This is a genomic window from Microbacterium sp. NPDC055599 (assembly GCF_053618975.1).
In genome coordinates, this window is the sequence record NZ_JBSHIM010000008.1 from 144,901 (window position 1) to 199,509 (window position 54,609).

At 71.8% G+C, this 54,609-nt stretch carries 54 protein-coding genes (2 of these 54 cut by a window edge); 17 read left to right on the top strand and 37 right to left on the bottom strand.

Annotation, left to right across the window (positions count from 1 at the left end):
• The 3 genes in view from rsmI to ACWGQ1_RS09830 are tightly spaced (at most 32 nt apart) and all read right to left on the bottom strand, a layout consistent with a single transcriptional unit that may run on beyond the window.
• On the bottom strand, positions 1–62 hold the start of the coding sequence (gene rsmI / locus ACWGQ1_RS09820) for a 16S rRNA (cytidine(1402)-2'-O)-methyltransferase (protein ID WP_452312872.1). It extends 760 nt beyond the left edge of the window; 62 of the gene's 822 nt are visible here — the first part of the coding sequence; it begins with the start codon at positions 60–62; its stop codon lies off the left edge, out of view.
• 9 nt (positions 63–71) lie between these two features.
• Complete coding sequence (locus ACWGQ1_RS09825; RefSeq protein WP_136045276.1) at positions 72–308, bottom strand: hypothetical protein; 237 nt, start codon at positions 306–308, stop codon at positions 72–74.
• 32 nt (positions 309–340) lie between these two features.
• A complete protein-coding gene (locus ACWGQ1_RS09830; RefSeq protein ID WP_136045277.1) occupies positions 341–667 on the bottom strand; it encodes a hypothetical protein in 327 nt (108 codons plus the stop codon).
• A 185-nt stretch (positions 668–852) separates the two neighbouring features.
• Between ACWGQ1_RS09830 and ACWGQ1_RS09835 the strand changes: the two genes are divergently transcribed.
• A complete protein-coding gene (locus ACWGQ1_RS09835; RefSeq protein WP_247981968.1) occupies positions 853–2,406 on the top strand; it encodes a dolichyl-phosphate-mannose--protein mannosyltransferase in 1,554 nt (517 codons plus the stop codon).
• 31 nt (positions 2,407–2,437) lie between these two features.
• Here the strand turns inward: ACWGQ1_RS09835 and ACWGQ1_RS09840 are convergent, their stop codons facing one another.
• The 3 genes from ACWGQ1_RS09840 to hisC are packed head-to-tail and all read right to left on the bottom strand — an operon-like array spanning position 2,438 to position 5,425.
• Complete coding sequence (locus ACWGQ1_RS09840; protein ID WP_136028578.1) at positions 2,438–2,920, bottom strand: Lrp/AsnC family transcriptional regulator; 483 nt, start codon at positions 2,918–2,920, stop codon at positions 2,438–2,440.
• Positions 2,921–2,924: 4 nt separating this feature from the next.
• Positions 2,925–4,316: an amino acid permease gene (locus ACWGQ1_RS09845; RefSeq protein ID WP_136035929.1), complete on the bottom strand. Its 1,392-nt coding sequence runs from the start codon at positions 4,314–4,316 to the stop codon at positions 2,925–2,927.
• A complete protein-coding gene (hisC, locus tag ACWGQ1_RS09850; RefSeq protein ID WP_452312873.1) occupies positions 4,313–5,425 on the bottom strand; it encodes a histidinol-phosphate transaminase in 1,113 nt (370 codons plus the stop codon). Before hisC ends, ACWGQ1_RS09845 begins: the two co-directional genes overlap by 4 nt.
• Before the next feature lie 190 nt (positions 5,426–5,615).
• On the opposite strand from hisC, the gene ACWGQ1_RS09855 reads away from it, so the two are divergent.
• Positions 5,616–5,834, top strand: a complete 219-nt coding sequence (locus ACWGQ1_RS09855; protein WP_136045281.1) for a hypothetical protein — start codon at positions 5,616–5,618, stop codon at positions 5,832–5,834.
• 3 nt (positions 5,835–5,837) lie between these two features.
• On the opposite strand, the gene ACWGQ1_RS09860 is transcribed toward ACWGQ1_RS09855, so the two are convergent.
• The 3 genes from ACWGQ1_RS09860 to ACWGQ1_RS09870 all read right to left on the bottom strand — a co-directional run bounded on the left by ACWGQ1_RS09860 (position 5,838) and on the right by ACWGQ1_RS09870 (position 9,907).
• Entirely contained in the window at positions 5,838–7,640 is a 1,803-nt protein-coding gene (locus ACWGQ1_RS09860; RefSeq protein ID WP_452312874.1) for a DUF255 domain-containing protein, read from the bottom strand.
• 195 nt (positions 7,641–7,835) lie between these two features.
• Positions 7,836–8,675: an aldo/keto reductase gene (locus ACWGQ1_RS09865; protein WP_136037144.1), complete on the bottom strand. Its 840-nt coding sequence runs from the start codon at positions 8,673–8,675 to the stop codon at positions 7,836–7,838.
• Positions 8,672–9,907 carry a heparan-alpha-glucosaminide N-acetyltransferase domain-containing protein gene (locus tag ACWGQ1_RS09870; RefSeq protein WP_452312875.1) on the bottom strand — a complete coding sequence of 412 codons (1,236 nt, stop codon included), beginning with the start codon at positions 9,905–9,907 and terminating at the stop codon, positions 8,672–8,674. The genes ACWGQ1_RS09865 and ACWGQ1_RS09870 overlap by 4 nt, the downstream gene beginning before the upstream one ends.
• A 43-nt stretch (positions 9,908–9,950) precedes the next feature.
• On the opposite strand from ACWGQ1_RS09870, the gene hrpA reads away from it, so the two are divergent.
• A complete protein-coding gene (gene hrpA, locus ACWGQ1_RS09875) occupies positions 9,951–13,883 on the top strand; it encodes an ATP-dependent RNA helicase HrpA (RefSeq protein ID WP_452312876.1) in 3,933 nt (1,310 codons plus the stop codon).
• A gap of 96 nt (positions 13,884–13,979) precedes the next feature.
• A complete protein-coding gene (locus ACWGQ1_RS09880) occupies positions 13,980–14,924 on the top strand; it encodes a zinc-binding dehydrogenase (protein WP_452312877.1) in 945 nt (314 codons plus the stop codon).
• Between the two features lie 75 nt (positions 14,925–14,999).
• Here the strand turns inward: ACWGQ1_RS09880 and ACWGQ1_RS09885 are convergent, their stop codons facing one another.
• The 8 genes from ACWGQ1_RS09885 to ACWGQ1_RS09920 form a co-directional block, all read right to left on the bottom strand.
• Positions 15,000–15,704, bottom strand: a complete 705-nt coding sequence (locus ACWGQ1_RS09885; protein ID WP_452312878.1) for an alkylhydroperoxidase domain protein — start codon at positions 15,702–15,704, stop codon at positions 15,000–15,002.
• Positions 15,701–16,348 (bottom strand): CMD domain protein, encoded by a 648-nt coding sequence (locus ACWGQ1_RS09890; protein WP_247981978.1) that lies wholly within the window; start codon positions 16,346–16,348, stop codon positions 15,701–15,703. The genes ACWGQ1_RS09885 and ACWGQ1_RS09890 overlap by 4 nt, the downstream gene beginning before the upstream one ends.
• The gene (locus ACWGQ1_RS09895; RefSeq protein WP_136044170.1) at positions 16,345–17,391 is read right to left on the bottom strand and encodes a putative FMN-dependent luciferase-like monooxygenase; all 1,047 of its coding nucleotides are present in this window, start codon (positions 17,389–17,391) and stop codon (positions 16,345–16,347) included. The genes ACWGQ1_RS09890 and ACWGQ1_RS09895 overlap by 4 nt, the downstream gene beginning before the upstream one ends.
• Entirely contained in the window at positions 17,388–19,031 is a 1,644-nt protein-coding gene (locus ACWGQ1_RS09900; protein WP_247981980.1) for a dipeptide ABC transporter ATP-binding protein, read from the bottom strand. Before ACWGQ1_RS09900 ends, ACWGQ1_RS09895 begins: the two co-directional genes overlap by 4 nt.
• A gap of 173 nt (positions 19,032–19,204) precedes the next feature.
• Complete coding sequence (locus ACWGQ1_RS09905; RefSeq protein WP_452312879.1) at positions 19,205–20,095, bottom strand: ABC transporter permease subunit; 891 nt, start codon at positions 20,093–20,095, stop codon at positions 19,205–19,207.
• A complete protein-coding gene (locus tag ACWGQ1_RS09910) occupies positions 20,092–21,069 on the bottom strand; it encodes an ABC transporter permease subunit (RefSeq protein ID WP_452312880.1) in 978 nt (325 codons plus the stop codon). Before ACWGQ1_RS09910 ends, ACWGQ1_RS09905 begins: the two co-directional genes overlap by 4 nt.
• Positions 21,070–21,085: 16 nt before the next feature.
• Positions 21,086–22,720, bottom strand: a complete 1,635-nt coding sequence (locus ACWGQ1_RS09915) for a TIGR04028 family ABC transporter substrate-binding protein (RefSeq protein ID WP_136035449.1) — start codon at positions 22,718–22,720, stop codon at positions 21,086–21,088.
• A 128-nt stretch (positions 22,721–22,848) separates the two neighbouring features.
• A complete protein-coding gene (locus ACWGQ1_RS09920; protein WP_452312881.1) occupies positions 22,849–24,228 on the bottom strand; it encodes an NtaA/DmoA family FMN-dependent monooxygenase in 1,380 nt (459 codons plus the stop codon).
• 104 nt (positions 24,229–24,332) lie between these two features.
• Here ACWGQ1_RS09920 and ACWGQ1_RS09925 point away from each other — a divergent pair, with 104 nt between their 5' ends.
• Both ACWGQ1_RS09925 and ACWGQ1_RS09930 read left to right on the top strand, forming a co-directional pair.
• Positions 24,333–25,328, top strand: a complete 996-nt coding sequence (locus ACWGQ1_RS09925) for a Gfo/Idh/MocA family protein (protein WP_206253051.1) — start codon at positions 24,333–24,335, stop codon at positions 25,326–25,328.
• Positions 25,321–26,283, top strand: a complete 963-nt coding sequence (locus ACWGQ1_RS09930; RefSeq protein ID WP_136031082.1) for an NYN domain-containing protein — start codon at positions 25,321–25,323, stop codon at positions 26,281–26,283. The genes ACWGQ1_RS09925 and ACWGQ1_RS09930 overlap by 8 nt, the downstream gene beginning before the upstream one ends.
• A gap of 120 nt (positions 26,284–26,403) precedes the next feature.
• On the opposite strand, the gene ACWGQ1_RS09935 is transcribed toward ACWGQ1_RS09930, so the two are convergent.
• The 7 genes from ACWGQ1_RS09935 to ACWGQ1_RS09965 form a co-directional block, all read right to left on the bottom strand.
• Positions 26,404–27,411, bottom strand: a complete 1,008-nt coding sequence (locus ACWGQ1_RS09935) for a TIM barrel protein (protein ID WP_452312882.1) — start codon at positions 27,409–27,411, stop codon at positions 26,404–26,406.
• 57 nt (positions 27,412–27,468) lie between these two features.
• Positions 27,469–28,320: a TIM barrel protein gene (locus ACWGQ1_RS09940; RefSeq protein WP_452312883.1), complete on the bottom strand. Its 852-nt coding sequence runs from the start codon at positions 28,318–28,320 to the stop codon at positions 27,469–27,471.
• A gap of 77 nt (positions 28,321–28,397) precedes the next feature.
• On the bottom strand, positions 28,398–29,594 hold the full coding sequence (locus ACWGQ1_RS09945) for a substrate-binding domain-containing protein (RefSeq protein ID WP_372490612.1): 1,197 nt from the start codon (positions 29,592–29,594) through the stop codon (positions 28,398–28,400).
• Positions 29,595–29,608: 14 nt separating this feature from the next.
• Positions 29,609–30,679 carry an ABC transporter permease subunit gene (locus tag ACWGQ1_RS09950; RefSeq protein WP_452312884.1) on the bottom strand — a complete coding sequence of 357 codons (1,071 nt, stop codon included), beginning with the start codon at positions 30,677–30,679 and terminating at the stop codon, positions 29,609–29,611.
• Positions 30,676–31,776, bottom strand: a complete 1,101-nt coding sequence (locus tag ACWGQ1_RS09955; RefSeq protein ID WP_136044829.1) for an ABC transporter permease — start codon at positions 31,774–31,776, stop codon at positions 30,676–30,678. The genes ACWGQ1_RS09950 and ACWGQ1_RS09955 overlap by 4 nt, the downstream gene beginning before the upstream one ends.
• Entirely contained in the window at positions 31,773–33,293 is a 1,521-nt protein-coding gene (locus ACWGQ1_RS09960; RefSeq protein WP_452312885.1) for an ATP-binding cassette domain-containing protein, read from the bottom strand. Before ACWGQ1_RS09960 ends, ACWGQ1_RS09955 begins: the two co-directional genes overlap by 4 nt.
• Positions 33,290–34,399, bottom strand: coding sequence for a Gfo/Idh/MocA family protein (locus ACWGQ1_RS09965; protein WP_136044197.1), 1,110 nt, complete (start codon positions 34,397–34,399; stop codon positions 33,290–33,292). The genes ACWGQ1_RS09960 and ACWGQ1_RS09965 overlap by 4 nt, the downstream gene beginning before the upstream one ends.
• Positions 34,400–34,513: 114 nt before the next feature.
• Here ACWGQ1_RS09965 and ACWGQ1_RS09970 point away from each other — a divergent pair, with 114 nt between their 5' ends.
• Entirely contained in the window at positions 34,514–35,731 is a 1,218-nt protein-coding gene (locus tag ACWGQ1_RS09970; RefSeq protein ID WP_136031098.1) for an ROK family transcriptional regulator, read from the top strand.
• Here the strand turns inward: ACWGQ1_RS09970 and ACWGQ1_RS09975 are convergent.
• Positions 35,683–36,819, bottom strand: coding sequence for a Gfo/Idh/MocA family protein (locus ACWGQ1_RS09975; protein ID WP_136037190.1), 1,137 nt, complete (start codon positions 36,817–36,819; stop codon positions 35,683–35,685). The genes ACWGQ1_RS09970 and ACWGQ1_RS09975 overlap by 49 nt on opposite strands.
• Positions 36,819–37,625, bottom strand: a complete 807-nt coding sequence (locus ACWGQ1_RS09980) for a sugar phosphate isomerase/epimerase family protein (protein ID WP_136031102.1) — start codon at positions 37,623–37,625, stop codon at positions 36,819–36,821. Before ACWGQ1_RS09980 ends, ACWGQ1_RS09975 begins: the two co-directional genes overlap by 1 nt.
• A 106-nt stretch (positions 37,626–37,731) precedes the next feature.
• Here ACWGQ1_RS09980 and ACWGQ1_RS09985 point away from each other — a divergent pair, with 106 nt between their 5' ends.
• Positions 37,732–38,382 carry a TetR/AcrR family transcriptional regulator gene (locus ACWGQ1_RS09985; protein ID WP_136037191.1) on the top strand — a complete coding sequence of 217 codons (651 nt, stop codon included), beginning with the start codon at positions 37,732–37,734 and terminating at the stop codon, positions 38,380–38,382.
• Positions 38,379–39,341 (top strand): epimerase, encoded by a 963-nt coding sequence (locus ACWGQ1_RS09990; protein ID WP_136037192.1) that lies wholly within the window; start codon positions 38,379–38,381, stop codon positions 39,339–39,341. Before ACWGQ1_RS09985 ends, ACWGQ1_RS09990 begins: the two co-directional genes overlap by 4 nt.
• 42 nt (positions 39,342–39,383) lie before the next feature.
• Here ACWGQ1_RS09990 and ACWGQ1_RS09995 read toward each other — a convergent pair whose 3' ends face one another.
• The 4 genes from ACWGQ1_RS09995 to ACWGQ1_RS10010 form a co-directional block, all read right to left on the bottom strand.
• A complete protein-coding gene (locus tag ACWGQ1_RS09995; protein WP_452312886.1) occupies positions 39,384–40,328 on the bottom strand; it encodes a DUF1214 domain-containing protein in 945 nt (314 codons plus the stop codon).
• Positions 40,329–40,395: 67 nt separating this feature from the next.
• The gene (locus ACWGQ1_RS10000) at positions 40,396–40,779 is read right to left on the bottom strand and encodes a PLD nuclease N-terminal domain-containing protein (RefSeq protein ID WP_136037193.1); all 384 of its coding nucleotides are present in this window, start codon (positions 40,777–40,779) and stop codon (positions 40,396–40,398) included.
• 38 nt (positions 40,780–40,817) lie between these two features.
• Positions 40,818–41,747 (bottom strand): aldo/keto reductase, encoded by a 930-nt coding sequence (locus tag ACWGQ1_RS10005; protein ID WP_136031111.1) that lies wholly within the window; start codon positions 41,745–41,747, stop codon positions 40,818–40,820.
• A 21-nt stretch (positions 41,748–41,768) separates the two neighbouring features.
• On the bottom strand, positions 41,769–41,999 hold the full coding sequence (locus ACWGQ1_RS10010; RefSeq protein WP_206253032.1) for a helix-turn-helix domain-containing protein: 231 nt from the start codon (positions 41,997–41,999) through the stop codon (positions 41,769–41,771).
• Positions 42,000–42,093: 94 nt separating this feature from the next.
• Here ACWGQ1_RS10010 and ACWGQ1_RS10015 point away from each other — a divergent pair, with 94 nt between their 5' ends.
• The 3 genes from ACWGQ1_RS10015 to ACWGQ1_RS10025 are packed head-to-tail and all read left to right on the top strand — an operon-like array spanning position 42,094 to position 43,522.
• Entirely contained in the window at positions 42,094–42,465 is a 372-nt protein-coding gene (locus ACWGQ1_RS10015) for a helix-turn-helix domain-containing protein (protein ID WP_136031115.1), read from the top strand.
• A gap of 25 nt (positions 42,466–42,490) precedes the next feature.
• Positions 42,491–42,886 carry an ImmA/IrrE family metallo-endopeptidase gene (locus tag ACWGQ1_RS10020; RefSeq protein ID WP_136031117.1) on the top strand — a complete coding sequence of 132 codons (396 nt, stop codon included), beginning with the start codon at positions 42,491–42,493 and terminating at the stop codon, positions 42,884–42,886.
• A 33-nt stretch (positions 42,887–42,919) separates the two neighbouring features.
• Complete coding sequence (locus tag ACWGQ1_RS10025) at positions 42,920–43,522, top strand: GNAT family N-acetyltransferase (RefSeq protein WP_136031120.1); 603 nt, start codon at positions 42,920–42,922, stop codon at positions 43,520–43,522.
• A 24-nt stretch (positions 43,523–43,546) separates the two neighbouring features.
• On the opposite strand, the gene ACWGQ1_RS10030 is transcribed toward ACWGQ1_RS10025, so the two are convergent.
• On the bottom strand, positions 43,547–43,753 hold the full coding sequence (locus ACWGQ1_RS10030; RefSeq protein WP_136031122.1) for a hypothetical protein: 207 nt from the start codon (positions 43,751–43,753) through the stop codon (positions 43,547–43,549).
• Between the two features lie 88 nt (positions 43,754–43,841).
• Here ACWGQ1_RS10030 and ACWGQ1_RS10035 point away from each other — a divergent pair, with 88 nt between their 5' ends.
• Positions 43,842–44,453 carry a flavodoxin family protein gene (locus ACWGQ1_RS10035; protein ID WP_136037194.1) on the top strand — a complete coding sequence of 204 codons (612 nt, stop codon included), beginning with the start codon at positions 43,842–43,844 and terminating at the stop codon, positions 44,451–44,453.
• A gap of 25 nt (positions 44,454–44,478) precedes the next feature.
• On the opposite strand, the gene ACWGQ1_RS10040 is transcribed toward ACWGQ1_RS10035, so the two are convergent.
• Positions 44,479–46,215 carry a hypothetical protein gene (locus ACWGQ1_RS10040; protein WP_452312887.1) on the bottom strand — a complete coding sequence of 579 codons (1,737 nt, stop codon included), beginning with the start codon at positions 46,213–46,215 and terminating at the stop codon, positions 44,479–44,481.
• A gap of 18 nt (positions 46,216–46,233) precedes the next feature.
• A complete protein-coding gene (locus ACWGQ1_RS10045) occupies positions 46,234–46,545 on the bottom strand; it encodes a DUF7882 family protein (RefSeq protein WP_136031128.1) in 312 nt (103 codons plus the stop codon).
• Between the two features lie 120 nt (positions 46,546–46,665).
• On the opposite strand from ACWGQ1_RS10045, the gene ACWGQ1_RS10050 reads away from it, so the two are divergent.
• Positions 46,666–47,670 (top strand): hypothetical protein, encoded by a 1,005-nt coding sequence (locus tag ACWGQ1_RS10050; RefSeq protein ID WP_240745426.1) that lies wholly within the window; start codon positions 46,666–46,668, stop codon positions 47,668–47,670.
• Positions 47,671–47,766: 96 nt separating this feature from the next.
• Here ACWGQ1_RS10050 and nrdF read toward each other — a convergent pair whose 3' ends face one another.
• The 4 genes from nrdF to nrdH are packed head-to-tail and all read right to left on the bottom strand — an operon-like array spanning position 47,767 to position 51,594.
• Positions 47,767–48,747, bottom strand: a complete 981-nt coding sequence (gene nrdF, locus ACWGQ1_RS10055) for a class 1b ribonucleoside-diphosphate reductase subunit beta (RefSeq protein WP_136031130.1) — start codon at positions 48,745–48,747, stop codon at positions 47,767–47,769.
• 31 nt (positions 48,748–48,778) lie between these two features.
• Complete coding sequence (nrdE, locus tag ACWGQ1_RS10060; protein ID WP_136037132.1) at positions 48,779–50,923, bottom strand: class 1b ribonucleoside-diphosphate reductase subunit alpha; 2,145 nt, start codon at positions 50,921–50,923, stop codon at positions 48,779–48,781.
• On the bottom strand, positions 50,920–51,354 hold the full coding sequence (nrdI, locus tag ACWGQ1_RS10065; protein ID WP_136031133.1) for a class Ib ribonucleoside-diphosphate reductase assembly flavoprotein NrdI: 435 nt from the start codon (positions 51,352–51,354) through the stop codon (positions 50,920–50,922). Before nrdI ends, nrdE begins: the two co-directional genes overlap by 4 nt.
• Positions 51,355–51,360: 6 nt before the next feature.
• The gene (nrdH, locus tag ACWGQ1_RS10070; RefSeq protein ID WP_017202656.1) at positions 51,361–51,594 is read right to left on the bottom strand and encodes a glutaredoxin-like protein NrdH; all 234 of its coding nucleotides are present in this window, start codon (positions 51,592–51,594) and stop codon (positions 51,361–51,363) included.
• A gap of 423 nt (positions 51,595–52,017) precedes the next feature.
• Between nrdH and ACWGQ1_RS10075 the strand changes: the two genes are divergently transcribed.
• The 3 genes in view from ACWGQ1_RS10075 to ACWGQ1_RS10085 are tightly spaced (at most 48 nt apart) and all read left to right on the top strand, a layout consistent with a single transcriptional unit that may run on beyond the window.
• Positions 52,018–53,181 (top strand): MFS transporter, encoded by a 1,164-nt coding sequence (locus ACWGQ1_RS10075; protein ID WP_136045880.1) that lies wholly within the window; start codon positions 52,018–52,020, stop codon positions 53,179–53,181.
• Entirely contained in the window at positions 53,178–54,095 is a 918-nt protein-coding gene (locus ACWGQ1_RS10080; protein ID WP_452312888.1) for a PfkB family carbohydrate kinase, read from the top strand. Before ACWGQ1_RS10075 ends, ACWGQ1_RS10080 begins: the two co-directional genes overlap by 4 nt.
• A gap of 48 nt (positions 54,096–54,143) precedes the next feature.
• Positions 54,144–54,609 carry the 5' portion of an alpha/beta fold hydrolase gene (locus ACWGQ1_RS10085; RefSeq protein ID WP_136031140.1) on the top strand. The gene runs 293 nt beyond the window's last position, so 466 of the gene's 759 nt are visible here — the first part of the coding sequence; it begins with the start codon at positions 54,144–54,146; the stop codon falls past the right edge of the window.

The window sequence follows — 54,609 nt, forward strand, 5'->3', positions numbered from 1 at the left end:
TCCACCAGACGCCGGGACGCGTCCCCGAGATTCCCGATGGGCGTGGCGGCGAGGATGATCACCCGCCCAGCTTAGGCGGGCGGGTGGCCATCCTGATCGCCGCGACGGCTCTCGCGATACCAGCGGATGACCATGGAGATCACGCCCACCACGAGCAGCACCCCGCAGGCGACGAAGAAGATCCGGAAAGCGACCTCGGTCGCAAGAGCGGCGTTGAGGAAAGCCAGGCCGGCGCAGAACAGAGTGGCGATCCACCCAGTGATCCGTGCCCCGCTGGGCCGCGCCTTCGTCGTCGGACTCTGATCCATGGGGGACCTCCTCTCCGTCTCGACAGGATGAGTCAACATGCGAAGTCCCCGGTGCTCGTGCGCTTCTCCTGCGCAATCTGTCCCAGATACGCCGCCCATGCGGCGACACTCCAGCCGGGACTGACGATCGTCACACCGATCGAACCGAAAAAGCCTCCGACAACTCTCCCGGCCTGCGCCCAACACGGACCGAGGTCGCGCGACGGCAGCGCGCGCCCCACGACCGCGACTTCGGAGACCGACGCCCCTCGCCCCATCGCCGCTTCAACGCTTGCTGACGCCGAAGGCGGGAAAACCAGGGCGGATGCGACGGCCAGAGCCGCGGCCGCGGTGAGTCTTGAGGAGAACCGAATGATCATGAACGCGTCCTATCTGTCCTCACACGTGGACAGTCTCACGCTACAGCGCCGGATACTCGACTGCTCTCGCTCCCGCCCTCGAACTCCTGGAATATCGGCATTCGTGCTCTGACGCGGCACGCGGCGAAACCGCGGCGAAGCGCACACTTCCGGGCACACGGAAGCGGGGTGTCTAGGCTGGAGCGGTGACCGCGCCCCAGCCCCTGCTGCCTCCCCCCGAGGCGCGGGCGACGCGGTACGAGCGGCTGCGCGACCGCGTGCTGCACGCCGCCGACTGGGGACGGGCCATCGGGTGGCTCGCACCGCTCGTGGTCACGGCACTCGCGGCGGTGCTGCGGCTCGTGAACGTCGGGCACCCCCACCAGCTGGCGTTCGACGAGACGTACTACGTCAAGGACGCCTGGTCGCTGTGGACCCTCGGCTACGAGGGCGTCTGGGGGCAGGGCGCCGACGAGGCCTTCCAGACCCTGCAGGAGCTGCCGCTCACGAACAAGGGCGCGTTCATCGTGCACCCGCCGCTGGGCAAGTGGCTCATCGCGCTCGGCATGGCCATCGGCGGCCCCGACAACAGCGCCGGCTGGCGGCTGGCCACGGCCCTGCTGGGTGCGGGCTCCGTGCTGCTGGTGTACCTGATCGCCCGCCGGCTGACCGGATCAGTGGTCGCGGCCACCGTGGCGGGCACCCTTCTCGCGATCGACGGACTGAGCATCGTGCTGAGCCGCATCGCGCTGCTCGACGGCATCCTCACCTTCTTCGTGCTGCTCGGCGTGCTGTTCGTGCTGCTCGACCGGCAACGCACCATCCCCCTCCTGGAGCGTCGCGACCCCGACGCCCCCGACCCGCTGTGGGGTCCGGTGCTGTGGCGCCGCCCGTGGCTCGTCGCCGCGGGTCTCGCGCTGGGGGCGGCGTGCGCCGTGAAGTGGTCGGGCCTGTACGTGCTGGCCGGCTTCGGGCTGTACGTGGTGGTCACCGATGCGCTGGCCCGGCGCCGCGGCGGTGTGGTCGTGTGGCCCGCGTCCGCCGTGTTCCGCCAGGGGCCCGTGTCGTTCGTGCTGCTGGTGCTGCCGGCCGCGGCCGTGTACCTCGCGAGCTGGACCGGGTGGCTCGTGACCGACAAGGGCTACGACCGCGGCAGCGACGCGAACCCCCTGCTCGCGCTGTGGAACTATCACCAGGCGATGCTGGGCTTCCACGTGGGGCTCAGCCGCGGGCACCCCTACGCCAGCCCCGCGTGGGAGTGGCCGTTCCTGCTGAGACCGACCGCCGTCTGGGTCGACCCCGATCCGACCGCGTGCGGGGTCGACCACTGCATCGGCGTGATCTCCGCGATCCCCAACCCGCTGATCTGGTACGGCGGCGTCGCCGCGGGCGTGTACCTGCTGTACCGCCTGGTGCGCGCGTGGATCGCCCGTCAGCCGATCGAACCGGCGCTCACGCTGCCGCTCGTGGGGCTCGCCGTGACCTACCTGCCCTGGCTGATGTTCCCCGAGCGGACGATCTTCCAGTTCTACACGGTGGTCATGATGCCGTTCCTGGTGCTCGCGCTGACGATGACGCTGCGGATCATCGCCGGGACACGCGACGATCCGCTGCACCGGCGCCAGTCCGGACAGCGCACCGTGGTGGTGTTCCTGACCGTGGTCGTGCTCGTGTCGGCGTTCTTCCTGCCGCTGTGGCTGGGGATCAGCGTGCCGTACGACTTCTGGCGGCTGCACAACTGGCTGCCCGGCTGGATCTGAGCACGGGAGCCCCCGACGGCGAGGCCGGTGCTCAGCCGGCGTCGTCGGTGGCCACGTGCTCGACCAGCGGCAGCACGCGCCCCGACAGGTGCGTGCGCATCGCGATGGACGACGCCGTGCGCGCCACCCCGGGCACGACGGCGACCCGGTCGAGCACCTCCTGCAGCTGCGTGGCATCGCGCGCGACCAGGCGCAGCTGCATGTCGCTCGCCCCCGTCACGGTGTGCATGTCCACGATCTCCGGCACCGCGTCCGCGAGCGCGGCGGCCACCTCGTCGTGCCCCACCTTCTGATCGATCTCGACCAGGCAGAACGCGACCATGCCATAGCCGAAGCCGGCCGGGTCGACGCGCGGCACGATCGCCTCGATCACCCCGCCCTCGTGCAGTCGCGCGAGCCGGCTGGTGGCGGTGCCGCGTGCGATGCCCAGCCGCCGCGCACACTCCAGGATGGGCAGCTGCGGCGACTCGGTGAGCAACCGGATCAGCGCGGCGTCCAGCCGGTCGATGCGCACGCCGCTACTCCCGCACCACGCCGGGACGGGACACACCACGGGTGAGCCGCGCCACCACCAGCAGCACGACCGTCAGCCCGAGGGTCAACAGCAGCTGCGTGCGCGCCGCGGGGTCGATCATCGCGAGGGCGATCACCCCGGCGAGCAGGGCCAAGCACAGCCACGAGATCCACGGGAAGCCCCACATCCGCATCGGCATCGCCTCGCCGGCGCGGTCCGCCCGGCGCCGCAGCACGATCTGCGAGACCGCGGTCGCCGTCCAGATCACCAGCAGCGTCGAGCCCACCACGTTCAACAGGGCGGGGAGCACCACATCGGGGAACGCCCAGTTCAGCCCGACCGTGACGAACCCGAACGCGACCGACGCCAGCACCGCCAGGTACGGCACGCCCGTGAGGCTCGTGCGGGTGACCGCCAGCGGCGCCAGTCCGCGCTCCCCCAGCGAATACGCCATGCGGGAGGCGCCGTAGATGTTGGCGTTCATGGCCGACAGCAGCGCGACCACGACGATGAGGTCCATCACCAGACCGACACCCGGCACATGGAGCGTGTCGAGCACCGCCGAGAACGGACCGGCCTCCACCGCGGGGTCGTCCCACGGCAGCACCGCGACGATCACGAAGATCGAGCCGACGTAGAAGATGAGGATGCGCACCAGCACCTCGCGCACGATGCGGCGGATGTTGCGCGCCGGGTCGTCGGACTCGGCCGCCGCGATCGCCACGACCTCGGTGCCGCCGAACGCGAACACCACGATCAGGAGCGCCGCCGCGATGCCGGTGATGCCGTTGGGCGCGAAGCCGCCCTCGTCCACGAGGTTCGACACACCCGTGGCCGGAACACCGGGGATGAGGCCGACGATCGCGCACACGCCGACCACGAGGAACGCGATGATCGCGGCGACCTTGATCGCCGCGAACCAGAACTCGAAGGTGCCGTAGTTGCGCACCCCGAACAGGTTCACCGCGGTGAGGGCGACCACGAACACCAGCACCCACACCCACGCGGGCACGCCGGGGATCCAGCCGGCCACGATGCCCGCCGCCCCGGTCGCCTCGGCCGCGATCACCACGATCAGCTGGATCCAGTAGAGCCAGCCGACCGCGCTGCCGGCGCTGCGCCCCATCGCCTTCTGGGCGTAGGAGCTGAACGCGCCGGAGCTGGGGCGTGCCGCGACCATCTCGGCCAGCATCGCCATGACCAGCACGACGATGCCGCCGGCGACCAGATACGAGATGAGGACCGCGGGACCGGCGATCCCGATCGCCTGGCCGGAGCCGACGAACAGCCCGGCGCCGATCGCGCCGCCGAGCCCCATCATGGAGATCTGGCGCCGGGTGAGCCCGGGATGCAGGCCCTTCGTGGTGGTGGTCGTGACCGGGACCTCGACGCTCACGCGGACACCCCCATCAGGTCGGAATCGCGGTCGGAATCGTGCGCGGCGTCGCCGCCGGAGACCGCGGCGGCGAGGGCGGCCTCGACCCTGTCGATGTCGGCGGCGGAGCCGGACGAGATCCGGATGCCCTCGCCGGGGAAGGCGCGGGCGACGACACCCCCGGCGTGCAGGAGGGCGTCGAGCTCGGCGGTGCGCTCCCCCGACGGGACCCAGACGAAGTTGGCCTGTGACGGGACGGCGGGCCAGCCCGCGGCGGTGAGCACGGCGTACAGGCGCTCGCGCTGCGCGACCACCTCGTCGATGCGGATGGCCAGCTCCTCCTCCGCCGCGAGCGACGCGAGGGCGGCGGCCTGCGCCAGGTCGGTCACACCGAACGGCACGGCCACCTTGCGCTGCGCCTCGGCGATCTCGCGCGGGGCGATCGCATAGCCGATGCGCAGGCCGGCGAGACCATAGGCCTTGGAGAACGTGTGGAGCACCGCGACGTGCGGGTGGCGGCGGAACAGCTCGATGCCGGCGCCGCGGCTCGCCGTGCGATCGAAGTGCACGTACGCCTCGTCGATCACCACGAGCACGTCGCGCGGCACGGCGGCCACGAAGCGCTCGAGCGCGTCCGCGTCGACGACCGTGCCAGTGGGGTTGTTCGGGTTGCACACGAACACCAGTCGGGTGCGCGGGGTGATCGCGGCGAGCATCGCGTCGAGGTCGTGGCCGTGCTGCGCGTCGAGCGGAACGGGCACGGGCGTGGCCCCCGCGATGCGCACGAGCGAGGGGTACGCCTCGAATGACCGCCACGCGAACACGACCTCGTCACCCGCGCCGGCGACCGCGTGGATCAGCTGGGCCGCGATCTCCACCGATCCGGCTCCCACCGTGACCTCGTCGACGTCGACGCCGTGGCGCGCGGCGAGCGCCTGCCGCACGGCCGCGGCACTCATGTCGGGATAGCGGTGGATGCCAGCGACGCGCTCCTGGACGACCTGCACGACGGAGGGCAGGGGCGGATGCGGGGACTCGTTGGACGAGAGCTTCGAGGCACCGGCGGGGGCCGAGCGGCCCTGACGGTAGGCGGGGACGGCGTCGAGGCCGGGACGGGCGGAGAGGGGCATCGTCAGAGCATCCTTGCTGTGATCCGGGTGGTGTCGCGCCACCCTAGAACGCACGTCGCCCCCTGGGCAATCGGTGCAGCGAATGGTGGGCATCGCGCGCAATCGAACGCCCGGCGTGCCGTCCACCCTGGGCAGATTGCCCAGTCGACTCCGGGAGCGGGTGGAGGGCGCCGCGCGGTACGCTCGCCGCATGGGACACCCCTCCGGATTCGAGTACACGGTGCACGGCGACGAGGTCGAGATCCGTCATCGCGGCGTCCGCGCGACGGTCCTCCGCGGCCCGCGGGCACGGGACTTCCTCACGGAGGTCGAGAGCGGCGACCCGCAACTGCTGATGGCCCGCCTCACCGGCGACTACCGGCGGGGCAACGAGCGCGTGGCGCGGCGGCATCCGCGCAACCAGGGATGAGCGTCAGCGTTCCCTCGTGACCTCGGCGGGGTCGGCGGTGGGAAGCCGGCACACGAACGCCCGGCAGTCGTACAGGCGCTCGGGCGTCGCGGCCTTGCCCTCGAACAGCTCGAAGCCCGCCGCGGCGAACGCGGCGGCCTGGGCGGGCGACACCACCGCGAGCACGTCGGCGTCGGCGTCCCGCGCGGCGCGGGCGAGCGCCCCGTCGCGGTCGTCGGTCACGACCACGAGCTGACGGGGCGGTGCGACCAGCCCCGCGGCCACCCGGAGCAGGCTCCCGTGCGCGAACGGCTGACCGAGCGCACGCGCCGCCAGCATCCGCACCCGGGCGACCGCCTCCTCGCGGTACCGGTCCCCCGCACCGAGCCGCCACGCCGCCAGCGCAGCGCCCGCCACCGCCGCCGCGTCGGAGGGGAGGTCGCCGTCGGTGTGGTCGGGCGAGGTCGCGATGCCCTGCGCCGCAAGCAGCGGGTCGGCGCCGGCGGCACCGTCGAGGGCCGGGTCGAGCAGCCGCAGCGCCGTGACCGCCCACTCGGCCTCCCCGGTCGCGGCGGCGAGGCCCAGCAGCCCCTCCGCGAACAGCGCGAGGTCGGCCGCGGTCGCCGGGGCTGCCGAGGCACGGTCGTCGAGCGACGCCCGGGCGAGCGCGCCGTCGTCGCCGCGGTTGACGCGCAGCACATGATCGGCCGCCGCGGCCGCCACCTCGACCCAGTCGGGCTCGCCGAGAGTCGTCCCCGCCCTGGCCAGCGCCCCGACCGCGAGGCCGTTCCAGCCCGTGATGACCTTGCCGTCCACCGCGGGAGGCTCCAGCTCGCCGCGCGCGGATACCGGGCGCTGGTAGTACCCGCCCTCGCTGCGCACCCCGTCGATCCACGACTCCGAGTCCTGCGCGGCGCCGAAGCCGCCGCCGTCGCGTCGCAGCACGCCCAGGAGGAAGCCGGCGATGCCGCGGGCGGTGCCCGTATCCCCCTCGTCCAGCGCGACCTCCAGCAGCTGCGCGTTGTCGGTGAGCATGCGCTCGTAGTGCGGCACCGTCCAGTCCCGCTGCGTGGCGTAGCGGAAGAAGCCGCCGTCCTCGTCGCGCAGGTCGGAGCCGGACATGGCCGCGAGCGCCCGCGTGGCCGCTGCCCCGGCGTCGGGAGAACCCGCCCGCACCAGCGGATGCTGCAGCAGCCGCAGCGTGGTCGCCACCGGGAACTTCGGCGCCCCGCCGAAGCCTCCGAACAGCCGGTCCTCCCTGGCCGCGATCCCCTCGGCGGCGGTGACGATCGCCGCCGCGTCGGGCAGGTCGGACGGCGCGGACTCGGCCGCCCTGGCGAGGGCCTCGGTCACCGCGTCCGCCGACTCCTCCGCCTGCGCGCGCCGAACCGTCCACGCCTCCCGCACGGCCGCGAGCACCTCGCGGAACGCGGGCATCGGCGGCCGGGGCTCGGGCGGCCAGTAGGTGCCGGCGAAGAACGCGCGGCCACCCGGCGTCGTGAACACCGTGAGCGGCCAGCCGAGGTTCTGCGTGAACGCCGACGCCGCGGCCATGTACGCCGCATCGACGTGCGGGTGCTCCTCGCGGTCGACCTTGATCGCCACGAAGCCCTCGTCGATCAGCGCGGCCGTGACGGGATCGGAGAACGACTCGCGCGCCATCACGTGACACCAGTGGCACGTGGAGTAGCCGATCGAGATCAGCAGCGGCACGTCCCGCCGTCGCGCCTCCGCGAACGCCTCCTCGCCCCACGGGTACCAGTCGACCGGATTCTCGGCGTGCGACCGGAGGTAGGGGCTGAGGGTGTCCGCGAGCCGGTTGGTCATGCCGTCCACGCTACGCCGCGCGGCGGCACGGCGGGCTGCGGCGGTGAGCACGGGATCGCGGCTCCCCCGCGAACGCCCCGCGTCGCGAGCGGCGACACGGGGCATCCGGGTGCGGGGGGGTGGTGGTCTGTCGGCGCGACCGGTCCGTTGCGTGACCGGTCGATCGGGCCGACTCCGGGGGGGCGGGGGTTCCCGTCAGTTGACCTCGTCGGGGTGCGAGCCGACACGACCCGAACCGTCGAGCGGGTCGAGGGCGTCGATCGCGGCGATCTCCGCGTCGGTCAGCTCGAAGCCGAACACGTCGAGGTTCTCGCGCAGACGCTCGGGGCGCACCGACTTCGGGAAGACGATGATCCCCTTCTGCAGGTGCCAGCGCAGCACCGCCTGCGCCGGGGTGACGCCGTGGGCCGCGGCCGCGTCGGCGACCGCCGGGATGCCGAACAGGTCGTACTTGCCCTGACCGAGCGGACCCCACGCCTCGATGCGCACGTCGTTCGCGTCGGCCCACGCGACCTCCTCGCGACGCTGGTACGCCGGGTGCAGTTCGATCTGGTTCACGGCCGGGACGACGCCGGTCTCCTTCACGGTGCGCTCCAGGTGCGGCACGAGGAAGTTCGAGACGCCGATGCTGCGGGTCAGTCCGGCCTCGCGCAGCTCGATGAGCTTGGCGAACGCGTGCACGTAGTCGTCCTTCGCCGGGGTGGGCCAGTGCACGAGGTACAGGTCGACCCGGTCGAGCCCGAGCTTCTCGAGGCTCTCGCCGATCGCCGCACGCGGCTCGTCGTCGTGGTGGCGGTCGTTCCAGAGCTTGGTGGTGATGAACAGCTCGTCGCGCGGGATGCCGGAGGCGGCGATCGCGGCGCCCACGCCCTCCTCGTTGCCGTAGATCGCGGCGGTGTCGATGTGGCGGTAGCCGATCTCCAGCGCTTCGCTCACCGCGCGCTCGGTCTCGGCCGGCGGCACCTTGAAGACGCCGTAGCCCAGCTGCGGGATGGAGTTGCCGTCGTTGAGTTCGAGAGAGGGAATGGTGGTCATGGGTCCAGCCTATGACCTGTGATGACAGGTGTGGCGGGATCGTTTCTTTCCGTGTCGGCGGAGGCACCGCGTCGGTCGACCGGTACCGAGGCCATGGCCTGCGCCGCCCGACCCACGAGGCGCTCGAGGGGTCCGCGGCCGAAGAGGATCGACCACAGCGTCGCGGCCACCACGAGTGCGACCGCCGTGAGGAGCCAGAAGACCGTGCTCTGCACGAAGCCGCCGGGGCCGACCAGCACTACGATCGACACCACGTGCACCGTGTATGCCGTGAGCGGCATGGAGCCGAGCGCCGCGAGCGGCAGGAACACCCACCGCAGCGGCCGGCTCAGCAGCAGGCACAGCGCGACCACCGCGAGCGCGAAGCCCCCGGAGCCGAGGATCTCGGCCGTGCCCCCGGAGTGCGGTTCCACGCCGAAGAACGCCGACAGCACCGACCGCAGCGGGTCCAGCCCCGCGAGCGCCGCGGGGTACGCGTCCCACCCGGAGCCGAATCCGAAGCCGCCGTCGCCGGAGCCGATGCCACCGTCCTCGCCCCCGACTCCGGCCGCCTGGCCGACCGCGCCGAGCCCGTATCCGATGACCGCGAGCAGCACGCCGACAGCGAGCGCGACGACCGCCGTGCGGAGTCGCTCCACGTGCAGCCGGCCGAGGGCGAGACCGCCCAGCACGAACGCGAGCCACGCCGTCAGCGGGTACACGCCGTAGAGCGCGAAGCCGAGCCCTGCGCCGTAGGGCTCCAGCGCAAGCGCGCTCAGCAGCGCGAGCGCGGCGGGGGCCACGAGCGCGAGCACCCCGGCCGCGAGGAGCAGCTGCCACGCCCGCCACCGCAGGAACGGGATCACCGCGACGTAGAGCAGCCCGTAGAGCGTGAGGATCACCGCGATGGGCGTGTTCAGCATCTCGAGCGCGAGACCGATCAGGAAGATCGCCGCGCCCCGGCCCACCAGGTTCAGGCGCAGCGTCGGCATGCGCTCGGGAGCGGGCAGCGTGCTGCGCCCCGTCATCAGCGCGATCGACACCCCGGCGAGCAGTGCGAACAGGATCGAGGAGCGGCCGTTCACCAGGTCGGTCCAGGTGGACGGGTCGCCCCACGCGAACGGCCGGAGCTCGCCGACGTGGGCGGCGGCCATACCCAGGATCGCGAGGGCCCTGGCCACGTCGAGGCCGAGGATGCGCGGTGGCCGGCCGAAGTCCCGGAACCAGCGGGTGGGCGCGAGGGGGGAGGTCACGAGTTGATCGTAGGGCGCGCATCCCGGCATACGATGGAGGGCTATGTCCTCCCCCGTGATCTCCTATCCCCCGGAGCTGCCCGTCAGCGCCGCGCGGGAGGAGATCGCCGACGCCGTGCGCGACCACCAGGTCGTGATCGTCGCGGGCGCGACCGGTTCGGGCAAGACCACCCAGCTGCCCAAGATCGCGCTCGAACTCGGGCGCGAGCGCATCGCCCACACGCAGCCGCGTCGCCTGGCCGCCCGCACGATCGCGGAGCGCGTCGCGGAGGAGCTGCACGTCGAGCTCGGCACGCTCGTGGGCTACAAGGTGCGCTTCACCGACAAGGTCTCCGATGCCACGCGCATCGCGCTGATGACCGACGGGATCCTGCTCAACGAGATCCACCGCGACCGGCTGCTCACGCGCTACGACACGATCATCATCGACGAGGCGCACGAGCGCTCCCTCAACGTCGACTTCCTGCTCGGCTACCTCGCCCGCATCCTCCCGGAGCGCCCCGACCTCAAGGTGATCATCACCTCGGCGACCATCGACCCGGAGAGCTTCGCGCGGCACTTCGCCGCCGCCGACGGCACCCCTGCCCCGATCATCGAGGTCTCCGGCCGCACGTACCCGGTGGAGATCCGCTACCGGCCCCTCGTGGACGACGCGGATGAGGAGGCATCGGCATCCGGCGACCCGGAGGACGAGGTGTCCGCGATCGTCGCGGCCCTGCGCGAGCTGGACCGTGAAGCCCCCGGCGACGTGCTGGTGTTCCTGCCCGGCGAGGCCGAGATCCGTGATGCGGCCGATGCGGTGCGCGGCGCCTACGGGAAGGACCGCTCCCCCACCGAGGTGCTGCCGCTGTTCGGACGGCTCTCGGCGGCTGAACAGCACCGGGTGTTCGAGCGGAGTCGCGTGGCGGGTGTGCGACGGCGGGTCGTGCTCGCCACGAACGTCGCCGAGACCAGCCTCACCGTGCCGGGCATCAAGTACGTGATCGACACCGGCACCGCCCGCATCTCCCGGTACAGCAACCGCTCCAAGGTGCAGCGCCTGCCGATCGAAGCGATCTCCCAGGCCTCAGCGAACCAGCGCTCGGGGCGCGCCGGCCGCACGAGCGAGGGCATCGCGATCCGCCTCTATTCGGAGGAGGACTACGACCGGCGCCCGGAGTACACCGAGCCGGAGATCCTGCGCACCTCGCTCGCCTCGGTCATCCTGCAGATGCTGTCGCTGGGGTTCGGCGACATCGAGGCGTTCCCGTTCCTCACCCCGCCCGACTCCCGCGGCGTGAAGGCCGCGTTCGACCTGCTCACCGAGCTGGGCGCGGTCGAGCCGTCGCGGCGGGACGGCTCGACGCATCTCACGCGCGTGGGCCGCGACATCGCCCGCATGCCAATCGATCCGCGGTTCGCGCGCATGCTCCTCGAGGCGGGACGCGACCGCAGCGGCGCCGTCCTGCGCGACGTGCTCGCGATCGTCGCCGGACTCACGATCCAGGATGTGCGGGAGCGTCCGGAGGAGCGCCGCGAGGAGGCCGACCGCCTGCACGCGCGCTTCGCCGACCCCACGAGCGACTTCCTGACCCTGCTGAACCTGTGGAACCACCTGCGCGAGCAGCAGCGCGAGCTGGGGTCGAGCGCGTTCCGCCGGCTGTGCCGCGCCGAGCACCTCAACTACGTGCGCGTGCGCGAATGGTTCGACGTGCACCGCCAGCTGCGCACGCTCGGCAAGAACCCGGAGCGCGGCGCGGAGGCGGGTGGCGCGGCCGACCCCGACGCGATCCACCGCGCCCTGCTGTCTGGTCTGCTGTCGCAGATCGGCATCCTCGACGAGCGCACGGCCCCGGCCGGCAAGAGCCACTCCCCCGCGAAGGACCCGAAGCGCCGGGTGACCGAGTACCGCGGGGCCCGCGGCATCCGGTTCTCGATCTTCCCGGGCTCGGCGCTGCGCAAGAAGAGCCCGCGGGCGGTGATGGCGGCGGAGATCGTGGAGACCTCCCGCACCTTCGCCCGCACGGTCGCCCAGATCGACCCCGCGTGGGCCGAGCCGCTGGCCGGTGACCTCGCGAAGCGTCAGGTCACGGAGCCGCACTGGTCGAAGGATGCCGGCGCCGCCGTCGCCTTCGAGAAGGTGACGCTGTTCGGGGTGGAGATCATCCCCCGCCGCCGCGTGCAGTTCGCCCGCATCGACCGGGCCGCGTCGCGCGAGCTGTTCGTGCGGCACGCGCTCGTGGAGGGCGAGTGGGATCCGTCGCGCATCGACAAGCGGGTGAGCGCGTTCTGGCGCAGCAACGCCGAGCTGCGCCGCCGCCTGGAGAAGCTGGAGGAGCGGGAGCGCCGCCGCGACATCCTCGCCGGCGACGAGGCCGTGTTCCGCTTCTACGACGAGCGCATCCCCGCCGACGTGTTCGATGTGCGCTCGTTCGAGAAGTGGCGGCGCGAGGCGCTCACGACCGCGCCGAAGCTGCTCGTGATGCGCGAGAGCGACCTGGTCGACGAGGCCGACCGCGCCGACCAGCGCGAGTTCCCCACGCGGTGGACGCAGGGCGACCAGGTGCTGGGGCTCGCCTACCGCTTCGAGCCCGGAGCCCCCGACGACGGCGTGAGCGTGGTGCTGCCCCTGCCGCTGCTCGCGCAGATCGAGGACCGCGGCTTCGACTGGCAGGTGCCGGGCCTGCGCGCCGAGCTCGTCACGGGACTGCTGCGCGCGCTGCCCAAGGCCATCCGCCGCCACGTGGTGCCCGCCGCCGACTGGGCGGAGAAGTTCGGCGCCGAGCTGGCCGACCAGGGCCCGGAGTCGCACGAGGGCCTTCCCCCGCGCACGCTCAAGGAGGCACTGGCCCGCCTCATCCAGCCTCTCGCGAACCAGCTCGTGTCGGCCGCGGACTTCGAGGACGACCGCGTGCCCGCGCACCTGCGCATGAACTTCCGCGCCGTGGACGAACGCGGCCGCGTGGTCGGCTCGGGGCGCGACCTCCGGGCACTGCAGACCGAGCTGTCGGACCGCGCCCGCAGCAGCGTCGCCCGCTCCATCGCGGCGCCGTCACGACGCGCGAGCCCGACCGCGGCGGCGGGCGCCGAGCGCGTCGCGGCCGCCCCGGTGGAGCAGACCGGGCTGACCGCGTGGACCTTCGGCGACCTGCCCGAGGTGCTCGACACCCGGGTCGCCGGCGGCGTCGTGCGCGGCTACCCGGCGATCGTCGACGCGGGCAAGAGCGTCTCCGTACGCGTGGAGGCGACCGCGGAAGCCGCCGCGACCGCGACCAGGGACGGCGTGCTCCGGCTGGTGCTGCTCACGGTGCCCTCACCGTCGTCGTACGTGCAGGAGCATCTGACGAGCCAGGAGAAGCTGGCGCTCGCGGCGTCGCCGTATCCCTCCGCCGCCGCGCTGATCGAAGACGCCAGGGCCGCGGTCGCCCGCCGCGTGATCGACGCGTCGACGGGCGGGCCGGACGGCGCCGGTCGCGGGATCGTGCGCACGGAGGCCGCGTTCGCCCGCGTCCGGGAGGCGGTGTCGGCGGTGCTCGTGGACGAGCTGTTCGCCGCCGTGTCCCTGGTGGCGCGGATCCTGGTCAAGGCGCGCGAGGTCGAGCGGGGCATCAAGGCGCAGAACTCCCTGGCGCTGCTCGGACCGCTGAACGACATCCGCACGCAGCTGAGCGGTCTGCTGCACCCCGGGTTCGTGTCGGCGGCGGGCATCGACCGGCTCGCGCACTACCCCCGCTACCTCGACGGCATGCTCGACCGCCTGAAGACGCTGGCGAACGAGCCGGGCAAGGACCGGGCGCGGCTGACCGAGTTCGAGCGCATGGCGACCGCGTTCACCGAGGCGGGCGGCACGATCCCGCTGCCGCCCGACGCGCCGCCGACGCTGGTGGAGGTGCGGTGGCTGCTGGAGGAGTACCGCGTGAGCGTGTTCGCGCAGCGCCTCGGCACCGCGCAGCCGGTCTCGCCGCAGCGGATCATGAAGGCGTTGTCCGGGCGCTGATCCTGTCCCGGCGCTGATCCTGCCCCGGCGCTGATCCGGTCCGGGCGCTGATCCTGACCGGGCGCCGACGGTGTCCTCCCCGGGTAGCCTGGGGACATGGCCAGCGCGATCGTCTACACCGAGTTCGGCTCCCCCGATGTCCTGCACCTGATGGAGGTGCCCGATCCCGTCGCCGTGCGCGGCGAGGCCGTGGTGCGCATCGAGGCCGCCGGCGCGAACCCTATCGACGCGAAGCTGCGCAGCGGCAAGCGTCCGTCACCGCCGATCACCGAACCGCGGGGCGTCGGCTTCGACGGCGCGGGCGTGGTGGAGGTGCTCGGCGAGGGCGTCGACGGGCTGGAGGTGGGCGACCGCGTCGCGATCCGTGACACGGTCGGCACGTACGCCTCGGCGCTCGCGGTCGAGGCCGACAAGCTGGTGAAGCTCCCCGACGCGGTGACCGCTGCCGAGGGCGCCGCGATCGGCATCCCCGCCGGCACCGCTTATCAGGCGCTGCGCTCGCTCGGCGTGACCGCGGGCGACGTGCTCCTGGTGCACGGCGGCTCCGGCTCGGTGGGTCAGGCGGCGGTGCAGTTCGCGGTGGCCGGCGGCGCGACCGTGATCGCCACCGCGAGCCCCGCCCGGCACGAGCAGCTGCGCGAGCTCGGTGCCCTCCCCGTCGCATACGGAGACGGCCTGCTCGACCGCGTGCGCGCGGCCGCTCCGTCGCCCGTCACGGTGGCGCTCGACTGCGCGGGCACGGACGAGGCCATCGAGACCTCGCTCGCCCTGGTGCCCGATCGCGACCGCATCGCCACGATCGTGCGAGGCCCCGACGCGGCCGACTTCGGCATCCGCGCGTTCTCGGGCGGCTCCCCCGTCCCGCTCACGGAGCAGGAGCTCGCCTGGCGCGCCGAGGCCCTGGAGAAGACCGTGGAGCTGCTGGCGGCGGGCGACTTCACGATCGAGCTCGGCCCGGAGCTCCCGCTCGCCGAGGCGGCGCGGGCCCATGAGCTCATGGAATCCGGCGCCGCCTCGGGCAAGATCATCCTGGTGCCGTAGCCATCATCCTGGTGCCGTAGCCAACACCCTGGTGCCGTAGCCATCACCCTGGTGCCAGAGCCGGGGCCGCCCGGCTCAGGCCGGAGCCACGGGTCGACCGAGCGACAGCATCAGCCGGTTCGCCCAGTTGAAGAACGCGGCGCCGTGCACCACGTCGGCGATCTCGCCGTCGTCGAGCCCCGCGGATCGCAGGAGCGCGATGTGGTCGGCCCCGAACGCGCTGGACGTCTCGGTCAGCGCGACGGAGGCCGCGACGATCGCGTTCCACCGCTCGCCGAGGTGGGCGGACACGCCCTCGTCGAGCAGCCGGTCCACGTCGTCTGGCCGCTTGCTGTGATGGGCCGCGAAGCGCGAGTGCACCGAGGCGCAGAACACGCAGCCGTTGCGCCGCGAGGCCGCGGTGGCCGCCAGCTCACGATCGGCCCTGGGCAGTCCGTCGGCGACGTTGTAGAAGATGTCCTTGTCGACCAGGGTGCGCGCCCGGAGCACCTCGGGGTCGCGCGCGAGCAGACGGAAGTAGTCGTTCTTGGCGCGAGCGGCGTCGACCAGGCCGTCATAGTGCCGCTCGGTCAACTCGTCCTCCGCGAGCGGGGGCACGTGCGGCGTCCACCCGACCTCGGCGCGCGTGAACCCGTGCGGGTGCGGGGCGTCGTCGTGCCGGAGCACGGTGTCGGCGGTGGCGGGCTCGGTGGTGGTGTCGGGATCGGTGGTGTCGGGGTCGGTGATGGCGGGGTCGGTGGTGTCGGGCTCGGTGGTAGCGGTGGCGTCGGTGGTGGTCATGCGGCCTCCTCCTCGGTGGACGCGGCGGTGGGGTCGGTGGTGGCGGTGGTGGCGGTCGCGAGTCCGGCGGCGGCGAGCACGCGGAGCCCGGTCACGACGCGCTGCTGGAACGCCAGGAACGACACGAGCTGCGACACCGTGACGATGCCGTCGGGCGTCCACCCCGCGTCGAGCAGGCGGCCCAGGTCGGCGGCCGAGGCCTCGCGCGGCCGCAGCACCAGCAGGTGCGCGTGGGCGAGCGCGGCGGCCAGTCGCCCGCCCAGAGCGTCCGTGGCGGTGGCGTCCGGCGCATACCTCAGCCCGTCGGTGCTCTCCCCCTGGAGCCCGGCCTCGGTGTACGCGCCGAACGGACCGGTGGCGGCGGCCCCGGCCAGCTCGGCCCTGACCACCGCGGCGCGCTCGGGATCGGCGGCCTCCGCCCGGTCGGCGTAGAACAGCGCGGTCGGGTCGTCGGCGCCGGCGAGCCCGGTCGCGAAGGCCGCGATCAGCTCGCGCTCGGCCTGCGACGCGTGCTGCACCGAGACGGGGCGGAACAGCGCGTCGAAGCTCGCCTGCAGCTGCTCGCGCGTGATCGGACGGCGCCGCCGCAGCGCGTCGAGCCCCGGCGTCACCTCCGCGATGCGGTCGACGATGTCGTCGGTCATGCGTTCTCCTTGAGGGTCGTGTCCGCGGGGGACGGGGTGAGGGCATAGCCGAGTGCCGGGGCGACCTCGGCGGCGAACAGCTCGATCGAGCGCAGCACGTGCTCGTGGGGGGCGTCGACCGAGTGCACCTGGAACGCGACCTCGGTCGCGCGGGACAGCGTCGCGTCGTCCGCGAGCGAGGCGGCCACCTCCTCCGGCGTGCCCAGGTGGGTGTCGAGCGCGGCGATCAGGTCGTCGAGGTCGTCGCCCGGGATCGTCTGCCCCTGGCGGCGGAAGCCCTCCGCGGCGCGCCGCAGCCCGACCTCCGCGAACCGCAGCGCCTCGGCCCTGTCATCCGCCACGAACACGGTGCGCGAGGCCGTGATGCGCGGCGTGACGCCGGCCGGCAGCGCATCGAGGTAGGCGTCGATGATGGGGTCCTGCAGCTCCGACAGCGGCGCGCGGAGGCGCTCGGCCGTGCGCGGCTGCGTGCGCGAGAGCAGCAGCCCGTGGCCGTGCACACCCGCGCGGCTCCCGCCCGCGGCCGAGAACGTCGCCTGCCAGACGCGTGAGGCGAGGTCGCCCGGGTCGGGGTACAGGGTGTTGTCGCCGCCGACGTCCTCACCCGCAAGCGCGTCGAGCAGCACGCGCAGCTTGCGGTCGTACGTGGCGGCCTTGTCGCGCACGTCCTCCCCGAACGGTACGAACGACGAGGGCGTGCCCCCGCTGCCGAGCCCGAGATCGAGACGCCCGCCGGAGAGCAGGTCGGCGACCACCGCATCCTCCGCCACGCGCACCGGGTCTTCCAGGGGCAGCGTGATCACCCCGGTGCCGAGCCGGAGGCGGTTCGTATGCGCGGCCGCGTGCGCCAGGAACACGAGCGGCGACGGCATCCCGCCCTCCGCGGCGCGGAAGTGATGCTGCGCGACCCATGCACGACCGATGCCGTGCCGCTCCGCGTGCTGGAGCTGCGCCGTGGCCAGCGCGTAGCGATCGGCGGGCGACGCATCGTCGAGCAGACGGGTGAAGAACGCCACGGTGGGTGCGGCGGCTGGTGCGGTCATGCGAGGACCTCTCGGCTCTGGGGAGCGTCGCCGACGCCGGGCACGGCGGCGAGCAGCTCCCTGGTGTACTCGTGCTGCGGGTCGTGGAACAGCTCCTCGGTCCGGCCCTCCTCCACCACACGACCGCGGCGCATGACCGACACCGTGTGACTGATGCGCCGCACCACCGCGAGGTCGTGCGAGATGAAGAGGTAGGTGAGCCCGAGCTCGGCCTGCAGCGAGGTGAGCAGCTCGAGGATGCGGGCCTGCACCGTCACGTCGAGCGCGGACACCGCCTCGTCGAGCACCACGATCTCCGGGTCGATCGCGAGGGCACGGGCGATCGCGACGCGCTGCCGCTGCCCGCCCGACAGCTCCCGCGGGGTGCGGCGGGCGACGTCGGCCGGCAGCGCCACCCGGTCGAGCAGGGCGAGTGCGCGCTCCCGCCGTTCGGCCCTGCCTCCGACGCGGAAGTTCTGCAGGGGCTCCGCGACGATGTCGACGACGTGCTGCCGCGGATCGAGCGACGCGAACGGGTTCTGGTACACGAGCTGGATGCGCCGGCGCATCGCGCGTAGCGGCGCCCCCGTCGCGGCCGTCACGTCGGCCCCGGCGACCTCGATCGATCCGGCATCAGGGCGGTGGAACCGGGTGACGAGTCGTGCCGTGGTGGTCTTGCCCGAGCCCGACTCCCCCACGAGCGCGTGCGTGGTGCCGCGGCGCACGCGGAACGACACGTCGTCCACCGCGCGGAACCGCTCGCGACCCGCCACGCGGAACTCCTTCACGAGCCCCTCGGCGACGATCGCGTAGGGGTTCTCGGCGGCGACCGCGGCCGCATCCCGCAGGAACGGCGGTGCGTCCGGCCGGCGGAACCCGGTCGCGAAGGCGGGCGCGTCGGCGAGCAGCTGCCGCGTGTACGGCTCCCGCGGCACCGCGAGCACCGCGTCGCTCGCCCCCTGCTCGACGATGCGGCCGTCCTTGAGCACCACGAGCCGCGCGGCACGGTCGGCCGCGACCCCCAGGTCGTGCGTCACCAGCAGGATGCTCGTCCCCTCCTCACGCTGGAGCTCGTCGAGAAGGTCGAGCACCGTGCGCTGCACCGTGGCGTCGAGCGCGCTGGTGGGCTCGTCCGCGATCAGCAGCCGCGGGCGCAGCGCCACCGCGGTTGCGATCAGCACGCGCTGCCGCATGCCGCCGGACAGCTCGTGCGGATACTGCCGCGCGCGCAGCCCCGGGTCGTCGATGCCCACGCGGTCGAGCAGCTCGATCGCCCTGGCCCGGCGCGACCTCCGGTCGCGGTGCCCGTGCAGGCGCAGGATCTCCTCCACCTGCACCCCGACCGGGCGCACGGGGTCGAGCGAGGTGGCGGGGTCCTGCGGCACGAGCCCGATCTCGGGGCCGCGGATGCTGCGCAGGGCGCGGTCGCTCCAGCCGGAGATGTCGAGCTCGCCGAGGAGCACACGCCCCGCGTCGACGCGACCCCCCTCCGGCAGCAGCCCCAGCAGCGCGTGCGCCGTGGTGGACTTGCCCGACCCGGACTCGCCGACGAGCGCGAGCGTCTCACCCTCGGCGATGTCGAACGAGATGCCGTGCACGACCTCCCGGTCGCCGTACGACACCGTGAGGTCGGTGGCGGTGAGGACGGGGCTCGCGCTCATCGCACTCCCCTTCCCAGGCGATGGCTGATCGTGGTCGTGGACGCAGAGAACGCGCTCATCGCGCTCCCCTTCCGAGGCGGTGGCTGATCGTGGTCGTGGACGCAGAGATCGCGCTCATCGCACTCCCCTTCCGAGGCGGTGGCTGATCGTGGTCGTGGACGCGGAGATCGCGCTCATCGCACTCCCCTTCCGAGGCGGTGGCTGATGCGGTTGGCGCTGAGCACCACCGCGACCACGACGAGGCCGGGGAGGGCGGTGAGCCACCAGGCCGTCGCGATGTAGTTGCGCCCCTCGGCGATCAGCAGGCCCCACTCGGGCGTGGGCGGCGGAGCGCCGTAGCCGAGGAACCCGAGCGTGGAGATGGCGAGGATCGCGGTGCCGAACTGGAGCGCGGCGAGCGCGACGATCGGGGTGAGCGAGTTGGGCAGCACGTGGCGGCGCAGCACGGCGACGAACGTCCCGCCACTGCCGAACGCCGCCTCGACGTACTCGGCGCGCCGCACCCGCGCGACCTCGGCGCGCATCAGGCGCGCGAACGCCGCGACGCTGCCGAGTCCCACCGCGATGGCCGCGTTGACGGTGCCGAACCCGAGCAGGATGATGACCGACAGCGACAGCAGCAGGCCGGGGATCGCCAGGAGCACGTCGACGATGCGCATCAGCACGTCGTCCACGATCCCGCCGACCGATCCGGCGATCGCACCGAGCACCGTGCCCAGGGCGAGGCCGACCGTCACCGCGATCAGCGCGCCGGAGAGCGAGTGCACCGCGCCGTGCACGACCCGGCCGAACAGGTCGCGGCCGAGCGTGTCCGTGCCGAACCAGTGCGCGGCGCTCGGCGGCAGCAGCTTGTCGGCCGGCACGCCCGTGAGCGGGTCGCCCGGCGCGAACACCCCGGGGATCAGCGCCCAGAGCACCGCGAGCGCCACCGCGGCGACGGCCAGGTAGAGCCCCCACGGGCGGCGACGCAGGCCGCGACGGCGCCGCGGGGTCGCGGCGGGGGCGGGGGCCGAGGGGATCGCGGAGACGGCGTCCGCGGTCTCGGCGATCACGGGCGCGGTCATGCGGTGGCCTCCTGCAGCGTGCGGCGGGGTTCGGGGCGACCGCGGCGGGCGGAGGTGCGCTGCCGCGGGTCGATGAGCGGCGTGGCGAGGTCGACCGCGAAGCTGATGAGCACGAAGCCGAGTGCCGACAGCAGCACCACCCCCTGCAGCACCGGGATGTCCTGGTTCGCGACGGCCTGCTCCGTGAGGCGTCCGATCCCGGTCCGGCCGAACACGGTCTCCGTCACGACGGCGCCGCCCACGAGCTCACCGAACAGCACGCCCGCGATCGTGAGCGTCGGCACCGCCGCGTTGCGCGCGACCGAGCGCGTGAGCACCCACGCCGGCGGTGCGCCCTTCGCCCGCAGCACGGTCACGAACGGCTGCGCCTGCACCTGGTCGATCGCCCGCACCAGCACCTGGGCGAGGGGCGCGGAGATCGGCACGGCCAGGGTGAGCACGGGCAGCACGAGACCGCTCACCGGGTCGGCTCCCACGATCGGCACCCAGCCGAGGCCGAACGAGAACACCTGGATGAGCAGGATCCCGAGCCAGAACACCGGCACCGCGACGAAGAGGCCAGGCACCTGGCGCAGTCCCGTGCGCAGCCACGCGAACGGCGCCAGCGACGACAGGCCGGCGATCAGCACGGCCAGCACGAGCGCCACCGCGAGCCCGAGCGACGCGAGCAGCAGGGTCGCGGGCAGCGCCTCGGCCAGCATCGTGCGCACCGGGGTGCCGAACTGCGTCGAGTAGCCGAAGTCGCCGGCGAGGAAGCCGAGCCCGGCGTGCACGTACTGCTCCCACCACGGCAGGTCGGCGCCATAGGTCGCGCGGATCCCGTCGAGCTGCTCCGGCGAGAGCCCGAGGCTCGGGTCGGAGAACTTGATCAGGATCGCGTCGCCCGGCAGGAGCTGCAGCAGGAAGAAGGTGGCCGTGAAGGCCGCGACCAGCACGATCGCGGCCTGCCCGGCTCGCCGGAGGACGAAGCTCATCGCGTCACCGTCGCCCTCAGTGCTCCGCGAGCCAGACGCCGGAGAACGTGGGGCGCCCGACCGACTCGAACGCCACGCCGTGCACGTACGTCGCGGCACCGTAGACCTGCGGCTCCTCGAACAGCGGGATCACGTAGGCCTGCTCGGCGATGTAGTCCTGCACGGCCTGCGACGCGGCGATGCGCGCGTCGGCGTCGGGCTCGGAGGCCACGGCGAGCAGCAGCTCGTCGAGCGTCGCGTCCTGCGAGATCAGCACGTCGCGGTTCTTCGTGAAGTACTGGCTCTTGATCACGTCGAGGTCGGCGCGTCCGACCATCGAGTGATAGAACCCGGTCTTCAGCGGGTCGCGCGTGTCCTCGGCATAGGTGCCGGCATCGCCGGGCTTCACGGTCAGCTCGACGCCGACCTTCGCGAGCTGCTGAGCGATCAGCTCCAGCGTCTGCTTCGACAGCGGCTGCGGCTTCGCCTCGTAGACCGTGATCGCGAGGCGCTCGCCGTCCTTCTCCCTGATGCCGTCGCCTGCGGGCGTCCAGCCGGCCTCGTCGAGCAGCTCCTCGGCCCGGTCGGGGTCGAAGGTGTAGTGCTCCGACTCGTCCTTGTAGCCGACCGCCTGGGAGGACAGCACCGACGTCGCCACCGGGTAGTTCTCGGTGAAGAGCGTGTCGACCACCTCCTGCGCGTTCACGGCCGCGATGATCGCCTGGCGCACGCGGATGTCGGAGAGCAGCGGGTTGTCCGGCCGCAGGGCGATCGAGTTGTTCACGCCGCGGGTCTGCGGGGCGTAGAGCGTGAAGCCGGCGCCCTCCACACGGTCCTCGTCGAACGCCTGCACGTAGCGCACGTAGTCGGCCTGCCCCGCGAGCAGCGAGCCGATGCGCACGGAGTCCTCCGGGGTGATCAGCACGTGCACGGCGTCGAGGTACGGGCGGCCGTCGTTGTCGGCGCTCTCCGGACCCCAGGCGTAGTCGTCGCGCGCGGCGAGGGTGTACTCCGTGCCGAGCTTCTCGTCGGTGACGGTGAACGGACCGGAGCCGACGATGTCGGCCGCATTGCCCGCGCCGAAGTCCTCGATCGTGCCGTCGAGCGTGTCGGGTGACAGCAGGCCGGAGTTGATGGTGGACGTGGCCTGCAGGAACCCGGGCGACGGGGCGGAGAAGCGGAACGTGACGGTGTCCTGGTCGACCACCTCGCTGCCGGCGTAGTTGTTGATCGCCTCGGACACGGTGAGCCCGCGGTCGGCGTCGCCCAGGCCGTAGGTGTCGAAGTTCTTCGCGACGGCGTCGGCGTCGAGGGGCGTGCCGTCCGAGAAGGTGACGCCGGGGTTCAGGTCGAACGTGTACTCGGTGGCGTCGTCGTTCACGGTCCAATCCGCGGCGACCCACGGCTCGATCTCGAGCGTCTCCGGGTTCTGCCACGTGAGCCGGGCGGCGATGTTGTTGACGATGCCGCCGTTCGGGTAGAAGCCGGCCTGCGGCGGGTACAGGTTCGTGTAGGCCTGGTGCTCCAGGTACGTGAGCGTGCCGCCCGCGACAGGGGCCCCGGCGTCGGTCGGTGTGCCGGCGGGGGCGGCGGAGGTCGCGCACGCGGCGAGGCTCCCGGCCAGGACGAGGGGCAGCGCGACGGCGGCGGTACGGATCAGGCGGCGGTTCATGCGGAGGACTCCTCGGGGGTGCGGGTGGGTGCAGGTGGGTACGGGTGCGGCGTGGGGTTCACGCTAGGAAGCGGCGGGCGGTGCGCGCCGGGCGGCGGACGCGGAAGGTCGCCCGGCGACACCCGCGGTCACGCATCGACACGCGACGTCACACGCAGGCGGTCGCGCAGCGTGATCGCGCCGTCACCGTGCTCGCGCAGCAGTCCGCGTCGCCGCAGCTCGGGCGCCGCCAGGTGCGTGAACGCCTCGAACTGCGCGGGCTGGAACGCCGAGAGCACGTTGAACCCGTCGGCCGCTCCCGCGTCGCGCCACGTCTCGAAGTGGTCGGCGACCGCGGCGGCGTCACCGACCACGAACGCGGCGGGCACGGCGTGCGCGGCGACCAGATGCCGCCAGGTGAGGGCTGCGTCGGCGCCGATGCCGAGACCCGCGAGGTGGGCCACGCGCTCGATCAGGGCGGCCCCTCGTCCGCCGAGGCGCAGCGCCTCGGCGGGAGCGACGGGGGCGTCGAAGGCCGCGACGCGCAGGGGGTCGTCCCCCGGCACGTCGAAGGCGTCCGCGAGCGCCGCGACCGTGCGGTTCGCCGGGAACCCGGGGCGCTCGACCTGATGCCCCTCCGCGAGCGGCACGAGCGCGAGCAACCGCGCCACGATGCGCTGCGCCTCGGCGTGCGTCTCGGCGACCACGGGCAGCACGGGCGCGATCACCCGCAGTTCCTCCGGCGAGCGCCCGGCCTCCGCCGCGACCTCCCGCAGCCCCCGCCGCGTGGCGACCGCGTCGGCCAGGGTCGGCGAGGCGATGAGGGCGAGGTCGGCCGCGGTCGCGGCGAGCGCACGCGACCGCGGCGACGTGCCGGCGTGCACCACCGGGATGCGCCCCTGCGGCGGCCGTGCGACGTTGAGCGGTCCCGTCACGCGCACGTGCGCGCCCTCCAGGTTCGCGGCGCGCAGCCGGTCGGCGTCGATCAGCACCCCGCGTTCGGCGTCGGCGATCCAGGCGTCGGCGTCCCACGAGTCCCAGAGCCGGCGCAGCGCCGTGACGAACTCCTCCGCCCGGTCGTAGCGGGTCTCGTTGTCGGCGTGCGCCTCGCGTCCGTGGTTGCCCGCCGCGCGCGGCTCGGCCCCGGTGACCAGGTTCACCCCGGCGCGTCCGCCCGAGAGCACGTCGAGCGACGCCAGCGACCGCGCGGTCGTGTACGGATCCGCGTAGGTCGTGTTGACGGTCGCGATGAGCCCGATGCGCGAGGTGAGGCCGGCGAGGAACAGCACGGCGCTGACCGGGTCGATGCGCGCGAGCAGGTACGGGTCGCGGAACTCCAGGTCGGGGCCCGTCGCGAGCCAGTCGCCGAAGAACAGGTAGTCGAGCCCGGCCTCCTCGCCCGCCGCGGCGATGCGCCGCAGGACATCGGCGTCGCGTGCGGGGTCGCGGTGTGCTCCGGGGTGACGCCAGCCGGACGGGTAGGCACCGAGCGTGCGCACCATGGCGCCGATCACGAGGGGTTCGGTCATGCCGTCACGCTAGGAGCGCGGGACGGCGGCGACCACGGCGCGGAAGCCGGGGGTCACGCGACGTCACACGGCGACATGTCCACCCCACCCTCTACGCTGAGAGGATGACTGGTCTTCGTTGGGGAATCCTCGCGACCGGCGGCATCGCCGGCGCCTTCGCTTCCGATCTGCGCACGGCGGGCCTCGACCTGGTCGCGGTCGGCTCGCGCTCGCAGGAGTCCGCCGACGCGTTCGCCGCGCGGTTCGACATCCCGCACGCGCACGCCTCGTACGAGGCGCTCGTGGCAGATCCCGACGTCGACATCATCTACGTCTCCACACCCCATCCGATGCACCACGAGAACGCCCGGCTCGCCCTGGAGCACGGCAAGCACGTGCTGGTCGAGAAGGCGTTCACGCTGAACCAGGCCGAGGCCGCCGACCTGCAGGCGCTCGCCGCCGAGCGCGGCCTGCTGGTCACCGAGGCCATGTGGACCAGGTATCTGCCGCACATGGTGCGCATCCGCGAGCTGATCGCCGAGGGGGCGCTGGGCGAGATCCGCACCGTGAGCGCCGACCACACGCAGCTCCTGCCGACCGACCCGGCGCACCGCCTGAACGCGCTGGAGCTGGGCGGCGGCGCGCTGCTCGACCTCGGCATCTACCCGATCTCGTTCATCTGGGACATCCTGGGTGCCCCCACCAGCATCCGCGCGGTGGGCCGCCTGGTCGAGACGGGCGCCGACTCCGAGGTCGCCACGGTCATGACGCACGAGGGCGGCGCAGTGTCGACCAGCCTGTCGTCCTCGCGCGGCGCGGGCCCCAACGCGGCGAGCATCGTGGGCACCGCCGCCCGCATCGACATCGATCGCGTCTGGTACGCGCCCACCACGTTCCGTCTGGTGCTGCCCGACGGCACGGTCGCGGAGGAGTACGTGACCGACATCACCGGGCGCGGGATGCAGTTCGAGGCGATCGCGGCGGAGCGTCTCGTGGCCGAGGGGAACCTCGCCGGCGACATCCTCCCGATCGCCGAGAGCGTCGCGATCATGGGGGCGCTCGACGAGATCCGCGCCCAGATCGGCGTCCGCTACCCCGGCGAGGAGGACCACCGTGGCTGAGACCCCCGACGCCCGTGTCGCGGTCTACCTCGACTTCGACAACATCGTCATCTCCTGGTACGACCGCGTCCACGGCCGCAACTCGTACGGCAAGGACCGCCAGCGCATCACCGAGAACCCCAACGACCCCGAGGTCGCCGAGCGGTTGAACAGGGCGATGATCGAGGTCGGCGCCATCATCGACTACGCCGCCTCGTTCGGCACCCTCGTGCTCACCAGGGCCTACGCCGACTGGTCGTCGCCCGTGAACGCCGAGTACCGCTCGCAGCTCGTGGCCCGTGCGGTCGACCTGGTGCAGCTGTTCCCGGCCGCCGCGTACGCCAAGAACGGCGCCGACATCCGGCTCGCGGTCGACGCGGTGGAGGACATGTTCCGCCTGCCCGACCTCACCCACGTGGTGATCGTGGCGGGCGACAGCGACTACGTGCCGCTCGCGCAGCGCTGCAAGCGCCTCGGCCGCTACGTGATCGGGGTCGGCGTGGCCGGCTCCACCGCGAAGTCGCTCGCCGCCGCGTGCGACGAGTTCGAGTCGTACGACTCGCTGCCCGGTGTCGCCCGCCCGGCGAAGAGCGTGAACCGCACGCCCGCGGAGGCCCCGGCGGAACTCGCGGCCCCACCGGCGGACACCGCGACCAAGCCGAAGGCGGCACCCAAGACGCGCGCGAAGGCCAAGGCCGCGAAGACCGAGGAGCCCAAGGTCGAGGAGAAGATCGACGACCAGGGCGAGGCCACGCGTCTGCTGGAGCGGGCGCTGCGCCTCGGGCACGACAAGGCCGATGCCGACGAGTGGCTGCACAGCTCAGCGGTCAAGACGCACATGCGCCGCATGGACCCGTCCTTCAGCGAGAAGGCGCTCGGCTACCGGTCGTTCTCCGACTTCCTGAAGTCGCGCGACGACATCGCCGAGCTCGAGGAGACGGGGCACGAGCGCCTCGTCCGCCTGCGCGAGCCCTGATCCCCCCGCCTGCGCGAGCCCTGATCCACCCGCCTGCGCGGGGCCTCATCCCCCCGCCTGCGCCGGGCCTGATCCACCCGCCTGCGCGGGGCCTGATCCATCCAGGCCGAGGTCCGGCCCTCACTGGTTGCTGAAGGCGGCGTCGAACGCGGCCTCGGGCGGCGGCCACAGCAGCGACCGCACGAAGCCGAGCGCTTCGGGGGCACCGTGGAGCCGGTCCATGCCGGCGTCCTCCCACTCGATCGAGATCGGGCCGTCGTAGCCGATCGCGTCGAGCGCCCGGAAGGCGTCCTCCCACGGCACGTCACCGTGACCGGTCGACACGAAGTCCCAGCCGCGCCGCGGGTCGCCCCACGGCAGGTGCGACCCGAGCACGCCCGCCCGGCCGTTGTGCGGACGCATCCGGGTGTCCTTGCAGTCCACGTGGTAGATGCGGTCGGCGAAGTCGACGATGAACCCGACCGGGTCGATGTTCTGCCACATCATGTGCGAGGGGTCCCAGTTGAACCCGAACGCCTCGCGGTGGTCGATCGCGTCGAGCGCACGCACGCTCGACCAGTAGTCGTAGGCGATCTCACCCGGGTGCACCTCGTGCGCGAACCGCACGCCCTCGCCGTCGAACACGTCGAGGATCGGGTTCCAGCGGTCGGCGAAGTCCTGGAACCCCTGCTCGATCACGGCGACGGGCACGGGCGGGAACATCGCCACGTAGGGCCAGATCGACGAGCCGGTGAAGCCCACGACCGTGTCGACCCCGAGCTTGCGGGCGACCCGGGCGGCGCGCGTCATGTCCTCGGCCGCTCGCTGCCGCACCCCTTCGGCCTCGCCGTCGCCCCACACGTACGGGCGCAGGATGCCCTGATGGCGGAAGTCGATCGGGGCGTCGCACACGGCCTGGCCCGCCAGGTGGTTCGAGATCGCGAAGAGCCGCAGGCCGTGTCGGTCGAGGATCTCGCGGCGCGAGGCGAGGTAGGCGTCGTCCTCGTCGGCGCGGCGCAGGTCGAGGTGGTCCCCCGATGCCGCGACCTCCAGCCCGTCGTAGCCCCACTCGGCGGCGAGCCGGGCCACCTCCTCGAACGGCAGGTCGGCCCACTGGCCGGTGAACAGGGTGACCGGACGAGTGCTCATGGATCCTCCTTGGTCGCGGGTACGGGGTACGGGGCGGGGGCGGGCGGGGTCGCGGGGTCAGGCACCGAGGGCGCGCAGATGGGCGATGCTGCGCGCGGCGAGCTCGTCCTGGCTCGCAGCGAGCGGGCGCCACACCGACGCCGCGACCGCGATCGTCGCGTTCTCGCCGGTGAAGCTCTCCAGCCCGAGCACCCCGCGGTAGCCCGCGTCGTCGAGCGCCGCGAGGATGCCCGGCCAGTCGGTGTGGTCGTCGCCCACCGCCCCGCGGTCGCTGCCGCACACCTGCACGTGGGCGATCGCGGATCCCGCGGTCCTGATCGCGTCGGCCGGCCGCTTCTCCTCGATGTTGAGGTGGTACGTGTCGAGGGCGAGCCCCACGCCCGCGCCCAGCAGCGGCTCGAGCGCGTCGAGGCTCTGCGCGACCGTGTTGAGCACGCTCGTCTCATACCGGTTGAGGGGCTCGACGGCGAGGATGAGCCCGGCGGCCGCCGCCTCGTCCGCCAGGGGCGCCAGGTTCTCCCGCAGCTCGGCCACGACCGCGGTGCGCTCCCCCGCGTCCATCCGCCAGGTCGCCCCGGTGGGCGCATAGAACGGACCGGCCACGACCGGGGAACGGAGGATCGCGGCCGCGTCGAGGCAGGCGCGCAGGTAGTCCTGCGTCGCCGGCACGTCGCCCGCGCGTGCCACGAGCGACCGCCCCTGCCCCATCGCGCCGACCAGGACCGCGCCCATCCCGAGGTCGTCCAGCACGGCACGCGCCCGCACGGGATCCCAGTCGCCGGGGTTCTCCAGCGGCAGTTCCAGGGCGTCGTAGCCCATCCGTGCGGCGGTGTGCGCGAGCGGCCCCAGCGTCTCGTCGGTGAGCGGAGACGTCCACACCCAGGTGTTGACGGCGATCGTGCGGGGCATCGTTGTCCTTCGATCAGGGAGTCGCTCCCACCCTCCCACCCCGGTGACACGGAGCGGAAGGGCGGGAGCGCAGGCGGTTACGGGATCTGCCGCTCCTGCCACACCGTCGGGTAACCGGGGAGGTTCTCCCCGCCGAACTTGGCGTAGTGGCCGTCGGGCATGCCCTCGTTCGCCGCCAGGTAGTCGTCCAGCTCCGCCTCGGTGATGGGCTTCTGCGGCAGCACCCACTCCTTCGGCACCTCCTGGCCGGCGAAGATCATCTGCGCCGCGAGCAGCGGGGTGCGCCACTGGAAGTTCGAGTACACCGGGGCGAGGCCGGTGAGGCCCGTGTCCTTCCACTTGCGAAGGAAGCTCATCTCGTCCTCACCGGTCATGACCGGGTAGTCCGCGCCGGCGTCCTCGAACGCCTCGATGGCCGCGACGGCGCCGTCACCGGCGTCCATCCAGATGCCGTCGACGTCGCCCTTGGCGAGCTCGTCGCTGATGATGCTCTTGATCTCCGCCGGGTCGGCGCCCGTGAAGTAGTCCACGGCCTCGATGCCCGCCTCGTCGAACAGCTTCTCGGCACCGGCCCAGCGGTGCTCCAGCACGTCGACGCCGGGGAGGATGCGCAGGGCCACGACCTTGTCGCCCTCCTCCAGGTTGTCGATCAGGAACTCGGCCGTGTCGATGCCCCAGGCGAAGCCGCCGATGGGGTGGATGAAGGTGACGGGGCAGTCGGTGTTCACACCGCGGTCGAACACCACCACGGGCTTCCCGGTCTCGCACGCCCGGTCGACGGCGGGCGTCATCGCCGCCGTGCTGTTCGGCGAGATGAGGAACACGTCGCAGTTCCCCTCCGAGATGAAGTAGTCGATGTCGGCGATCTGCGTGTCATCGGAGTCCTGCGCGTCGCGCGTCTCCATCTCGCTGATCGCCCCGGCCTCCTGCAGCGCCTTGAGCTGCTCGTTCATGGTGATCCAGCCCGTCTGCCGCCACGGGTTGGAGATCGAGGCGTTCGCGAAGCAGGCCTTCTTGGCCCCGGCGCTGGCGAACTCGGACGTGTCGACCATCTCGGCGTTGATGTGCTGCAGGTAGGGCTCGTCGGCGGGACCCTGGGGTTCCACGCCGCGCTCCTCGTCCTGCTTGTCGAACAGCTCCTGGTCGAACCACTCGGTCGTCTCCGCCGCCTGCTCGGGGTTCTCCGACTCCGCCGGCGCCACGGACGGGTCGGTCGTGCACCCGGCGAGCGCGATGAGGCCGAAGAGGGCCACCCCGGCGGTGGCGATCTTCATCGATCGTCGCATTGCTAATCTCCTCTGGTTTCTGTGTGGATGGTGCGTGAGGTCGTGGCGGCCCCGTGGGTCACGGGCGCCGCTGGTTGGGGTTCCGCGGGCTCCGGCGCCGCGGATTGGGGGCCGCGTGCGCGGCGGGCACGGAAGGCGACGGCGGAGTAGGCCACCGCCGCGATGATGATGACGCCCTGCACGGCGTCGCGCAGCGTGGACGGCACGCCCGCGATGTTGAGGAGCATGAACAGCGCCTCGAGCGTGAACGCCCCGGCGACCGCGCCCACGATCCAGCCCCGGCCACCGCCGAGCACGACGCCGCCGAGCACGACCGCCGTGATGGCGGTGAACTCGTAGCCGCGGCCGACCGACGGGTGCACGCCCGCATAGCCGACCAGCAGCACGGCCGACAGCGTGGCCGAGAGCGAGGAGATCACGAACGCGCGCGTGGTGACCCAGGCGCGGCGGGCACCGGCGTAGTCCACGGCCCTGGCGTTGTCGCCGATGGCGATGAGGGTCTTGCCGAGCGGCCGCTTCGTGAGGACGATGCCCAGCGCGAGCCACACGATCAGCAGCAGCACCGCCCACGGGATGAAGTCCAGCAGCGGCACGTCGCGCAGGCCGCCACGTCCGATCTCGCGGAAGCTGTCGGCGGGGTTTCCGGTGGCCGCTCCCCCTGTCCACCACATCACCCCGCCGAGCAGCGCGAGCATCATGCCGAGCGTCACGATGAACGACGGCACCTTCAGCAGCGTCGTGATCAGGCCGTTCACGAGCCCGACGGCCACCGCGAAGACCACCATGAGCAGCAGCACCGGGATGGTGCGGGCGTCGTCCTGGCCCACCAGGTTGCCGGCGATGATGACCTGCGCCGTGATGAGCGAGCCCTGCGACAGGTCGAACTCGCCGGCGATGATCACGAAGTACTGCCCGATCGCGACGATGGCGATGGGTGCGACCCGCTGCAGGAACCGCATGAACTGCCCCGGCTCGGCGAAGCTCGGGTTGAGGATCGTGACCGCGACGAGCAGCACCACCAGCAGCAGGAACACCGCGCCGCGCGGGCTGACGAGGGTGCGCAGGGCCTTCATGAGCGCGTTCCTTCGGTCGTGGAGCCGGGACTGGGCGCGAGCTCCCGCGCCGCCGCCGCCATGTCGGCCTCCGCGGCTCTGGCCGCCGCATCGCCCCCGGTGCGCGTGCCCCCGGCGCCGAAGCGCGGGCGACGCCGCACGATCGCGCGACGGCTGTACACCGCGACCGCCGCGACGATGACCACGCCGCGCACCACGTCCTTCAGGAACGGGTTCACCTGCAGCACGCTCATCACGTTGTCGACCACCGCGAGGATCGCGACGCCGCCGATCGTGCCCCAGATGGAGCCGCGGCCGCCGAGGAGCAGCGTGCCGCCCAGCACGACCGCGGCGATCGAGAGCAGCGCATAGCCGCCCTGCTGCCCCACAGTCGGGCTCCCGACGCCGAGGCGGCTCGCGAGCAGCAGTCCGGCGAGCCCCGCGAACACGGAGCACAGCACGTGCGCCCAGATCAGCGGCATCCGCGTGCGCACGCCGCTGAGCCGTGCGATCTCCGGGTCGCCGCCGACGGCGTACAGGTGCGCGCCGGTGCGGGTGCGGTTCAGCAGCACCCAGACCACCACGGCGAGCACGATCATGATGATCGTCGACACCGGGACGGGCCCGACGCCGGTGGCGCCGATCAGCTGGAACGCCCAGGGGACGTTGCCCGCCGAGCCCTCGAAGTTCGTGTTGAGGATGCCCTGGAGGATCAGCCCCACGCCGAGCGTGGCGATGAAGCCATTCACCTTGAGCACCGTCACGATCACGCCGTTGAGCAGCCCGATGCCCGCGCACACCAGCAGCGTGACGGCCACGGCGACCGGGATGTTGCCGGGGTTGCCGTTCATCAGGGTGGCCGCGAGCAGGCTCGACAGGCTGATGACGTAGGTGACGGAGAGGTCGAGCGACGCCCCGAGCACCACGAGCGTCTGCCCGATCGCGACCAGTCCGAGCACGCTCATGCCGGTCAGCACGTCGCGGATGTTGCCGGGGCTGAGGAAGTTGCGGCCGACGGTCGCGACGAGGATCGCCCCGACCACGAGGGTCAGCACGAGGATGCCGAGCACGATCACGGTGGAGTCGATGCGCAGCCGGGGGCGGGTGGCGGTGGTCATCGCTGGCCTCCCTCGGTCGAGGGGCGCGCATCCGCACCGGTCGCCGCGGCGAGGATCTCGTGCTCCGCGGAGCCCGCGGGCAGCTCGGCGACCAGCTCCCCGTCGTGCATCACCAGGATGCGGTCGCTCATGCCGATCACCTCCGGCAGCTCGCTCGAGACCATCAGCACGGCCGTGCCCTGCGCCGCGAGCTGGCGCATCAGCTCGTACACCGCGTACTTCGCGCCCACGTCGATGCCGCGTGTCGGCTCGTCGAACAGCACGATCTGCGGTCCGGTGAGCAGCCACTTCGCGAGCACGACCTTCTGCTGGTTGCCGCCGGAGAGGTACCGCACCTCCTGGTCGAGCCCGCGCGACGACACCTCCAGCGCGCTGAGCACGCCGGGCACCTCGCGGCGCGACGCGGCCGTGCGCCCGGCGAACACGCTGCGCACGACCAGCAGGGCGTTGTCGAGCACCGACTGGCCGAGCGCGAGGCCCTGCGCCTTGCGGTCCTCCGACACGAGCGCGAGCCCCGCACGGACGGCCGCCCGGGGGCCGGTGATGCGCACGGGGGCGCCGTCGATGCGCATCGTGCCGCGCGTGAACGCCTGGATGCCGAACACGCCCTCCACGAGCTCCGTGCGTCCGGAGCCCTGGAGCCCGGCGACGCCGACGATCTCGCCGGCGCGCAGCGTGAGCGACACCCCGTCCACGTAGGCGTTGCCGCAGCCGTCGAGCTCGAGCCGCGGCTCCCCCACCTCGGTGCCCTCGAGCGCGTCGGGGAAGTACGACTGGATGGAGCGGCCGACCATGCGCCGCACGAGCTCGTCGGTCGTGAGCGCCGCGGTGTCGTCGGTGGACACGAGGGCGCCGTCCTTGAGGATGGTGATGCGGTCGCAGAGGTCGAAGATCTCCTTGAGCCGGTGCGACACGTAGAGCACCGCGACCCCGCGCGAGGTGAGCCGGCGGATGATGGCGTACAGCAGCTCGACCTCGCGGTCGCTGAGCGCCGCCGTCGGCTCGTCCATCGAGATGACCCGGGCGTCGAACGACAGGGCCTTCACGATCTCGACGATCTGCTGCTCGGCGACGGTGAGCGCGCCGACGCGGGCCTGCGGGTCGATGAACGACACTCCGAGGTCGTCGAGCAGTGCGCTCGTCTTCGCGTTCATGCCGCGCACGTCCACGAAGCCCGCCCGGCGCGGCTCGCGTCCGAGGTACACGTTCTGCGCGACCGTGCGCTCGGGCAGGAGCGTGAATTCCTGGAACACGGTCACGATGCCCGCGTCCATGGCCTGCCGCGGGTGCGCGTGGTGCACCTCTTCGCCGAGGTACGTCAGGGTGCCCTCGTCGGCGGGCTGCACTCCGGCGATGATCTTCATGAGCGTGGACTTTCCCGCACCGTTCTCGCCCACGAGGCCGTGCACCTCACCCGGTCGCACGTCCAGGTCGACGCCGTGCAGCACCTCCACGCCGAAGAACGACTTGCGGATGCCGCGCGCCGCGAGCACGGGCTGCGTCGTCGTGGCGGTCATGCCGTCACCTCCACCCATCGGCCGTCGTGCGCCGCCGAGTCGAGCACGGCTTCGGTGAGCACGGCGGAGCGGTGTCCGTCGGCGAAGGTCGGGAGTCCGTCCGGTCGGGCCCCGCCGATCGCGGCGTACACGTCGGCGACGAAGCCGTTGAACGCGTCCTGGTAGCCCATCGCATGCCCCGCTGGCACCCGCTGCAGCCGGGCCGCATCGGCGCCGGCGGTCGCGGGGTCGCGCAGCAGCAGCCGGGACTCCTCGCGCATCCCGACCCAGAGCTCCTCCGGGCGCTCCTGCTCGAAGCGCAGGCTCTGCCGCGAGCCGTGCAGCTCCAGGGTGAGGGCGTTCTTCCGCCCCGGTGCCATCTGCGAGATGAGCAGCGTGCCGAGCGCGCCGGAGCCGGTCTCGACGAGCACGGCGACGAGGTCCTCGGTGTCGACGGCGTGCCCGCCGCGCTCCGCGTAGACGCGGCGGCTGCGGGCGCTGAGGGCACGGATGCGCTCTCCCGTGACGAACTCGATCAGGTCGCACAGGTGCGAGCCGATGTCGGCGAAGGCGCGCGAGGCGCCGCCTGCCTCAGACCTCACGCGCCAGTCGTCGTCGCCGGGCAGCAGCATCCAGTCCTGGAGGTAGGAGCAGTCGAGGGTGAGCAGGTCTCCCGCCTCTCCCCTGGCGATGCGGGCCCTGGCCTCGCGCACCATGGGGTGGTAGCGGTAGATGAAGGGGACGGCGCCGATGAGGCCGGCCGCGGCGGCCGCCTCCGCGAGCTCGCGGGCATCGTCCGCGGTGGTCGCGAGCGGCTTCTCGCAGATCACGTGCTTGCCGGCGTGCAGCGCGCGGCGCGCGAGGTCGGCGTGCGTGGCGTTGGGGGTGCAGATGTGCACCACGTCGATGTCGTCGGCGTCGAGGAGGGCGTCGGCGTCGACCTCCGCCCGCTCGGCCCCCAGGGCCTGCGCCGCATCGCGTCCGCCCGCGGCCGACCGGGTGGCGATCGCCCGCAGCTCTCCCCCTGCGTCGCGCGCTGCCGCGCGGTGGACGCGGGCCATGAATCCCCCGCCGAGGATGCCGGCTCGGATCGTCCCGAGACCGGTGTCTGTGACATCCGTTGTCATGTCGGGGAGTCTGACACACCCCGAACGACTTTTGCTAGCTTTTCGTCAAAAGTTGTTCGAACCGAATTCGAAGTTCTGCGTCTGCACTCCGAAGTGCTGTGGTTTACTGACCGAATGGTTGACGTGCTGAGGCCGGTCACGGTGCCCTCCCCGGGGACGGGCGAGATCTTCCAGATCCTCCGCGACGGCCAGGCGCGCACCAAGGCCGAGCTCGCGGCGCTCACCGGACTCGCCCGCTCGACGGTCGCCCTCCGTGTCGACGCGCTCCTCGCCGCCGGGCTCCTGCGGCCGGCGGGCGAAGCCGCCTCCACGGGCGGACGCCCGCCCGCGCGGGTGGCCTTCAATCCCCGCGCCGGACTCTCGCTCGCGGTCGACCTCGGTGCCACGCACGCCACGGTCGCGGTCGCCGATCTGTCCGGTGTCATCCTCGACGCCCGCACGCGCACGATCGACATCGGCGACGGCCCCGAGAAGCTCCTCGACACCATCCTCGCCGACGGCGCCGCGCTGCTCGCGGCGACCGCGGACGGACTACCGCTGGTCGGTGTCGGCATCGGGGTGCCCGGCCCCGTCGAGCACTCGACCGGACGGCCCACGAACCCGCCGATCATGCCGGGGTGGGACCGCTTCGACGTTCCCGCCTATGTGCAGCGGACATTCGACGTGCCCGTGCTGGTCGACAACGACGTGAACATCCTCGCGCTCGGCGAGCAGGCCACCAGCTGGCCCCGCGTCGACGACCTGATCTTCGTCAAGGTGTCCACGGGCATCGGCGCCGGCATCATCGCGGGCGGACAGCTGCAGCGCGGAGCCCAGGGGTCGGCGGGCGACATGGGCCACGTGCAGGTGCCGCGGGGGGCGGGATCCGAGCGCGATCCGGACGACGAGCGCGACCTCGAGGCCCTGGCCAGCGGCTCGGCCCTCGCGATCGCGCTGCGCGCGGCGGGGCACGAGGTGCACAGCGCCTCCGACGTGGTCGACCTGGTGCGCGGAGGCAACGCGGCGGCGATCGAGGCGACCCGGCAGGCGGGCCGCGACGTGGGCGAGGTGCTCGCCACCGTCGTGAACCTCCTCAACCCGTCGATCATCGTGCTGGGCGGCAGCATCGCGCGGGCCGGCGAGCATCTGCTGGCCGGTGTCCGCGAGGTCGTGTACCGCCGGTCGATCCCCCTCGCCACCCAGCACCTGGCCATCGTGCAGTCCCAGGCCGGAGACCGGGCCGCGGTGCTGGGGGCGGCGATCATGGTCGCCCGCGAGGTGCTCTCCCCCGCGAGCGTCGACCGCTATGTCGCGGCGAAGGGGTCGAAGTCGGCCGACAGCGCGCCGACCTGATCGAGCGTGCTGGCCACCTCGACGAAGCGGCGCTGTTCTGCGGCCTCCTCGATCGACAGCAGCGTGTCGAGCACGTGGTACGCGAACTCGCCCGTGGCGACGTGCGGGCGGTCGTCCGCGATCGAGCGGACCATGTCCAACAGGCCGATGCCGCGACCGGCGAGCACGCCCTCCTGGGCGACGTCGACGATCTCCTGCTCCACGGGCTCCGGCGGCACGAAGTGGCGCGCGAGCGGGCGGGTGATCGTGATCGGCCCCCCGAAGGTGTTGGGGTCGGGGATCGTGATCGTGCCCTCGGTGCCGGTGATCTCCACGATGCCCTGCCGCACGAGGGGCGAGTCGGTGCTGTAGAGGCTCTGGGCCTGGCCGCCGCCCTCGAAGTCGAGCAGCACGCTCAGCGTCGACGGGATCTCGACGGGGAACTCCTGCCCGGCGAGCTCGCCGACCTGCACCCGCCTGGTCGGCGCCCCCTGCAGCCCGAGCGCGGCGACCGCCGCCACCGGGCCGAACACGTGCACGAGCGTCGAGACGTAGTACGGGCCCATGTCGAGCAGCGGACCGGCGCCCTTGGCGTAGAGGAACGCCGGGTTCGGGTGGAAGATCTCCGGGCCCTGCCACTGGAACGTCGTCTGCCCGAACAGCGGCCGCCCGATGTCGCCGCGGGCGATCGCGCGCTTCGCGGTCTGCACCCCGGGGCCGAGCACCGTGTCGGGTGCGGCGCCGATGCGCCGTCCGGCCGCCTCGGCGGTGCGCAGCAGCCGGCTGGCCTCCTCCCGGCTCACGCCGAGCGGCTTCTCCGTCCACACGTGCTTCCCGGCGCGGATGATCGCCTCGGACACCGCGACGTGCGCGGCCGGGATCGTGAGGTTGACGACCACGGCGATGTCGGGGTCGTCGAGCACCACGTCCACGCCGCCCGCCCGCGGCACGCCGTACGCCTCGGCCTGAGAGCGGGCGCGCTCCGGGAGGAGGTCGCCGAGCGCGAGCACCCGCACGTCGGGGAACCGGGTCAGGTTCTGCAGGTACTGGTCGCTGATGTTGCCCGCGCCGATGATGCCGACGCCGACCGCGTCGCCTGCGCGCCCCATCAGCCCGCGACCTCCGCGTCGAGGAACCGCCGACTGCGCTCGATCGCGTCGAACAGGTCGCCCTCGTAGTGGTCGAACTCCACGATGGCGAGCTCGAGCGCGGGGGCCGCCGCGATGGCCGCCACGAGCGGGACGGCGCCGTCGCCCGCGGGCACCTGGTCCGCCGGCGGGTAGGCGTCGAGCAGGGCGGGGTCGAGCGTGCCGTCCTTGGCGTGCACCGCGATCACGCGGTCGCCCAGGCGCTCCAGCAGGGCCACGGGGTCGACCCCACCGCGCGCCACCCAGTAGAGGTCCACCTCCAGCACCACGCGGTCGTCGAGCAGGCCTGCCAGCACCTCCAGACCCGTCACGCCGTCGAACGCGGCCTCGAGCTCGTGGGCGTGGTTGTGGTAGCCGACGCGCACGCCCATCGCGGCGCCGACCTCGGCCGCGGCGTTGAGCAGTCGGGCGGTCTCGGCGATCTGCTCCACCGACTCCCAGCGGGCAGGTTCGGTGTACGGGTCGATCACGGTGTGCATGCCGAGCGTCTTCGCCGCCGCGAACACCTCGGCGGGCGCGGGCACGGGCAGGGTGGTGCCGCTGCCGTCCGGGTTGACGAACGACTCCGACGCCAGGAACGCGTGTCCGGAGGGCGCGGTGAGACCGGCGGCGGCGAGCGCGGCGGCCATCGCCTCGGCCCTGCGCACGAAGTCGTACGGCTCGACGGCCGTGAACCCGCGCGCGGCGACGGCGGCGAGAGTGCCGTCGAGGTCGGCCTCCAGCTGCTCGCGGATGGTGAACAGCTGCAGGGACGTCTGGATCGTCATCGGTCGTGCTCCTCGGGTCGTCGGCGACTCGCGGGTGGTGCCCCGCGCTGGCACGCTATCACCCAATACCTCCACATGGAAGTTTTGATCGCACTAGACTCGGGCCATGCCCCCCTCCTCCGGCGACGGTCCCGAGCGCCCACGCGTCCGCGGCGCCTACGCCAAGGGGATCGCGCGTCGGCAGGAGATCCTCGATCGAGCGATCGAGGTGTTCGCGACCCGCGGCGCCGACCGCACGAGCCTGCGCGCGATCGCCAGCGAGGTCGGCGTCACGCACGCCGCCCTCACGCACTACTTCGGCTCTCTGGAGGAGCTTCTGGTAGCCGTCTACCGCGAGAGCAACGCCCCTGGTCGGCACCCCGAGGCGCGAGACGACGCGACGCCCGTCGAGAGCATGATCCTGTCGGCCAGGGTCAACCGCGAGGTGCCAGGACTCGTGCAGCTGTACTCGACCCTGGTGGCCTCCGCGCTCGAGGAGGGCCATCCGGCGGCGAGGGAGTTCGCCACCGACCGGTTCGCGCGACTGCGAGCGAGCATCGCCGCGACCGTGCGGCAGCAGCAGCGCGAGGGGCGCATCCGCGACGACGCCGACCCCGAAGCGGTCGCGGCCCTGGTCATCGCCGCCTCGGACGGCCTGCAGACGCAGTGGCTGCTCGACCCCGACGCCCCGCAGCACGAGGCGCTGACGCTGCTGGACCGCCTGCTCCGCCCCACCCCGGGCGCCGAGCCCCGACCACCGGAGGATGACCGCGCATGAGCACAGGACGGGTCGTGGTGGGCGGGTCCACCGGATTCATGGGGCAGTACCTCACGGAGCGCCTGCGCGGACAGGGGCGGGAGGTCGTGACGGTCTCTCGCTCGGGCGCCGACCTCGCCTGGACCGATCAGGCCGGGATCGACGCGGCGGTCGAGGGTTCCGCGCTCGTCCTCGGCCTCGCGGGCAAGAGCGTCAACTGCCGGTACACGCCGGCGAACCGCGCTGAGATCTTCCGCTCCCGGCTCGACACCACCGCCGCCCTGCGCACCGCGATCGCGCGTGCCTCGGCCCGGCCCGCCCTGTGGATCAACTCGTCCACCGCGACGATCTACCGCCACGCCGAGGACCGGCCGATGACCGAGGCGGACGGCGAGCTCGGCAGCGGCTTCTCGGTCGAGGTCGCGAAGGCCTGGGAGCGGGAGCTGTTCGCGGGCGCGCTGCCCGGCACGCGCCGTGTCGCCCTACGCAGCGCGATCGTGCTGGGCGACGGCGGAGTGCTCGGCCCGCTGCGCACCCTCGCCCGCCTGGGCCTCGGTGGTCCGCAGTACGACGGGCGCTGGCCGGTGAGCCGTGCGCGCCGGGAGGCCGGCACCGCGCATCGCTTCGGCGCGCGCCGCGGTCGCCAGCGGTTCAGCTGGATCCACCTCGAGGATGTGGCGCGGATCGTGGAGTTCCTGGAGCAGACGCCGGCGCTGGAGGGTCCGGTGAACGCCGCGTCACCGAACCCCGTGGACAACGTCGCCTTCATGGCGGCCGTGCGTCGCGCGCTGGGGGTGCGTCTCGGCCCGCCGACGCCGCGGTGGATGCTGGAGCTGGGCGCGATCGGCATCCGCACCGAGACCGAGCTCGTCTTGAAGAGCCGGTGGGTGCTGCCCGAGAAGCTCCGTGCCGCGGGCTTCACTTTCCGCCACCCCGACCTCGATGAGGCGCTGCGCTCCTCCTTCGCCGCGTCGACCTGATCGCACCCCGGCGCGCGATCAGGTCGACGTCTCGGGCGAGGGTCACACCGAACGCTGCAGGGCCGGGAACGTCCAGCTCCCGTCGAGGAGCTCGGCCCGCGGACGGTACAGACGCACGAGGTAGTTCCACCCCTCCGGAATCGGGATCACGTTCGGCACGCCGTCGGGGTGGTCGCCGAACCGCACCGTGATGGCGCCGTCGTCGTCCCGGACTCCGGTGATGTTGTTGATCGTGTAGGCACCGCGGTCGTTCGGCTCGAAGAAGCCGTCGGCGTTGTACACCGAGATGGACCAGAACCCGTCCACGGGAACGTCGACCACTCGGAGTTCGTACCGCCCCTGCGGCAGCCGCGGGTCGACTCCGATGTACTGAGCCTCCCAGGAGGGCAGCCCTCCCCACCCCGCCGCGGTTCCGATCAGGTGCCGGATCGGATCGACTTCGGCCTCGGCCCCGAACATGCGGTCGAAGCCGCGCAGGTTCCGCGCAAGAGTCAGCAGCGCCCCGCGTGTCTCGTCCAGGTCCGCGGGGTCGTCGTCGGGGAGGGGGAACGGTTCGGCGGACGCACTGTCGATCCCGAGCTGATCCTGGAGCGCCGTCACGACGGCCACGTCTGCCTGGTCTTCCGGGTCGACGAGGATGCGCACCGCGACCACGACGTAGGGTGTGCCGAACCGCTCGGTGGTCAGCCGGTACTCTCCGGGGTCGTGGAAGACGGCGTCCACGTAGTGGCGTTCGTTGACGACCATCGCCGAGAGGTAGCGATCGCCGTGGTCCGGGATCGTGAGCGTCGCCCCCGCGCGGATGTCGACGACGGCGAAGCTGTAGAGCGTGTCGCGGTTGAGCCGGATGACCGTCTGATGCTCGATCGCGGCCGGCTCCCTGTTGTGTCGGAACCGGTTCACGCCCCCGGCATCGCGCTGCAGGTCGGACATCATGCGGTGGGTCTCGGCGACGGCGAAGTTCTCCACGTTCACGGGTGCGCTCATACCGGCATGATGGCACCGACGCGCACCCCGAGCCAGGATCGTCTCGAACGGCCGGTCTCCGAACCGTCTACGCTCCCGCCGCGGGCGCGTCGCCGTCGTCGCGTCGCCGCTTCTCGAGTTCCTCGCGCAACCGCCACTCCTCGATCTCGCGGTCGAGGTCGGCGATCTGCTGCTCCGTCGTGCGGGTGTCGCGGGGCCGGGAGGGGGGCGCCGTCACGGTGGGTGCGGCGGGTCGTTCGGCCCTCCGCATCCGGGGGATCGCGACGCCGCCCTCGCCGTACTCGCGTCCGAGCGCGAACCACAGCAGGCTTCCGACGAGCGGCAGCAGGATCACGATGATCAGCCACACCATCTTGGGCAGGTGCTTCACCTGCCCGTCGTCGCGGGTGATGATGTCGATCAGCGCACCGACCATCAGCGCGATGATCAGCAGCGAGAACAGGAACGGCATGAGTTCAGGGTAGACGACGGGTCGTGCGCCGCGCCGCCCTAGGGCAGGAGATGCCCGGCGGCGCGGAACAGCTCGTACCACTCGGGCCGCGTGAGGACGACGTCGGCGCCGGCCGCCGCGTCCCGCACGCGCTCGGGGGTCGTGGTCCCCAGCACGACCTGCATCCCGGCGGGGTGCCGCGTGATCCACGCGGTGGCGATCGCGATCGGCTCGACGCCGTACTGGGCCGCGAGCCGGTCGATCACGGCGTTCAGCTCGGCATACTCCGGACTCCCCAGGAAGACACCGGCGTCGGTGCCGCTCTGGAACGGCGACCACGCCTGCACCGTGATGCCGTTCAGCCGGCAGTAGTCGACGATGCCGCCGCCGTCGCGCACGATGCTCTGGTCGTGTCCGCCGATGTTCGCTGCGACCGGCTGCGCGATGATCGGCGCGTGGGTGAGCGACAGCTGCAGCTGGTTGGCGATCAGGGGCTGGCGGACGGCCGTGCGGAGCAGGTCGATCTGCGACGGGGTGTGATTCGAGACGCCGAACGCCCTGACCTTGCCGGAGGACTCGAGGTGGTCGAACGCGCGCGCGACCTCGTCGGGCTCGACGAGCGCGTCCGGTCGGTGCAGCAGCAGGACGTCGATGCGATCGGTGCGCAGCGCCGCGAGCGATCCCTCGACCTGGGTGACGATGTGGTCGTAGGAGAAGTCGAACATCCCCTGCGTCGGCACGATGCCGCACTTGGTCTGCAGCACGATCTCGTCGCGCTCGCCCGGGCTGAGGGCGAGCGCCTCCGCGAAGCGGGCCTCACAGCGGTGCATCGCACCGCCGTAGATGTCGGCGTGGTCGAAGAAGTCGATGCCGGCCTCGCGGGCTGTCGCATACAGCTCGCGGATGTGGGCGTCGTCCTTGTCGGCGATACGCATCATCCCGGCGATGACGGCGGGGGCGGTGGCGGTTCCGAAGGGCACGGTCTTCATGGTCGCCACGCTATCGCGCACTCACGGGTCCACGGCAGTCGAGAACGGCAGGAGGTCCGTCACCGGGATGTCGAGCGCCGCCGCGATGCGCGCGAGGTCGACCATGGTGAAGTCCACGCGCGCGTCGAAGAGGTCGTGCAGTCGACGAGCGGAGATGCCTGATCGATCCGCCAGCCGGTCGAGCGACACTCCGGCGTGCAGTCGCGCCGCCTCCACCGTCGATGCCATCGTGTGACTCAGTTCTGTCCCCATACGCCGACACTACCCCCACACGTGGACACTCACTCGGGAAGAATGAACCGATATGACGGCATCTTGATCTCGGAGCGCTGCTAGGGTGTGCCGAATGAGGACACCTGCCGAGCAGTTCAACGAGGCCGTCGGGCGGCAGATGCGGGCCGAGATCGCCGCCGCGCGCAGCAGCATCGCGGCGATGGCGCGCAGCGTGGGGATCGCACGCAGCGCCCTCGACAACTACGTCACCGGAAAGCGCGCGATCCCGGTGCCCGTGGTCTATGCCGTGTGCGCGACTCTCGGGATCGAGCCGCACGTCCTGGTCGCGAGAGCCGAGGAGCGCCTCGACGCCGACGGCACCACCGCCATCATCACTCCCCTGCGCCGCACCGCCGATGTCGCCACCCCGCGCGACAATACCCGCGAGGTCGCCTTCGAATCCGACGAGCGGCACGACGCCGACACCGACGACCTCTACGACTGACGCCGACGACCGTGGGAGGACGCACATGCAGCAGCTCCTCCTGCGCGCCGAAGACCTCGGTCTGCGCGTGATCGAGCGCCCGGGACGCACGCGCGGCGGGTTCGATCCCGCGACCGGCACCATCCGCCTCGCGCCGGGCATGAGCAGACGGACGGCCCGCAGCGTGCTGGCGCATGAGCTGGGTCACGCACATCTCGGTCATCGACCCACCGAGGTCCCCCACACCCGCGAACGCCAGGAACGGGCGGCGGACGAATGGGCCGCCCGGCTCCTCCTCACACCGCAGGCGTATGCCGCCGCCGAGCGGGCTCGCGGCGCGCACCTCGCGAGCCTCGCCTTCGAGCTCGATGTCACGGTCGAGATCGTCGTCGCCTTCCAGCGTCTGCTGCGCCAGGGGACCACCGCGACTCGGGCGGCGTGAGATCCACCCGCATCGCGCTGGTTGAATGGGGACATGGCCTTCCTCGTCCCACCCGCCCCCGTGACCCTGACCGGCGACCTCGTCGAGCTGCGTCCCCTCGATCGCTCCCACATCGACGGGCTGGTCGACGCCGTCCGCGAGGGCGAGCTGTGGAAGACGGCGTGGTACACGTCGGTCCCGGAGCCCGACGGCGTGGCCGCGGAGGTGGATCGGCGGCTCGGGCTCGTCGACCGCGGCGAGATGCTGCCGTTCACCGCGATCGACGCGAGCGGACGGATCCTCGGCCTCACGTCGTACTACGACATCGTCGCCGACGTGCCTCGGCTCCACATCGGCTACACCTGGAACCGCCCGTCCGCGCACGGGACCGGAACCAACGCGGAGTCGAAGCTGCTGCTCCTGCGGCACGCGTTCGAAACGCTCGGGGTGTTCCGCGTGGGGCTCACCACGCAGTGGGTCAACTTCCAGTCGCGCACGGCGATCGAGCGACTGGGCGCCAAGCAGGACGGCGTGATGCGCGCGATGAGTCGTTACCGCAACGGCGCGCTCCGCGACAGCGTCGAGTACTCCATCATCGAGCCCGAGTGGCCCGCGGTCCGGGCGAACCTGGAGGCGCGGTTGTCCCGTCGGCGCTGAGCGATCGCGCCGACGGGGTCGGCCTCACTCGGTCGGGCTGCCGGTCCAGTTCTTGGAGCGGCGCGTGGCCGAACCGCGCTGCCGCATCGCGAAACCGAGGGCGAGCGAGACCAGGATGATGCCGGCGCAGAAGGTGAGCGCGGCGGCAGTATCGGGAAGCTCGTGCGCGATCCCCAGCAGCCAGAAGCCCCCGAGGAAGAGGATCATGAAGAACAAGAAGCTGAGGATCACGGGATCTCCTGTCGTCGGTGCCCTACCAGGATAGCCCGGGCCCGGGAAGGCCCTGTGCCGCGGTCACCGGCCCTGGTGTGATCGTCGCATGACCAGTACGCTCACCGCCCTCGCGATCTCCTGCACGCTCAAGCCGTCCCCCGCGGAGTCGAGTTCCGATCTCCTCTCGCGCCAGCTGCTCGACGCCCTGTCCGCTCATGACGTCTCGGGCGACGTGGTGCGGGCCGTCGACTTCGACATCCGCCCCGGCGTCGAGAAGGACATGGGCGACGGCGACCAGTGGCCGACTCTGCGTCGGCGGGTGCTGGCGGCGGACATCCTCGTGTTCGTGACGCCGATCTGGATGGGCCAGCACTCGAGCGTGGCGCAGCGCGTGCTCGAGCGGCTCGACGCCGAGCTGAGCGAGACCGACGACCAGGGCCGCCCGATCCTGTTCGACAAGGTCGCGATCGCCGGCGTGCTCGGGAACGAGGACGGCGCCCACCACATCTCGGCGATCCTGTTCCAGGCGCTCGACGACATCGGCTACACGATCCCCGCCCAGGCCTCGGTGTACTGGAACGGCGAGGCGATGCAGACGGTCGATTACAAAGACCTCGAGGAGACCCCGGAGAAGGTGGCCTCGGCCATCCAGACGGCCGCGCGCAACGCGGCACACCTCGCACGGCAGCTGACCGCGCAGCCGTACCCGGCATCCTGACGCGAGGACACCCGCCGCGGCGCCCTCACTCCGTGGCCGCGAGGCGCCGGCGCCAGTAGTCGATCTCCGCCTTCGACCGTGGATGGCTGAGGGGATCGACCGCGGCATCGGCGTCGTCGAGCCACGCCTGCGCGGAGAGCCGGTCCCCGGCCACGCACGACAGGGCGCCGAGCGCGATGCCGGGCGTGAACGGTCGGGTGCGCAGGTGGAGCGTCGTCTCGGTGTGGCCGGTCACCGGATCCCGCACGCCCTCCGCAGCCGGGATGCCCTCCCCTGTGGTGAGCACCGCCGCGAGCCGAGCCCGGTCGCCGCAGGCGCCCAGGAACGGCACGATGGCCGAGCGCACGCGGGCGGCCAGCCGCTCGAGGGTGTCCTCCTCCGCGAACCACGCGCTCTCCACGATCGACACATCGAGCTGGTAGGGCTTCACCCGCTGCGGGTCGCGGTGGGCGGCGACGCCGTCCTCCGGATGCAGCGCCGGGAACAGCACGCCGTAGTGCACGCTCATGTGCAGGCCGCTGGAGAAGAAGTCGATGACCTCGACGCGGTCCTCCACGGTCCGCCGCCACGTGCGCCCCGACTTGCGGAAGCCGAATCCGCGCATCGTGCCGTCGACGTGGTCGCGCAACAGCCGATCGACCTCACCACGCAGCACCCGGGGGATCGGATTCGCCTTGGCCCGCACGGCCGCCGCTTTCTCCCGCTTCAGGTCGTCGTCGCGCGTCGCCGCTCGGGCCGTCGCCTCCGAGCCGAGCGCCGTTCCGATGCGCTTCACCAGATCGCGGCGTGCGATGCTCTCCAGCAGCGCCTCGAGCTCTGCGGTGTCGGCGGGCGCCTCGCGCTGCACCAGACTGTCGATCGCCGCGGTCGCCACCCGCAGGGCGAGCGACTCGGTCTGCGGGGGTCGCGTGGCGGCGCCCTGGCGGGCGAGCGCGCCGAGCAGCGGCGCGGGTACGTCGTCCGAGGACAGCCAGCGCGCGGCGACGACGGCCGCGCGCACGAGATCCTCGTTCGACGGCGTGAAGAGATGGCCGTCCGCGGCCACCCCGGTCTCGGCCGCGGCGCGTATCCACTCGCGCACCAAACGGCGGCCGGCGTCGGACTGCACGTGCTGCCGCGCCTGGCGCTGCCAGGTCTGGGACGGCGCCTTGTGTCCGAGCGCGGCCAGGTGCCGCACGATCGGTTCGATGTCATCCACGGGCAGCGCGCGGGCGAGTCGTCGTGCCCGCTCGGCCCACTCGTCTCCGTCGTCGACCACCGTGAGGTCGAGGACTCCCGACGGCAGGAACGACGCCCGCAGGCGGCGCGCGACCTTGAGATCCTTGTCGACGCCGTAGCGCGAGGCGAACCGTCCGGACATCAGCCCGTCGAGGTGCTGCACGCTGGCCTCGAGCGCCTCATACAGCTCGGCATCCCGATGCCCGGCGTCCATCGCCGTCTCGGCGCCGCGCAGCGCCGGGGCGCACACATAGCTCATGGCATCGATGGCGAGCGCGGCGCGCAGGGCGAACGCCGCGGTCTCCGCGTCCCAGGGCAGCTTCTTGCGCGGGAGGGAGCGGATGAGATCGTCTTCGGCCGATCGATGCCGCCACCCGTTCACGAGCTGCGGGCTGACGTCCATGATCAGCAGCAGTGCGACGAGCTGGAGGCGCGGTGTCGACGCTCTCCCGGCGAAGGCCTCCGCCCAGTCGGTGTCCGACGACACGGGACGACCGAGGGCCTCCCCCAGCTCACGGCGCAGTGCCTCGCGGGTCAGTGCCACGCCGGCACCGCCGAGCGCTTACTCGGCGGGACCATCGATGACTTCGTCGACCAGGCTGATACCTCCGGACGAGCTCGCCTCGACCATCAGCGCCTGGATCCACTTCACGTTGAGCTGCGGGGTCTCCGGCTCCTCGAACGTGAACCGGAGCGGGATGGACGGGTGCAGCCAGATGGTCGAGCGACCGGGGGTGTCGCCCTCGGGGTGACGCCAGGAGAGCGTGAAGCTCTCGTTGCGGCGGAGCTTGGTCGCGATCGCGACCTTGAGGTGTGCGAGGGCGCGGTCCTCGATCTGGATCTCGCTGCCGCTCCCGTACTGCATGGTTCCCATGCCACGACTGTAGCGGGCGACTCTCCCGCATGCGAAGGCCGTGCTGCGCTCGCGGGAGGAAGACTCGTCCGGGGCTGTCAAGGCCCTGGGGCCGGCGCGGTGCGGGTGTAGGTTCCGCGCATGGAGACGATCAGAGTGGGTCTCGTCGCGGATCCGGCGTCGCCCACCGCCGTTGCGCGCCGGATGACCGGCCTCACTCCACCGCTCGCCGCCGAGGCCGACGGATGGATCGTCGAGCTCGTCAGCGAGCCGTTCACCCTCGGGTCGGAGGATGTCGACGTCGCTCTGGAGCGACTCCGCTCGCACGCCGATCAGCACGGGTGGGACCTCGTCATCGGCGTCACCGAGCTTCCGCTCCGCGACGACGACGGCCGCTATCTCCTGGCAGCGGTCCACCCTCGACGGCGCTCCGCCGTCCTGTCGCTTCCCGCACTGGGAGGGTTCTGGGTGCAGCGCCGCGCACGACACGCGGTTCGGGGCCTCGTGGACGGGATGGCTGAACCCGTCTCGCCGGAAGAGCAGCGCCTGCCGCTCCCCCGGCTCAGCGCCCGGGGGCGTGTGCTCCTGGGCATGGTGCTGGCCAACCGCCCGTGGCGGCTCGCCGCGGGTCTCAAATCGGCGCTCGTCGCCGCCCTCGCCACCGGCGCGGTGGCGACCATCGAGCCGACCGTGTGGTCTCTCGCCCTCTCGCTGTCGCCCTGGCGCCTGGTGGCGGCGACGGTGGCCTCGATCGCGATCATCATCGCCTGGATCGTGATCGACGGCAGGCTGTGGGACCGACCCGACGACGACTCGCCCGCGGCGCGGGAGCGATCCCATCTCTACAACACCTCGACGCTGCTGACCCTCACCGTCGGGATCGTCATCTGCTATCTGACGCTCTACGTCGTGAACCTGGCATGGGCGCTGTTCGTCCTCGACCCCGCGGTCATGAGTGAAGACCTCGGGCGGTCCGTCGAGTTCGGCGATCTGTTCGTGCTCACCTGGTTCGTCGCGTCGGCGGCGACTGTCGGCGGGGCGTTGGGCACCGGCCTGGAGTCCGACGAGGCGATCCGGGCCGCCACGTACTCCAAGCGCGAGGAGGAGCGCCGCGCCCGGTTGGCCGACGAGCGCGACGCCCGGTGACGACTGCCGGGTGCACGTCCACGCGGAAGGGCCCCGCCACCTGCTCATGGTGAGCGGGTCGCGGGGCCCATCGATCGTCGACGTCGGCCGGGGGACTCAGAAGTCCCAGTCGTCGTCTTCCGTGGCCTCGGCCTTGCCGATGACGTACGAGGAGCCCGACCCCGAGAAGAAGTCGTGGTTCTCGTCCGCGTTCGGGGAGAGCGCCGACAGAATCGCCGGGTTCACGTTGGTGACCGTCGAGGGGAACATCGCCTCGTAGCCCAGGTTCATCAGGGCCTTGTTGGCGTTGTAGTGCAGGAACTTCTTGACGTCCTCGGTCAGGCCGACGCCGTCGTAGAGGTCCTGCGTGTACTGCACCTCGTTGTCGTACAGCTCGTAGAGCAGCGAGAACGTGTAGTCCTTCAGCTCGTCCTTGCGCGCCTGGTCGAGCGTCTCGAGCCCGCGCTGGAACTTGTAGCCGATGTAGTAGCCGTGCACGGCCTCGTCACGGATGATGAGGCGGATGAGGTCGGCGGTGTTGGTGAGCTTCGCCCGGCTCGACCAGTGCATCGGGAGGTAGAACCCCGAGTAGAAGAGGAAGCTCTCCAGCAGGGTCGAGGCGACCTTGCGCTTGAGCGGGTCGTCGCCGCGGTAGTAATCCGTGACGATCTGCGCCTTCTTCTGCAGGTTCGGGTTCTCCACCGACCAGCGGAACGCCTCGTCGATCTCCTTCGTCGAGCACAGCGTCGAGAAGATCGACGAGTAGCTCTTCGCGTGCACCGACTCCATGAACGCGATGTTCGTGTAGACGGCCTCCTCGTGCGGAGTGATCGCATCGGGGATGAGCGACACGGCGCCGACGGTGCCCTGGATGGTGTCGAGCAGCGTCAGGCCGGTGAACACCCGCATCGTGAGCGTCTGCTCGTCGGGGGTGAGCGTGTTCCACGACTGGATGTCGTTCGACAGCGGCACCTTCTCGGGCAGCCAGAAGTTGTTCACCAGGCGGTTCCAGACCTCGAGGTCCTTGTCGTCCTGGATGCGGTTCCAGTTGATCGCCTGCACGCTGTCGACCAGCTTGAGGGGTTCGTGCGGAGTCATTTCTCGTTGTTCCTTGGGGTGCGGAGGCCGGTCAGAGCATGCAGGAGACGCACTCGGTCATGTCGGTGCCCTCGAGCGCCAGCTGACGCAGGCGGATGTAGTAGATCGTCTTGATGCCCTTGCGCCACGCGTAGATCTGCGCCTTGTTGATGTCACGCGTGGTGGCGGTGTCCTTGAAGAACAGCGTCAGCGACAGACCCTGGTCGACGTGCTGCGTGGCCGCGGCGTACGTGTCGATGACCTTCTCGTAGCCGATCTCGTACGCGTCCTGGTAGTACTCCAGGTTGTCGTTCGTCATGAACGCCGCCGGGTAGTACACGCGACCGAGCTTGCCCTCCTTGCGGATCTCGATCTTCGACGCGATCGGGTGGATCGACGACGTGGAGTTGTTGATGTAGGAGATCGAGCCCGTGGGCGGCACGGCCTGCAGGTTCTGGTTGTAGATACCGTGCTCCTGGATCGACGCCTTCAGCGCGGCCCAGTCCTCCTGCGTCGGGATGTGCTTGCCGGCGAAGAGCTCCTTGACCTTCTCGGTCTCGGGAACCCACGCGCGCTCGATGTACTTGTCGAAGAACTCCCCCGACGCGTAGGTCGAGTCCGCGAACCCGTCGAACGTGGTTCCGCGCTCGATGGCGAGGTTGTTCGAGGCGCGCAGCGCGTGGAACAGCACCGTGTAGAAGTAGATGTTCGTGAAGTCGATGCCCTCCTCCGAACCGTAGAACACGTGCTCGCGGGCGAGGTACCCGTGCAGGTTCATCTGGCCGAGGCCGATCGCGTGGGAGCGGTCGTTGCCGTCTTCGATCGAGCGCACCGAGCCGATGTGACTCTGGTCGCTGACCGCGGTGAGCGCGCGGATCGCGGTCTCGACCGTCTGGCCGAGGTCGTCGGCGTCCATCGACAGCGCGATGTTCATCGAGCCGAGGTTGCACGAGATGTCCTTGCCGATGCTGTCGTACGACAGGTCGTCGTTGTACGTGGTCGGCGTGTTCACCTGCAGGATCTCGCTGCACAGGTTGGACATGTTGATGCGCCCCTTGATGGGGTTGGCCTTGTTGACCGTGTCCTCGAACATGACGTACGGGTAGCCGGACTCGAACTGGATCTCGGCGACGGTCTGGAAGAACTCGCGGGCGTTGATCTTCGTCTTCTTGATGCGCGGGTCGTCGACCATCTCGCGGTACTTCTCGGTGACCGAGATGTCGCCGAACGGCACGCCGTAGACCTTCTCGACGTCGTACGGCGAGAACAGGTACATGTCCTCGTCGTTCTTGGCGAGCTCGAACGTGATGTCGGGCACGACCACGCCGAGCGACAGCGTCTTGATGCGGATCTTCTCGTCGGCGTTCTCGCGCTTGGTGTCGAGGAACCGCATGATGTCGGGGTGGTGCGCGTTGAGGTACACCGCGCCGGCGCCCTGACGCGCGCCGAGCTGGTTGGCGTAGCTGAAGCTGTCTTCGAGCAGCTTCATGACGGGGATGATGCCGGACGACTGGTTCTCGATCTGCTTGATCGGCGCACCGGCCTCGCGGATGTTCGACAGGAGCAGGGCGACGCCGCCGCCGCGCTTCGAGAGCTGCAGCGCGGAGTTGATGCCGCGGGCGATCGACTCCATGTTGTCTTCGATGCGCAGCAGGAAGCAGCTGACGAGTTCGCCGCGCTGCGCCTTGCCCGCGTTGAGGAACGTGGGGGTGGCCGGCTGGAAGCGACCGGAGATGATCTCCTCGACCAGGTTGACCGCGAGCTTCTCGTCGCCGTCGGCCAGGGCGAGGGCCGTCATCACGACGCGGTCCTCGAAGCGCTCCAGGTAGCGCTTGCCGTCGAACGTCTTGAGCGTGTAGCTCGTGTAGTACTTGAACGCGCCGAGGAACGTCTCGAAGCGGAACTTCTTGGAGTAGGCCAGGTCGTTGAGCTTCTGCACGAAGTCGAACGAGTACTTCTCGATGACCGCACCCTCGTAGTACTCCTTCTCCACGAGGTAGTCCAGGCGCTCACGGAGCGAATGGAAGAAGACGGTGTTCTGGTTCACGTGCTGCAGGAAGTACTCCCGCGCGGCGCGCTTGTCGGCGTCGAACTGGATCTTGCCGTTCGCGTCGTACAGGTTGAGCATCGCGTTGAGGGCGTGATAGTCGAGCCCCTCGTATGCGGGGTTCACCTTGAAGGCCACCGTCTCGGTCACTGAAGTTCCCACCGTCGTTCCAATCCGTCGCTCACGCGATCCACGTCGTCCTGTGTGCCGAAGATCTCGAGCCGATACAAGTGAGGCACGTGGCACTTGCGGCTGATGATGTCGCCGGCGAGGCAGAACGCGTCGCCGAAGTTGGTGTTGCCCGCGGAGATCACTCCGCGGATGTGGCGCCGATTGCGCTCGTCGTTGAGGAACCGGATCACCTGTTTGGGCACCGCGCCCTTCTCGACGCCGCGCCCCGCACCCCCACCGTAGGTGGGGGTGACCAGCACGAAGGGCTCGTCAACGACGAGGTCTTCGTCCGTGCGGTGAAGGGGGATGCGTCGGGCGGGGAACCCGAGTTTCTCGATGAAGCGCGCGGTGTTACCCGACACGCTCGAGAAGTAGACCAGGAGCGGCGCTGCGGTCGCGACGGCGCTCATGGCCGATCACGCCAGGCGGGAGGCGAGCTCGTCGATCTTGTCGGGACGGAAGCCCGACCAGTGGTCCTCGTCGGTGACGACGACCGGCGCCTGCATGTAGCCGAGCGCCTTGACCTGCTCCAGGGCCGTCGGGTCCTCCGACAGGTCGTGGATCTCGTACTCGATGCCCTTGGCGTCGAGGGCGCGGTAGGTGGCGTTGCACTGAACGCAGGAAGGCTTGGTGTAGACCGTGATCGACATCTGATTCCCCTCGAATCTCTGGTTTCTCCGGCAGGCCCCCGCCGGGATCTCAATACTACATATGGGTGCGGACATTCGGAGTGACCACAAGGGGTAGTAGTTACATCCGTGTAGTTTTTCCACCGCTCTCCACTGATACAACACAGGTTCTCCACCGTTTCTTCCACAGGCGGAGGTGCGCTCGCCGCCCTCCCGAACCGCGTGAAATCGCGGCTGGGAAGACGCTGGGAGAGATCCATCCACAGGGGGCACCGTACGCCGGGCCTCGGACATCCGAATGCCTGTGGAATTCGCTCTTCGGCGTGTCGCGGGCGTGTCGCGGCGTGTCGTCCCCGACGCCGTCTCCGCAGCCCCCTCGCGGGCCGGTACCGTTGTCGGGTGGCGGGCTATCGGGATCTCCTTCGCACGCCGGGAGTCGGGCGCATGATCGCCGCCCAGCTCACCGCGCGGTTCCCCAACGGGATGATGTCTTTGGCGATCCTGCTGCACGTCGAACAGCAGACCGGCTCCTACGGATCGGCCGGTCTCGTGCTCGCCGCGACCAGCGTCGGGCAGGCCGTCGCCGGGCCGATCACCAGCCGCTGGATGGGCGCGTGGGGCATGCGTCGCGTGCTCACCCTCACCCTGACGGTGTGCGTGCTCGCCGTGCTCGGCCTGGCCGTCCTCCCGCTCTCGGTGCCGGGATACATGGCGCTCGGCATGGTCGCCGGGCTCTCCACCCCTCCCGTGCAGGCCGCTGTGCGCACGATCTACCCCAAGCTCGTCAACGCCCGTCAGCTCACCCCGCTCTTCTCGCTCGACGCCTCGCTGCAGGAGATCATCTGGGTGCTCGCCCCCGTCGTCATCACCCTGGTCTCCACCCAGATCGGCACGACCGAAGGGCTGCTGCTGGTCGCGATCGTGCTCGTGGGCGGCGGCGCGTGGTTCATCCTCTCCCCCGAGGTGGGGCGCGTGCGCATCCCGCGCAGCCGCAACGCGCTCGGCACGGTCGTGCTCAAGCCCCCCGTGCTGCTGGCCACCGTGATCGGCTTCCTCCTGATCGGCGCCTGCTCGGCCGTGGAGGTCGGCGTCGTCGCGACATTCGAGCACGGCAGCCTCGCGGCGGGCCTCATCCTCGCGGTGTTCTCGGCGGGCAGCCTGGCCGGAGGCCTCGCGTTCGGCCACATCCCGATCGGCCCGTGGGCCATGGCCCGACGGCTCCTCATCGTCACGGTCGGGCTCGCGCTCACCATGGTCATGCTCAACGCCTTCTGGCTCGGGGGCACCCTGATCCTGGCGGGCATCGGCATCGCCCCCGCGCTCGCGGTCCTGTTCGCCATCACGACCGCGAGCGTCAAGTTCAGCGAGACAGCCGAGGCCTTCGGCTGGGCGGGAACCGGGCAGCTGATCGGCGCCGCCGCGGGGTCCGCCGTCGCGGGCTTCCTCGTCGACGTCGGCGACTGGCGCGGCGCCTACCTCGCCGCCACGATCTTCGCCGGCGTCGGCCTCCTGGTCTCCATCGTCTTCGTCCGCGCCTTCCCCGACCTGCGTCACCGCGACGCGAGCCCGCATCCCGACACCGAACCCCTGGCGGTCACCCCCTCATGAGCCTCCCCGTCCCCTCCCCCGCGCCCGAGATCGTCTGCGTCGGCGAGTCGATGGCCCTGATCACCCCCACCGGCGCACCGCTCGCGGACGCCGACACCGCGACCCTCACCCATGCCGGCGCGGAGGCCAACGTGGCCGTCGGCGTCGCGGCGGCCGGGCACCGCGCCGCCTGGGCCTCGCGCCTCGGCGACGACCCGCTGGGCGACCGTCTCGCCGGCGAGCTCGAGCGTCGCGGGGTCGAGCTGTGGGTCGAGCGCGACGGGGACGCGCCGACCGGGGTCATGTTCAAGGATCCCGGTGTCGAGTCATCCGCGGTCTACTACTACCGGCGCGGATCCGCGGCCTCCCACATGGCTCCCGGTTTCCTCGACGCCGCCCGGCTCGACGGCGTGCGCATCGTGCACACCACCGGCATCACCCCGGCGCTCTCCGCTACCTGCCTTGCGATGGTCGATGCCCTGTACGCCGACGCCCGCGCCGCGGGAGCCACCGTGTCGTTCGACGTGAACGACCGCCGCGCCCTGTGGAGCCCGGAGGACGCGGCCTCGACGCTCGCGCGACTCGCGGACGCCGCCGACATCGCCTTCGTCGGCCGCGACGAGGCGGAGCGCATCTGGGGCACCGCGACACCGGCCGCGATCCGGGCGCACCTCCCCCACTGCGCGCTGCTCGTGGTGAAGGACGGCGACGTGGGCGCGACCGCGTTCACGCACGACGCCGAGCCCGTGTTCGTCCCGGCCCCCACGGTGGACGTGGTCGAGCCGGTGGGAGCCGGCGACGCGTTCGCCTCCGGCTTCCTCGCGGCGACGCTCGAGGGCGAGGACCTCGCCGCACGCCTGGCCGCCGGGCACGCCGCCGCCGCCCGGGTCCTGCGGATCGCGGCCGACCTGCCCCCGCTGACCCGCGTCGGCTGAGCCCCGCCGGGCCGACCTGTGCCGCGGCCGCGGTCGTAGGCTGGTGCCATGCCCGCACCCCTCACCCTGCCCCGACGGTCGTGGGGCGATCCCGCAGCCGCGCGCCGCATTCTCCTCGTGCACGGACTCGGCTCGTCGGGCGCCCTCATGTGGCGCCTGGGCGATGCCATCGCGGCGACCGGAGCGGCCGCGACCGCCGTCGACCTGCGCGGGCACGGTGACGCCCCCCGCTCCCTCGACTACACCGTCGACGCGTACGCCGCCGACCTCGCGGCGACGGCATCCGACGGCGGAGGACCGTGGGACGCGGTCGTCGGCCACTCGCTGGGCGGCGCGGCCGCGACGGTCGCCGCCGCCGGCTCGCCGGACTGGACGCGACGCCTCGTGCTGATCGACCCCGCCCTCCACGTCGACGGACGCGACGCGGGCATCGTGCGGCGCAGTCAGGAACGGGCGTTCGCCGACAACCGGATCGAGGTCGTCCGGGAGGAGCACCCGCACTGGCACCCGCAGG

Bases quoted from the DNA above. Each gene is read 5' to 3' on its own strand.
- ACWGQ1_RS09825 (WP_136045276.1), bottom strand. From the start codon at position 308: ATGGATCAGAGTCCGACGACGAAGGCGCGGCCCAGCGGGGCACGGATC.
- ACWGQ1_RS09830 (WP_136045277.1), bottom strand. From the start codon at position 667: ATGATCATTCGGTTCTCCTCAAGACTCACCGCGGCCGCGGCTCTGGCC.
- hisC (WP_452312873.1), bottom strand. From the start codon at position 5,425: ATGCCCCTCTCCGCCCGTCCCGGCCTCGACGCCGTCCCCGCCTACCGT.
- ACWGQ1_RS09855 (WP_136045281.1), top strand. From the start codon at position 5,616: ATGGGACACCCCTCCGGATTCGAGTACACGGTGCACGGCGACGAGGTC.
- ACWGQ1_RS09860 (WP_452312874.1), bottom strand. From the start codon at position 7,640: ATGACCAACCGGCTCGCGGACACCCTCAGCCCCTACCTCCGGTCGCAC.
- ACWGQ1_RS09865 (WP_136037144.1), bottom strand. From the start codon at position 8,675: ATGACCACCATTCCCTCTCTCGAACTCAACGACGGCAACTCCATCCCG.
- hrpA (WP_452312876.1), top strand. From the start codon at position 9,951: ATGTCCTCCCCCGTGATCTCCTATCCCCCGGAGCTGCCCGTCAGCGCC.
- ACWGQ1_RS09880 (WP_452312877.1), top strand. From the start codon at position 13,980: ATGGCCAGCGCGATCGTCTACACCGAGTTCGGCTCCCCCGATGTCCTG.
- ACWGQ1_RS09885 (WP_452312878.1), bottom strand. From the start codon at position 15,704: ATGACCACCACCGACGCCACCGCTACCACCGAGCCCGACACCACCGAC.
- ACWGQ1_RS09890 (WP_247981978.1), bottom strand. From the start codon at position 16,348: ATGACCGACGACATCGTCGACCGCATCGCGGAGGTGACGCCGGGGCTC.
- ACWGQ1_RS09895 (WP_136044170.1), bottom strand. From the start codon at position 17,391: ATGACCGCACCAGCCGCCGCACCCACCGTGGCGTTCTTCACCCGTCTG.
- ACWGQ1_RS09900 (WP_247981980.1), bottom strand. From the start codon at position 19,031: ATGAGCGCGAGCCCCGTCCTCACCGCCACCGACCTCACGGTGTCGTAC.
- ACWGQ1_RS09905 (WP_452312879.1), bottom strand. From the start codon at position 20,095: ATGACCGCGCCCGTGATCGCCGAGACCGCGGACGCCGTCTCCGCGATC.
- ACWGQ1_RS09910 (WP_452312880.1), bottom strand. From the start codon at position 21,069: ATGAGCTTCGTCCTCCGGCGAGCCGGGCAGGCCGCGATCGTGCTGGTC.
- ACWGQ1_RS09915 (WP_136035449.1), bottom strand. From the start codon at position 22,720: ATGAACCGCCGCCTGATCCGTACCGCCGCCGTCGCGCTGCCCCTCGTC.
- ACWGQ1_RS09920 (WP_452312881.1), bottom strand. From the start codon at position 24,228: ATGACCGAACCCCTCGTGATCGGCGCCATGGTGCGCACGCTCGGTGCC.
- ACWGQ1_RS09925 (WP_206253051.1), top strand. From the start codon at position 24,333: ATGACTGGTCTTCGTTGGGGAATCCTCGCGACCGGCGGCATCGCCGGC.
- ACWGQ1_RS09935 (WP_452312882.1), bottom strand. From the start codon at position 27,411: ATGAGCACTCGTCCGGTCACCCTGTTCACCGGCCAGTGGGCCGACCTG.
- ACWGQ1_RS09940 (WP_452312883.1), bottom strand. From the start codon at position 28,320: ATGCCCCGCACGATCGCCGTCAACACCTGGGTGTGGACGTCTCCGCTC.
- ACWGQ1_RS09945 (WP_372490612.1), bottom strand. From the start codon at position 29,594: ATGAAGATCGCCACCGCCGGGGTGGCCCTCTTCGGCCTCATCGCGCTC.
- ACWGQ1_RS09950 (WP_452312884.1), bottom strand. From the start codon at position 30,679: ATGAAGGCCCTGCGCACCCTCGTCAGCCCGCGCGGCGCGGTGTTCCTG.
- ACWGQ1_RS09955 (WP_136044829.1), bottom strand. From the start codon at position 31,776: ATGACCACCGCCACCCGCCCCCGGCTGCGCATCGACTCCACCGTGATC.
- ACWGQ1_RS09960 (WP_452312885.1), bottom strand. From the start codon at position 33,293: ATGACCGCCACGACGACGCAGCCCGTGCTCGCGGCGCGCGGCATCCGC.
- ACWGQ1_RS09965 (WP_136044197.1), bottom strand. From the start codon at position 34,399: ATGACAACGGATGTCACAGACACCGGTCTCGGGACGATCCGAGCCGGC.
- ACWGQ1_RS09970 (WP_136031098.1), top strand. From the start codon at position 34,514: ATGGTTGACGTGCTGAGGCCGGTCACGGTGCCCTCCCCGGGGACGGGC.
- ACWGQ1_RS09975 (WP_136037190.1), bottom strand. From the start codon at position 36,819: ATGGGGCGCGCAGGCGACGCGGTCGGCGTCGGCATCATCGGCGCGGGC.
- ACWGQ1_RS09980 (WP_136031102.1), bottom strand. From the start codon at position 37,625: ATGACGATCCAGACGTCCCTGCAGCTGTTCACCATCCGCGAGCAGCTG.
- ACWGQ1_RS09985 (WP_136037191.1), top strand. From the start codon at position 37,732: ATGCCCCCCTCCTCCGGCGACGGTCCCGAGCGCCCACGCGTCCGCGGC.
- ACWGQ1_RS09990 (WP_136037192.1), top strand. From the start codon at position 38,379: ATGAGCACAGGACGGGTCGTGGTGGGCGGGTCCACCGGATTCATGGGG.
- ACWGQ1_RS09995 (WP_452312886.1), bottom strand. From the start codon at position 40,328: ATGAGCGCACCCGTGAACGTGGAGAACTTCGCCGTCGCCGAGACCCAC.
- ACWGQ1_RS10000 (WP_136037193.1), bottom strand. From the start codon at position 40,779: ATGCCGTTCCTGTTCTCGCTGCTGATCATCGCGCTGATGGTCGGTGCG.
- ACWGQ1_RS10005 (WP_136031111.1), bottom strand. From the start codon at position 41,747: ATGAAGACCGTGCCCTTCGGAACCGCCACCGCCCCCGCCGTCATCGCC.
- ACWGQ1_RS10010 (WP_206253032.1), bottom strand. From the start codon at position 41,999: ATGGGGACAGAACTGAGTCACACGATGGCATCGACGGTGGAGGCGGCG.
- ACWGQ1_RS10015 (WP_136031115.1), top strand. From the start codon at position 42,094: ATGAGGACACCTGCCGAGCAGTTCAACGAGGCCGTCGGGCGGCAGATG.
- ACWGQ1_RS10020 (WP_136031117.1), top strand. From the start codon at position 42,491: ATGCAGCAGCTCCTCCTGCGCGCCGAAGACCTCGGTCTGCGCGTGATC.
- ACWGQ1_RS10025 (WP_136031120.1), top strand. From the start codon at position 42,920: ATGGCCTTCCTCGTCCCACCCGCCCCCGTGACCCTGACCGGCGACCTC.
- ACWGQ1_RS10035 (WP_136037194.1), top strand. From the start codon at position 43,842: ATGACCAGTACGCTCACCGCCCTCGCGATCTCCTGCACGCTCAAGCCG.
- ACWGQ1_RS10045 (WP_136031128.1), bottom strand. From the start codon at position 46,545: ATGGGAACCATGCAGTACGGGAGCGGCAGCGAGATCCAGATCGAGGAC.
- ACWGQ1_RS10050 (WP_240745426.1), top strand. From the start codon at position 46,666: ATGGAGACGATCAGAGTGGGTCTCGTCGCGGATCCGGCGTCGCCCACC.
- nrdF (WP_136031130.1), bottom strand. From the start codon at position 48,747: ATGACTCCGCACGAACCCCTCAAGCTGGTCGACAGCGTGCAGGCGATC.
- nrdI (WP_136031133.1), bottom strand. From the start codon at position 51,354: ATGAGCGCCGTCGCGACCGCAGCGCCGCTCCTGGTCTACTTCTCGAGC.
- nrdH (WP_017202656.1), bottom strand. From the start codon at position 51,594: ATGTCGATCACGGTCTACACCAAGCCTTCCTGCGTTCAGTGCAACGCC.
- ACWGQ1_RS10075 (WP_136045880.1), top strand. From the start codon at position 52,018: ATGATCGCCGCCCAGCTCACCGCGCGGTTCCCCAACGGGATGATGTCT.
- ACWGQ1_RS10080 (WP_452312888.1), top strand. From the start codon at position 53,178: ATGAGCCTCCCCGTCCCCTCCCCCGCGCCCGAGATCGTCTGCGTCGGC.